The organism is Candidatus Edwardsbacteria bacterium, assembly GCA_031082425.1.
Lineage (GTDB): Bacteria > Edwardsbacteria > AC1 > AC1 > EtOH8 > UBA2226.
Map to the genome: position 1 here is coordinate 22878 of JAVHLB010000011.1, position 54051 is coordinate 76928.

At 55.8% G+C, this 54051-nt stretch carries 45 protein-coding genes, 5 tRNA genes and 1 pseudogene; 46 read left to right on the forward strand and 5 right to left on the reverse strand.

Translation table 11 applies throughout. The annotated features are described in order from the left end of the window. Positions 1-45 precede the first annotated feature (45 nt). Positions 46-420, reverse strand: a complete 375-nt coding sequence (locus RDU76_10350) for a helix-turn-helix transcriptional regulator (GenBank protein MDQ7799323.1) — start codon at positions 418-420, stop codon at positions 46-48. A 9-nt stretch (positions 421-429) separates the two neighbouring features. Between RDU76_10350 and RDU76_10355 the strand changes: the two genes are divergently transcribed. The 37 genes and pseudogenes from RDU76_10355 (at position 430) to RDU76_10535 (ending at position 42642) form a co-directional block, all read left to right on the forward strand. Continuing rightward, positions 430-1548, forward strand: coding sequence for a family 10 glycosylhydrolase (locus RDU76_10355; GenBank protein MDQ7799324.1), 1119 nt, complete (start codon positions 430-432; stop codon positions 1546-1548). A 90-nt stretch (positions 1549-1638) separates the two neighbouring features. Next, a complete protein-coding gene (locus RDU76_10360) occupies positions 1639-2295 on the forward strand; it encodes a DUF4159 domain-containing protein (GenBank protein ID MDQ7799325.1) in 657 nt (218 codons plus the stop codon). A gap of 17 nt (positions 2296-2312) precedes the next feature. Then, entirely contained in the window at positions 2313-5582 is a 3270-nt protein-coding gene (locus RDU76_10365) for a DUF4175 family protein (protein MDQ7799326.1), read from the forward strand. Further along, complete coding sequence (locus RDU76_10370) at positions 5579-7114, forward strand: tetratricopeptide repeat protein (protein MDQ7799327.1); 1536 nt, start codon at positions 5579-5581, stop codon at positions 7112-7114. The genes RDU76_10365 and RDU76_10370 overlap by 4 nt, the downstream gene beginning before the upstream one ends. A 36-nt stretch (positions 7115-7150) precedes the next feature. Next, on the forward strand, positions 7151-7750 hold the full coding sequence (clpP, locus tag RDU76_10375; protein MDQ7799328.1) for an ATP-dependent Clp endopeptidase proteolytic subunit ClpP: 600 nt from the start codon (positions 7151-7153) through the stop codon (positions 7748-7750). A gap of 128 nt (positions 7751-7878) precedes the next feature. Further along, positions 7879-7954 (forward strand) — tRNA-Phe (locus RDU76_10380). A 45-nt stretch (positions 7955-7999) separates the two neighbouring features. Further along, positions 8000-8263 carry a GIY-YIG nuclease family protein gene (locus tag RDU76_10385; GenBank protein ID MDQ7799329.1) on the forward strand — a complete coding sequence of 88 codons (264 nt, stop codon included), beginning with the start codon at positions 8000-8002 and terminating at the stop codon, positions 8261-8263. Positions 8264-8742: 479 nt separating this feature from the next. Next, complete coding sequence (locus tag RDU76_10390) at positions 8743-10062, forward strand: hypothetical protein (GenBank protein MDQ7799330.1); 1320 nt, start codon at positions 8743-8745, stop codon at positions 10060-10062. Between the two features lie 42 nt (positions 10063-10104). After that, positions 10105-10833: a ComF family protein gene (locus RDU76_10395; GenBank protein MDQ7799331.1), complete on the forward strand. Its 729-nt coding sequence runs from the start codon at positions 10105-10107 to the stop codon at positions 10831-10833. Positions 10834-11019: 186 nt separating this feature from the next. Beyond that, positions 11020-12675 (forward strand): annotated as a pseudogene (locus RDU76_10400) (diphosphate--fructose-6-phosphate 1-phosphotransferase). Continuing rightward, entirely contained in the window at positions 12649-13104 is a 456-nt protein-coding gene (locus RDU76_10405; GenBank protein ID MDQ7799332.1) for a cyclic nucleotide-binding domain-containing protein, read from the forward strand. The pseudogene RDU76_10400 and the gene RDU76_10405 overlap by 27 nt, the downstream one beginning before the upstream one ends. An 81-nt stretch (positions 13105-13185) precedes the next feature. After that, on the forward strand, positions 13186-14436 hold the full coding sequence (locus tag RDU76_10410; GenBank protein MDQ7799333.1) for an SUMF1/EgtB/PvdO family nonheme iron enzyme: 1251 nt from the start codon (positions 13186-13188) through the stop codon (positions 14434-14436). A gap of 108 nt (positions 14437-14544) precedes the next feature. Further along, a complete protein-coding gene (gene fba, locus RDU76_10415) occupies positions 14545-15465 on the forward strand; it encodes a class II fructose-1,6-bisphosphate aldolase (GenBank protein MDQ7799334.1) in 921 nt (306 codons plus the stop codon). A 241-nt stretch (positions 15466-15706) separates the two neighbouring features. After that, complete coding sequence (locus RDU76_10420) at positions 15707-16861, forward strand: hypothetical protein (protein ID MDQ7799335.1); 1155 nt, start codon at positions 15707-15709, stop codon at positions 16859-16861. 55 nt (positions 16862-16916) lie between these two features. Beyond that, complete coding sequence (locus tag RDU76_10425) at positions 16917-17570, forward strand: cytidylate kinase-like family protein (GenBank protein ID MDQ7799336.1); 654 nt, start codon at positions 16917-16919, stop codon at positions 17568-17570. A gap of 25 nt (positions 17571-17595) precedes the next feature. Continuing rightward, positions 17596-18660 (forward strand): type I glyceraldehyde-3-phosphate dehydrogenase, encoded by a 1065-nt coding sequence (gene gap, locus RDU76_10430; GenBank protein MDQ7799337.1) that lies wholly within the window; start codon positions 17596-17598, stop codon positions 18658-18660. Between the two features lie 57 nt (positions 18661-18717). After that, positions 18718-21090: a hypothetical protein gene (locus RDU76_10435; protein ID MDQ7799338.1), complete on the forward strand. Its 2373-nt coding sequence runs from the start codon at positions 18718-18720 to the stop codon at positions 21088-21090. An 86-nt stretch (positions 21091-21176) separates the two neighbouring features. Continuing rightward, positions 21177-21569 (forward strand): hypothetical protein, encoded by a 393-nt coding sequence (locus RDU76_10440; GenBank protein MDQ7799339.1) that lies wholly within the window; start codon positions 21177-21179, stop codon positions 21567-21569. Positions 21570-21601: 32 nt separating this feature from the next. Next, positions 21602-21934: a hypothetical protein gene (locus RDU76_10445; GenBank protein ID MDQ7799340.1), complete on the forward strand. Its 333-nt coding sequence runs from the start codon at positions 21602-21604 to the stop codon at positions 21932-21934. Between the two features lie 74 nt (positions 21935-22008). Next, positions 22009-23394 (forward strand): tetratricopeptide repeat protein, encoded by a 1386-nt coding sequence (locus RDU76_10450; GenBank protein ID MDQ7799341.1) that lies wholly within the window; start codon positions 22009-22011, stop codon positions 23392-23394. Next, complete coding sequence (gene kdsA / locus RDU76_10455) at positions 23391-24218, forward strand: 3-deoxy-8-phosphooctulonate synthase (GenBank protein MDQ7799342.1); 828 nt, start codon at positions 23391-23393, stop codon at positions 24216-24218. The genes RDU76_10450 and kdsA overlap by 4 nt, the downstream gene beginning before the upstream one ends. Before the next feature lie 125 nt (positions 24219-24343). Continuing rightward, positions 24344-26032 (forward strand): mucoidy inhibitor MuiA family protein, encoded by a 1689-nt coding sequence (locus RDU76_10460; GenBank protein MDQ7799343.1) that lies wholly within the window; start codon positions 24344-24346, stop codon positions 26030-26032. 12 nt (positions 26033-26044) lie between these two features. After that, complete coding sequence (locus RDU76_10465; GenBank protein MDQ7799344.1) at positions 26045-27550, forward strand: kelch repeat-containing protein; 1506 nt, start codon at positions 26045-26047, stop codon at positions 27548-27550. After that, the gene (locus tag RDU76_10470) at positions 27540-29096 is read left to right on the forward strand and encodes a kelch repeat-containing protein (GenBank protein ID MDQ7799345.1); all 1557 of its coding nucleotides are present in this window, start codon (positions 27540-27542) and stop codon (positions 29094-29096) included. The genes RDU76_10465 and RDU76_10470 overlap by 11 nt, the downstream gene beginning before the upstream one ends. Positions 29097-29144: 48 nt before the next feature. Beyond that, positions 29145-30119 carry a KpsF/GutQ family sugar-phosphate isomerase gene (locus RDU76_10475; GenBank protein MDQ7799346.1) on the forward strand — a complete coding sequence of 325 codons (975 nt, stop codon included), beginning with the start codon at positions 29145-29147 and terminating at the stop codon, positions 30117-30119. 76 nt (positions 30120-30195) lie between these two features. Then, positions 30196-30669 carry a DUF4878 domain-containing protein gene (locus RDU76_10480; GenBank protein MDQ7799347.1) on the forward strand — a complete coding sequence of 158 codons (474 nt, stop codon included), beginning with the start codon at positions 30196-30198 and terminating at the stop codon, positions 30667-30669. 242 nt (positions 30670-30911) lie between these two features. After that, complete coding sequence (locus RDU76_10485) at positions 30912-31790, forward strand: lysophospholipid acyltransferase family protein (GenBank protein MDQ7799348.1); 879 nt, start codon at positions 30912-30914, stop codon at positions 31788-31790. A 132-nt stretch (positions 31791-31922) separates the two neighbouring features. Continuing rightward, complete coding sequence (gene lptC / locus RDU76_10490) at positions 31923-32441, forward strand: LPS export ABC transporter periplasmic protein LptC (GenBank protein MDQ7799349.1); 519 nt, start codon at positions 31923-31925, stop codon at positions 32439-32441. Next, positions 32438-33490, forward strand: a complete 1053-nt coding sequence (locus tag RDU76_10495) for an LptA/OstA family protein (protein ID MDQ7799350.1) — start codon at positions 32438-32440, stop codon at positions 33488-33490. The genes lptC and RDU76_10495 overlap by 4 nt, the downstream gene beginning before the upstream one ends. Beyond that, positions 33487-34887 carry an RNA polymerase factor sigma-54 gene (gene rpoN / locus RDU76_10500; protein ID MDQ7799351.1) on the forward strand — a complete coding sequence of 467 codons (1401 nt, stop codon included), beginning with the start codon at positions 33487-33489 and terminating at the stop codon, positions 34885-34887. Before RDU76_10495 ends, rpoN begins: the two co-directional genes overlap by 4 nt. Continuing rightward, entirely contained in the window at positions 34884-35774 is an 891-nt protein-coding gene (gene lipA, locus RDU76_10505) for a lipoyl synthase (protein ID MDQ7799352.1), read from the forward strand. Before rpoN ends, lipA begins: the two co-directional genes overlap by 4 nt. 15 nt (positions 35775-35789) lie before the next feature. Then, positions 35790-36110: a ribosome-associated translation inhibitor RaiA gene (gene raiA, locus RDU76_10510; protein MDQ7799353.1), complete on the forward strand. Its 321-nt coding sequence runs from the start codon at positions 35790-35792 to the stop codon at positions 36108-36110. A 20-nt stretch (positions 36111-36130) separates the two neighbouring features. Further along, positions 36131-37099 (forward strand): HPr(Ser) kinase/phosphatase, encoded by a 969-nt coding sequence (gene hprK / locus RDU76_10515; GenBank protein MDQ7799354.1) that lies wholly within the window; start codon positions 36131-36133, stop codon positions 37097-37099. 269 nt (positions 37100-37368) lie between these two features. Continuing rightward, positions 37369-39441 carry a DUF1926 domain-containing protein gene (locus RDU76_10520; protein ID MDQ7799355.1) on the forward strand — a complete coding sequence of 691 codons (2073 nt, stop codon included), beginning with the start codon at positions 37369-37371 and terminating at the stop codon, positions 39439-39441. Beyond that, positions 39441-39707: an HPr family phosphocarrier protein gene (locus RDU76_10525; protein ID MDQ7799356.1), complete on the forward strand. Its 267-nt coding sequence runs from the start codon at positions 39441-39443 to the stop codon at positions 39705-39707. Before RDU76_10520 ends, RDU76_10525 begins: the two co-directional genes overlap by 1 nt. Before the next feature lie 2 nt (positions 39708-39709). Further along, positions 39710-41467: a phosphoenolpyruvate--protein phosphotransferase gene (ptsP, locus tag RDU76_10530; protein MDQ7799357.1), complete on the forward strand. Its 1758-nt coding sequence runs from the start codon at positions 39710-39712 to the stop codon at positions 41465-41467. Between the two features lie 59 nt (positions 41468-41526). Then, the gene (locus RDU76_10535; GenBank protein ID MDQ7799358.1) at positions 41527-42642 is read left to right on the forward strand and encodes a DegT/DnrJ/EryC1/StrS family aminotransferase; all 1116 of its coding nucleotides are present in this window, start codon (positions 41527-41529) and stop codon (positions 42640-42642) included. 53 nt (positions 42643-42695) lie between these two features. On the opposite strand, the gene rlmN is transcribed toward RDU76_10535, so the two are convergent. Further along, positions 42696-43751 carry a 23S rRNA (adenine(2503)-C(2))-methyltransferase RlmN gene (rlmN, locus tag RDU76_10540; GenBank protein ID MDQ7799359.1) on the reverse strand — a complete coding sequence of 352 codons (1056 nt, stop codon included), beginning with the start codon at positions 43749-43751 and terminating at the stop codon, positions 42696-42698. Between the two features lie 20 nt (positions 43752-43771). Here rlmN and RDU76_10545 point away from each other — a divergent pair, with 20 nt between their 5' ends. The 3 genes from RDU76_10545 to RDU76_10555 all read left to right on the forward strand — a co-directional run bounded on the left by RDU76_10545 (position 43772) and on the right by RDU76_10555 (position 46236). Beyond that, positions 43772-44509 (forward strand): hypothetical protein, encoded by a 738-nt coding sequence (locus RDU76_10545; GenBank protein MDQ7799360.1) that lies wholly within the window; start codon positions 43772-43774, stop codon positions 44507-44509. After that, complete coding sequence (locus RDU76_10550; GenBank protein ID MDQ7799361.1) at positions 44497-45489, forward strand: hypothetical protein; 993 nt, start codon at positions 44497-44499, stop codon at positions 45487-45489. Before RDU76_10545 ends, RDU76_10550 begins: the two co-directional genes overlap by 13 nt. Before the next feature lie 93 nt (positions 45490-45582). Further along, the gene (locus RDU76_10555; GenBank protein ID MDQ7799362.1) at positions 45583-46236 is read left to right on the forward strand and encodes a hypothetical protein; all 654 of its coding nucleotides are present in this window, start codon (positions 45583-45585) and stop codon (positions 46234-46236) included. 74 nt (positions 46237-46310) lie between these two features. Here the strand turns inward: RDU76_10555 and RDU76_10560 are convergent, their stop codons facing one another. From RDU76_10560 to RDU76_10570, 3 genes are all read right to left on the reverse strand, one after another. Next, on the reverse strand, positions 46311-47060 hold the full coding sequence (locus RDU76_10560; GenBank protein ID MDQ7799363.1) for a hypothetical protein: 750 nt from the start codon (positions 47058-47060) through the stop codon (positions 46311-46313). Between the two features lie 227 nt (positions 47061-47287). Next, positions 47288-50791 (reverse strand): DNA polymerase III subunit alpha, encoded by a 3504-nt coding sequence (locus RDU76_10565; protein ID MDQ7799364.1) that lies wholly within the window; start codon positions 50789-50791, stop codon positions 47288-47290. A 158-nt stretch (positions 50792-50949) separates the two neighbouring features. Continuing rightward, entirely contained in the window at positions 50950-51258 is a 309-nt protein-coding gene (locus RDU76_10570; GenBank protein MDQ7799365.1) for a hypothetical protein, read from the reverse strand. A gap of 176 nt (positions 51259-51434) precedes the next feature. Here RDU76_10570 and RDU76_10575 point away from each other — a divergent pair, with 176 nt between their 5' ends. From RDU76_10575 to RDU76_10600, 6 genes are all read left to right on the forward strand, one after another. Further along, positions 51435-52703: an asparagine synthetase B gene (locus tag RDU76_10575; GenBank protein ID MDQ7799366.1), complete on the forward strand. Its 1269-nt coding sequence runs from the start codon at positions 51435-51437 to the stop codon at positions 52701-52703. 123 nt (positions 52704-52826) lie between these two features. Beyond that, a tRNA-Thr gene (locus tag RDU76_10580) sits at positions 52827-52902 on the forward strand. A gap of 111 nt (positions 52903-53013) precedes the next feature. Further along, positions 53014-53098, forward strand: a tRNA-Tyr gene (locus RDU76_10585). An 82-nt stretch (positions 53099-53180) separates the two neighbouring features. Then, positions 53181-53255: transfer RNA gene (locus RDU76_10590), tRNA-Gly, on the forward strand. A 400-nt stretch (positions 53256-53655) separates the two neighbouring features. Further along, a tRNA-Thr gene (locus RDU76_10595) sits at positions 53656-53731 on the forward strand. A 51-nt stretch (positions 53732-53782) separates the two neighbouring features. Next, the coding region (locus tag RDU76_10600) for a GTP-binding protein (GenBank protein MDQ7799367.1) at positions 53783-54051 on the forward strand (269 nt) is incomplete at its 3' end.

Here is a 54051-nt window from a genome sequence, read left to right on the forward strand (position 1 = left end):
TGTGGTGTGGTTATTTAGGCCCGGCTGTTAGCCGGGCTTTTACTTTTAACGGCCTGCCTGTTTTAACTGGCCTACTCTGAGCTTTTCCTTTTCCAGAAAGGTGTCTAATAGCTGGACGATCTGCTTGCGCTCCTTGGCAGGCAGCTTCTCCAACTGGCTTAAACGGCGGTAAAGCCTGTTGTCACGGGTTTTAGGCGTACGTTCAGTCTTTTCCATTCCCAAAAATTGATCGGCAGTAACGCCCAGAGCTTTGGCTAACACCGGCAATAGGTGTGTCGGCGGCCGCTGGCTATTTTTTTCATAGTAGGCGATCACCCGTTGGGAGATGCCGGTCTCGGCCTGCAGGTCCCGCTGGGAATACCCGGCTTCCCGGCGCAGGGTGATTTTCACCTTGCGCCTTTTTGTTTTTTCGGGTATCATTAACCCTGAATGAGTAAAACAATATTCCATAGGTCGCTTATATCCGGCCTTTTCCTGCTGCTACTGTCGGCCCCGGCCCTGGCCCAGGTCAAGGGCATGTGGGTGGTGCGCTATTCGCTGACCTCGCCCCAGAACGTCAAGAAGATAGTGGCCCAGGCCCATCAGGCCGGGGTCAACCACCTGTTCGTGCAGTTCTACGCCCGGGGCGAGGCCTACTACGACTCCAAGCTGGCGCCCACCGCCGACTGCGTGACCAAAAATTTCGACCCGCTGGCCCTGATGGTCAAGGAATGCAAGGCCAGGGGGATCAAGATCCACGCCTGGATCAATGTCTATTTCGTCTGGTCCTCGGACCGCAGGCCCCGGGACGGGCGCCACGCCTACTACAAGGACGACGGTTGGTTTGCCGCCGACCCCCAGGGCCGGAGTTTAAAGGATTATTCACAAAAGGAACTGGGTCAGAGAAATCTCGAAGGCGTCTACCTTTCGCCCTCCAGCCCGGAGGTGAAGACCTACCTGCGGGAGCTGGTAAGGGAGATCCTTTTCAAATACGACGTGGACGGCATTCACCTGGACTATGTCCGATACGGCAGCATCAACTATTCCTACGACCTCTCCAGCCGCACCAGCTTCTACAATCAATATAAGGTGGATCCCTTCGCCCTGCTGGACGGGAACCGGGCACTGGAGCCGTATTGGGCCACCTGGCAGCAGTGGCGGATGTACCAGATATCCGACCTGGTGGCCCAGCTGAAGTTCGACATCCTCAAGTTCAACCCCTGGGTTCAGCTGTCGGCGGCGGTAAAGCCGGACCCCGACGAGGCCCGGCTGTCGTTCGGCCAGGACTGGCCGGCCTGGCTGGAGAACCGCTGGGCCGATTTCGTGGTGCTGATGGATTATTCGGCCAACACCGAGACCGTGGTGCGACTGGCCCGAAAGGCCGCGGCCTACAAGGGGCAGGGGCAGGTCTACGTGGGTCTGGGCGCCTGGCGGGACAGCATGGACGGGCTGATGGAGAAGATCCGGGCGCTGCGTAAGTCCGGGATCAACGATATCGTGCTGTTCTCCTACGACGGGCTGGCCCAGCGCAAGATAAGCTTCGAGATGCTGAAACACCGGGGGTTCTGACCTTTATTTAAGTTGACCGCCTGCCGTCATAAACGGCAGGCTTTTTATTTATGTCTTGCATTTATTCAACCCTGAGAGTAAAATTACATTATGAAAAGAATCTTTGCGATCATAGCTCTGATTGCCGTCTTTGCCGGCATTAACGCCTGTCTGGCCGGGGGGATAGACATTGCCCGGCTCAAATACGGCGGGGGCGGGGATTGGTACAACGATCCCGACGAGGAGACCAATTTGCTGAAGGAATATTCCGCCCGCACCGGGCAGGAGGTGGATCCCGAAAAATACAATATTTCGGCCGACGACGACCAGCTGTTCTCGCACCCCTTTCTGTTCATCACCGGGCACGGCGGGATAAAATTCACCGAGCGGGAGGTCAAACGGCTCCGGCGATACATCGAATCCGGGGGCTTCATCTATGCCGACGACGATTACGGCATGGACACCACCTTTCGCCGGGAGATGAAAAGGGTCCTGCCGGAATGTTCCTTGCAGGAACTGCCCTTCACCCATCCCATCTATAACTGCTATTACGACTTCAGCGGCGGGCTGCCCAATATCCACGAGCACGAAAAGGGCCGGCCGGTGGGCTACGGCGTATATTCCCAGGAGCGGCTGGTGCTGTTCTACAGCTTCAATACCAATATCTCCGACGGCTGGACCAACGCCCATAACGACCCGCCGGAGGTGCGGGAGCAGGCCATCAGGATGGGGATAAACATCCTGTGGTATGCCGTTACCAATCCATAATAAATGGTTGATTAAAAATGGATTTTAATCAGGAAAATAAATCATTCAGATCACTGCTGACGAATTTTCACCGCCGTAAGAAAGCAACAGATATTGCCAACGTCCTGATCAAGGTAATTTATCTTGCTATGGGCTGGCTGTTGCTGCTGCATCTGGCCGACTGGATCCTTGTCCTGCCATCATCGGTCAGACTTATTTTATCATTTGCCACTGTGCTGGCCTTGCCGATTCTGGCGATATATCTCCTGTACTTAGGGCTCCGCCCGGTGGATCACCGGAAGATATCTTACAAAATAGAAAAAGCCATCCCGGCCCTTAAACAGGAGATCTCCACTGCGGTTCAGTTCGGACTGGAGCCGGAGAGTCGGGAAAACTATTCGGCTCAGTTGATAGACGACCTCATTGAAAGGGCAGGGGAGAGGCTGAAAGGGATCCAGGGCGGGGGTATATTCCCCGTCAGGGCTTTGCCTTTCGGCAAGCCTGCGGTATATATTTTAATATCGCTGGCGCTCATCAGTCTGATCAAACCGGCGGAGCTTGGCATCAGCCTGGAGCGATTTATTCATCCCGATGGGGTCATTGGCAATTGGGAGGGGATCGAAATAAACCCCGGAGATGCCCGGGTGGCCAGGGGAAGCGAAATTATGGTCGACGTCGCCAATCCGGGTCGAACATCGGGCAGGGTGGAGTGGCGGGGAGCCTCCAACGGCTCGGCTCCCATGACCATCACCAATGGTAAGCTGGAGGCCGGGATAAAAGCGATCGACTCTTCACTTGCCTACCGCATAGTGCTGGGGCGCCGGCAGAGCCGGTTTTACCGGATAGACTGCTACACTCCGCTGTTGCTGTCGGACATCAGGATCAAGATAACACCCCCCAGATACACCGGCTTTCAGGTCCGGCAGACGGAGAACCAGGGGGATATCACCGCCATCAGGGGTTCCCGGGTGGATATAAGTGCCGTTTCCACCTTGCCGCTGGAGGAGGCCGGGCTGACCTTTGACCGGAGCGGACAGAAGGATGTGGCGATAACCGAGGGCCGGCAGTTGTCGGCAAGCTTTTATGTCGGCAAAGGCGAAAATTACCGCCTGTGGGGCCGCACCGCCCAGGGCGACACCTTTGTCAACCCGGCGGAATATAGAATAACCTGCCTGGAGGATGAGCCGCCGGTGATCGAGATCACCTCCCCGGAGGGCGAGATCCTGCTGGGCGAGAACATGAAGGTGTCATTAACGGGTTTGGCCGGCGATGATCTCGGCCTTTCGGCCGTAAGGCTGGGCTATCTCAGCCGCGATCGGGAACAACACCAGGATATCAGCCGCTGGCAGAAATGCCCGGTGGAGGCCGCGGTGGAATATGTCTGGGATGTCGGGCGGCTGGACGTCCTGCCGGGCGATTCGGTGGCCTACTGGCTGGAGGCCCTGGACAACGATGCGGTATCCGGGGCCAAGATGGGACGCAGCCGGGTCCAGATTATCCGGGTCCCCACCATCGAGGACATCTACCGGTCGCTGGCTCAAACTGATTCTGCCGTAATGGAAGAGATCGGACAGACCGAGAAATCCCGCAGCCAATTGAACCAGGAGATCGACAAACTGGCCCAGAGCCTGAAGGAGGCCAGGAAGATCGACTGGCAGCAGCAGGCGGCGGCCGAACAGGTGCTGGAAAGACAGCAGGAGCTGGCGGATCAGCTGGAGAAGGCCATGGAACAGGCGGCCCAAGATCTGGCCCAGCGGGAGAACAAGTGGAGCTTCGACCAGGAGACCATGGAGAAGCTGGCCCAGCTGAGGGAGCTGTTCGACCAGGTGGCCACCGATAAAATGCGGCAGGACATGGAACGGCTGAGGCAGGCCCTGGACAAGCTGGACAAGCAGGAGGTCAGCCGGGCCTTGGACAACCTCAAACTATCCCAGGAGGACTTCAAGCGCCAGCTCGACCAGACCCTGGAGCTTTTGAAGGAGCTGCAGCAGGAACGGCAGATGGAGAAGCTGGACCGCCAGCTGCAGGATCTGACCCAACGGCAGAAGGACCTGAAGGAGAAAACCGAAGGCCGTCCGAACGACAACCTCAACCAAAGGCTGTCGGCCGAACAGAAAGGACTGGCGGAGGACCTCAAGAAGATCTCCGGCGAGATGCAGGAGCTGGCCAGGGAGCTCAGGGAGCCCAACCGGGAGGCCTCGCAGAAGCTGAGCGAAAGCGCCGATCGCCTGCAGCAGAAGCAGACCGGGCGAAAAATGGAGAAAGCCTCTCAATCGCTGTCCCGGAATGAAAATTCACAGGCGGCCGACCTGCAGAAACAGGTGCTGTCGGAGCTCTCGATGATCTCTGCCGGGATGCAGAGCGCCCGCAGCAGCATGCGGCAGGCCAAAAGTAAGGCGGCGGCCCAGGCCGTCCGGCAAAGGGTCCGGGACCTGCTGGACCTTTCCCGCCAGCAGGAAAGCCTGAACCAGAGCGGAACCGATGCGGCGGCCGACCGGAACGATCTGGCCAACCAGCAGCAGATAATCCGGCGTCAGGCCGAACGAATCAGGCAGGAGCTGGACAACATGGCCCGGAACAACCTGCTGCTTTCGCCCCGCTCCCAGCAGATGATGCAGGAGGCCTCCAGACAGATGGACCAGGCCGCCCAGGCCCATTCGGAGGGACGCGGGGACCAGGCCCAAAAGGGCGGCCAGAAGGCCCTGGCCGCCCTCAACGGGGCCGCCATCAGCCTGATGGAATCATCCAGCGGCCAGGGCGGCGGCTCCGGCGACATGATGCAGGACCTGGCCGGTCTCTCCGGCCAGCAGCAATCGATAAATGACGGCACCAGCTCGATGCTGCCCCTGCCCCAGGAGGGCGGGGGACAGCTTTCCCAGCAGGCCCGCAGCCAGATGTCCCGGATGGCAGCCAGGCAGGAGGCGGTCCGCCAGGGCATGGAGGAGTTCAACCAAAAATACGGCGGCCGGCGGGACAAGACCGGGAGAATGGACGACCTGGTGGAGGAGATGAAACAGGTGATAGAGGACCTCAAGAAACAACAGGTCAGCCGCCAGACCATCGAGAGGCAGGAGAGGATACTGACCCGGATGCTGGACGCCCAGCAGTCCCTTAAGGAGAGGGATTTCTCCAAGCAGCGCCGGTCGGAAAGCGGCCGCCGGCCGGTGGACAGTTATCGCCCGCCCAGGACGGATAAAGGGAAATGGACCCCGCAGGGCCTGCCGGCCTGGAAGAACTGGCGGCAGGAATATTACCCCCTGGAATATAAGGAAATATTGGAGGAGTACTTCAGATCGCTGGGACAATGAAAATACAATTAAATCTGCTGATAGTGCCGGCGCTCTGCCTGGCCATCTTTGCGGCCCAGGGACAGAAGCCCCAACGCTTCGACCGATCAATTTGGCAGCAGGCGGTGGCCTGCCTGAGGGATGGCAAGCGGGAGGCGGCTTTGGAGCAATTCAAATTGTCGCTGGGCGACAAGCCCGACCAGGAAATGGTCCGGCAGGCCGGACGAATATTGCAGCAGGCGGAGGCCGCCAACCAGGCCGAGGCCCTCTATCTGTGGGGCCGGAAGGCTCGGAAAGAAAAGGAGCTTTTTGCTTACGAGCTGGGGGAGATCTACCAACAGCAGTTGAAATACCGGGAGGCAGTTAGGGAATTTGCTTGGACCATGAAACAACAGCCGGGGAGGGCTCTGGGAAAATTCGAGGAGCTCTCCCTGCAGACCGGATACAAGGCCATCGCCCTTCTGGCCGAGAACGAGGTGAATGCCGAAACTGACGACGGGAGATGGCTGCTGGGAGAGCTTTTCCGGAAATCCGGCGATCATCAAAGGGCCTGGCATTATTACAAGAAAATAAAGGAAGAAAAACGCCTGCGAATGGCGGTCGGCCAGCTGACGGCCCGGCCCGGCCAGGATGTTTCCTCGGTCATTTCGGTCATTGCCGAATATTTGGAGGGGCAGAGGTCCGACAGCATCTTTTGGGAGATGAAACTGTCCGGATTATATCTGGCCAAAGGCGATCATCAAAGGGCCGAAAATATGTTGACCTCATTATCCGGCAAAAAGGTACCCCAGGCCCAGCTGGAACTGGCCAGTCTCTGGCTGAGACACAGGAACGACCCCCGCCGGGCCCTGGCTCTGATAGACGATCAGAAAAAATACTGGCCCGATTCGCTGAAGATCGAGGGCGAATTCACCTTAGGCCTGTGCCTGATGGCTCAGGGCGATTGGGAGCAGGCCGGGTATAAATACGCCGGACTGGCTGAGGGGAAATACCCGCCCGGGGTAAAACAGCGGGCCTATTATATGCTGGGTGAGATAAAACTGGCCCAAAATCAAGCCGATGAGGCCCTGAAATATTACGGGCAGGCGGCCCGGGCCGAACCCGAAGGATCTTACGCCAATGATGCCCTGGCCAGGATACTATTGATTTCCCAGGCCAAAACTGATAAAATCCCTGATGTCGAGCTGCTGGGCCGGGCGATGGCCTTCAAATATCGGGACGATCAGGACCGGGCCGAAATGATTTTCGCCCAACTGGCCGATTCGGCTCCCGGCACCATGGCCGGAGACCTGGCCCTGACCGAGCTGGTGGAGATGGCCCTCTTCCGGGGCCGTTTCGAAAGGGCTCTTGAATCCTTGAAGAAACTGGCCGAAAGCACCTCCGACACGGTCACCGCGGCCAGCGCCTATCACCGGATGGGCCGGATATACTACCACCAGGTCAAGCAGAAAAAGGCGGCCCTGGAGTGCTGGCGGGCCGGGATCATGAAATATCCCAACACCTCGTGGGCCGAGATGATGCGCCAGGAGCTGGAATCCGGGCAGGTTCAATAGAAAAACAGATCAATCATAAAATATCAGGAGGCAACCATGAGTTTAGTACCGATAGTGATCGAGCAGAGCGGCAGGGGGGAGCGGGCCTACGACATATATTCCCGGCTGTTGAAGGAGCGGATAATCTTCATCGGGACCCCGCTGGACGATGTCGTTTCCAACCTGATCATAGCCCAGTTGCTGTTCCTGGAGGCCGACGACCCCGAGAAGGACATCTTTCTCTATATCAACTCTCCCGGCGGCGGGGTCTCCTCGGGGCTGGCCATCTACGACACCATCCAGTACATCAAGCCGGACGTGGTGACCATCTGCATGGGCATGGCCGCCTCCATGGGGGCCCTGCTGCTGTCCAGCGGTGCCAAGGGAAAGCGCTTCGCCCTGCCCAACGCCAGGGTGATGATCCACCAGCCGCTGGGCGGTGTTTCGGGCCAGGCGGCCGACATCGAGATCCACGCCAAGGAGATCCTGCTGATCCGGGAGCAGCTGAACCGGATCCTGGCCGATCATACCGGCCAGCCGGTGGACAAGATATCCAAGGACACCGACCGGAACTTCTGGATGTCCTCCGACGAGGCCCGGGAATACGGGATCATAGACGATATCATGAAGACCAGGAACCAGCTGCCCAAAAAGTAAAATTATTTGACTTTTCAATTATATATCTGATATAATTACTTTCTTTGAGGGATTCCAAGCCACGGTAGCTTCTGACGTGGAGCACCCCGATGAAATCGGGGGTGGCGGCAGTTTAAAACAATAGTTAAGCCACGGTAGCTCAGGTGGTAGAGCAGGGGACTGAAAATCCCCGTGTCGGCAGTTCAACTCTGTCCCGTGGCACCATAATAAAGCCGGGCGTTAAGCCCGGCTCCTTTTACAGGTGTTGTTGTGGAGAAATGGTTTGTCTATATCTTGCTAAGCATAAAAGACAGCAAATTTTATATCGGAAACACGTCCGATATTGAGAAACGCCTGGCCAAGCATAACGCCGGCGGGGTCGATGCCACAAAGCACAGAAGGCCTTTGGTGTTGGTTTATAAAGAAGAATTGCCGGATAAAATCACTGCCAGGATACGGGAAAGAAAATTAAAATCGCTTAAAAGCCACAAAGCTGTTCAAGCTCTTATAGAAAATGGTAGAGCACCCCGATGAAGTCGGGGGTGTCGGCAGTTCAACTCTGTCCCGTGGCACCATCTTAAGCCGGGAGTAACCTCCCGGCTTTCTTTTATGAGTCAGATTTTTATAGGTTGTGTTTTTGGCAGTTCCCAGCCGGCAGTAATGATATACTACAAAGCGACGGCTGATCCGCCGCCGGATGGCAGGACAGTGATGCGGCTGGCGGAAACTCTGTCCCGAGCCTGTCCGCCGTACCCCGCTGTTGGCGGGGGCAGGAGGATCAGCATCTTAAGCCGGGAGTAACCTCCCGGCTCTATTATTTTGGGTAATAAACGGCCTGTGTTGGCCTATAAAAAAACGCCAACAGGACAATATTTTACGCCACATCGCGACCCGTAAAATGTATAATTTTTTACCCTTTTAGATTGACAGAGCAGGCCCATAATAGTATAATTTTAAAGGTTAGGCAGACACTCTGTAATCTATAAAACAGCAATAATTTAAGGAGAAACAAAATGGCTAAAAGGATCTCGGCTCTCTTGGCGGTTTTAATGATTATTTCGGCATCTTTTGCCCTGGCCCAGACCGAGGAACCGGCCGACCAGACGGCTGCCACCGGCGGTTTTGCCGCCCAGATGATGGGCGGGCTGGGAGTGGTGATGATAGACGGCGACCTGTACTATCGGGTCCAGCTGGTTCCGGAGCTCTCGTTCTCCAAGATCGGCCTGGGACTGGATGTGGACCTGCTGTTCAACAACGACGGCATCCGCAAGGAGGACTGGACCCCCAAGAGCCGCTGGGTGCGTATCATCCGTTATGCCCGCTGGGGGCAGAAGCATGACGTATTTTATATCCGGCTGGGGGCGCTGGACGCCGCCACTTTGGGGCACGGCTCCATCATGTACCGTTACGGCAACCAGGTCAACGATGCCGACCGCAAGATAGGCATGGAACTGGACCTGGACTTCGGCAGGGCCGGGTTCGAAACGGTGGTGTCCAACTTCGGGCGGGCCGAGATCTACGGCGGCCGGGGCTACGTGCGGCCGCTTAAATCCACCGGGATACCGATCATCAAGAATTTCGAGGTAGGCGCGACGGTAGCCAGCGACCTGGACCCCGACCAGAGATCGGGGACTGACGACGGGGTAACGGTGTTCGGATTCGATCTGGGCCTGCCGATCATCAACACCAGCCTGCTTTATACCCAGCTGTATTACGACTTTGCCAAGATCAAGAGTTTCGGCTCCGGCAATGTGGTGGGCATCTCGGCCGATCTTAAATTTCCCGGTGATATCCTGGTATTGTCCTCCAAGCTGGAGCAGAGATTTTTGGGCCCCCGCTACCTGCCCCAGTATTTCGATCGTTTCTATGAGGTGGAGCGCTATCAGTTGTTCGACACCATTCCGGTCTGGAAAAGCTATGTGCTTAATTCCATGACAGAATCCCGCAACGGGACCTACGGCGAGCTGGCAGCCACCCTGGTGGGCAAGCTGACCATTCTGGGAAGCTACCAGGCCATTCACAAGGTGCCCTACAGCGGGATGCTGCATTTCGGCACCGACCTGTCGAAATTGATCCCCAACAACAAGATGGAGATCCGGGCGGCCTACGATCAGACCCATATAAATTCTGGCAAGGATCTGTTCACCAACAACGAGAACACCCTGGTGACGGTGGAGGGCGGCTACCAGGTGTATTCCCATGTGATGCTGTACCTGACCTACCTGAAGACCTACGAAAAGATCACCCAGGATGATGCCGGCAACACCATTCCGGCCTACTTTAAGTCGGTGGAGAAGTTCTCGCCCCGGCTGGCGGTCAAGTTCAGCTTTTAAATTCCGACCCAGCGGTCATCGTCTTCCATAAAGATGAATGCCATGTACCGGCATATAAGTTCTTTTTTCGGCAGCCTGGCGGATTTCGTCTTTCCTCCCTTTTGCAGTCACTGTCACCGGAGGACCTCGGAAGGGCTGGTGGGCGGGATCTGCCGGGGCTGCTGGTCCTTGGTCAAAAAATGGCAGGACGGGCAGTGCCAGCGCTGCGGCCAGCCGGTGGCTGAAGCCGGATCCCTATGCCGGCATTGTCTGATCCCCGAATGGTCCTGCAGCGATATCAAGACCATCGGGCCTTTCGAGGCCCCGCTGTCCGAGGCCGTTCATAGGCTCAAATATTCGGATGCCAAGAGCGTATCCCGCCGGCTGGGGGCCATGATGGCCGATATTGCTGCCAGCGAGGAAAAATATAAAAAGGCCGACATGGTTTTGGCGGTTCCCTTGCATAATGCCAGAAAAAGGGAGCGGGGCTACAACCAGGCACAATTGCTGGCCGACCAACTGGGCAAGGTTCTTAAGATTCCGGCTCATCACGACATAATTTTCAGGGCCCGGCACACCAGATCCCAGACCACCCTGAACAAGGAGGAAAGACTCCGCAATGTCGAGGGAATATTCAAAGTGAAATCTCCGGAGAAGATAAGAGACAAGACCATCATTCTGATTGATGATGTATTGACCACCGGGGCCACCATCGGCTCCTGTGGTCAATCTCTTATGAAGGCCGGCGCCAAGCGGATACTGGCCATGACCGCGGCCGCCGCCCCGCTGTGACGACCTCACCCTACCCTCTCCTAATGCATTAGGAGAGGGGCAGGGGAGAGGTCAGATAACGCAAAGGGTTCATTATGTAATTCCCGTGCCGACGGGAATCCAGGCGGATAATAAACGCCCGATTTCGGTTGACATGCCCGTAAGGTAGTGCTAAACTAAAATTTGACAGTTGATAAGGGGTCAGCAATGAAAGAAATATCCATCCTGCAGAAACACCGCTCAAATTACCAGCCCAAACTGCCTCCGGTTTTCATCCAGAAAGAGACATCGGTCAAAGTGCGGGAGGGGGAGCAGGCGGAGCCGCAGTCCGACCAGAAAGCCGTCAACGAAAGATTTCCCAGGACCTACGGGCTTCCCTTACTGACCTTTGAGACCACCGGGAAGGCCGAACTTCCGGCCGTCAATGTGGGGGTGGTGCTTTCCGGCGGGCAGGCCCCCGGCGGGCACAATGTCATCGCCGGGCTGTTCGATGCCCTGAAGCAATTCAACCAGCAGAGCCAGCTCTACGGCTTTCTGGAGGGCCCCGGCGGGCTGATAGATAATAAGCAGCTGCTGCTGACCGAAGAGATCATAGACCAGTACCGCAACACCGGGGGGTTCGATATCATCGGCTCGGGACGCACCAAACTGGAGAAGCAGGCGCAGTTCGACCAGGCGGCCGCCACCTGCCGCTCGGCCGGGATCGGGGCCATAGTGATCATCGGCGGCGACGACTCCAACACCAACGCCGCCATGCTGGCGGAGTATTTTCTGCAGAAGGACATCGATATAAAGGTGGTCGGCTGCCCCAAGACCATCGACGGCGACCTGAAGAATAAGCAGGTCGAGATCTCCTTCGGATTCGACACCGCCACCAAGGTCTACTGCGAACTGCTGGGCAACATCCAGCGGGACGACCAGTCGGCCAAGAAATACTGGCACTTCATCCGGGTGATGGGCCGGGCGGCCTCGCATATCGCCCTGGAATGCGCCCTGCAATGCCATCCCAACATCACCATCATCTCCGAGGAGGTGGCCGAGCAGGGCCAGCGGCTTAAGGAGATTGTGGAATACATCGCCGGGGTGGTCCGGGACCGCTCCCGGAACGGCATGGATTACGGGGTGGTGGTGATCCCCGAGGGGCTGATAGAATTCATCCCGGAGATCAAAAAGCTGATCGCCGAGCTCAACGACCTGATGGCCGAGCACAAGGATTATTTCAACGTCCTGACCACCCCGGAGGACAAGCACCAGTTCATCAACAAGAACCTGACCGCCCAGTCGGCCCAGGCTTTCGCTTCGATCCCCCAGGAGATCCAGTGGCAATTATTGGAGGATCGCGACCCCCACGGCAACGTCCAGGTGTCCCGGATCGAGACCGAGAAACTGCTGATCGACATGGTGGGAGACCTGCTGCGGGAATGGAGGGCCGAGGGAAAATTCTCCGGCAAATTCAGCCCCCAGAACCATTTCTTCGGCTACGAGGGGCGGTGCGCCGCGCCCTCCAATTTCGACGCCGACTACAGCTACAGCCTGGGCTATGCCGCGGCGGCCCTGGCGACCTGCGGCAAGACCGGCTATATGGCCCAGATCGCCAATCTGGCCGAGCCTCCGGGCAACTGGGTGGCGGGCGGCATTCCCCTGACCATGATGATGAACCTGGAGCGGCGGCAGGGCAGGGATGTTCCGGTGATCAGGAAGGCCCTGGTGAACCTGAACGGCGGACCGTTCAGGGAATTCGCCCGGCAGCGGGATGGCTGGGCCAAGGGCAACGACTACATCTATCCCGGGCCGATCCAGTATTTCGGGCCGGCCGAGGTCTGCGACCGCAGTACCATGACCCTGGCGCTGGAGCAGGGCGAGGACATTCTGAATATCCTGCAGGGCCTGGATGTCCTGCGGGACTCCGATGTCTTTTCAGGGCTGGGGCCGGAGGCCATCATCCGTCTGTTAAGCCTGGTGCAAAGGCTGTACATCAAGCCCGGGCAGATGGTCATCCGGCGGGGCGAACTGGGGCAGTGCTTCTACATCGTGATGGACGGCGAGCTGGAGGTGATGGGCAAGGACGACAAGACCCCGGTGGCCACCCTCAGGAAGGGCGATCCCTTCGGGGAGATCGCCCTGCTGACCGACGTGCCCCGGACCGCCAACGTGGTGGCCAAAACCGACGGCAGCGTGCTGTTTTTGGACTCCTACAGCTTCAAGGATTTTCTGGCCGAATTCGGCAATCTGGGGGACAAACTGGAGAAGCTGGGGGCGGAGAGACTGAAGGAGTTAAAAGAGAAAGAGTAAAAGCCACAAAAGTTTTAAAGTTGAAAAGGATAAAGAGGTTCAAACTGTTTAAAGGGTTGAAAAAGTTTAAGGGATAATAGTATGAAGAAAATGGCTTTAGTGTTGTTAATTACTTTGCTAACATGTGTTGCAGCCAAAGCCCAAAAGCTGACCGTCTCGGTGATGGACTTGAATGTTACCGAAGGGCTTTCCGGTAAGGAAGTGATGATGCTTACCGATAAGCTGTTGAACGAGTTTGTGACGGCTGGTATTTTCAAGGTCGTGGAAAGAAGCAAACGCGATGAAATATTGAAAGAGCAGGGCTTTCAGCAAAGTGGGGCCTGCGACCAAGGGGCCTGTTTGGTTGAAGCCGGACAATTGTTAGGTGTGCAAAAGATGGTGGGTGGCACCATTGGCAAGCTGGGAAACGTCTTTGCAGTGGAATTGCGGGTTATGGATGTTAAGACAGGGGTGATTGATCAGGCGTTTTCGCGAAAATATACTGGGAACGTATCTAATCTGCTAGATGCTATGAAAGAGGCCGCTTTTGAATTTTCAGGAATAAGGGCACAAACGTCTTCTATGGCAAACACAGGACAAAACAACAGCCCAAAGATGACTTTAATGCAAAAAAATGAACAGGGATGCAATGAATACCGCAATGAAAAAGACGGATCGATCCTTGTAGAAATTCCAGCCGGTGAGTTTTTAATGGGAAGCAAATACGCGAGGCCTGAACACAAAGTATATTTGGATACATTTTACATCGGTAAATACGAAGTGACGGTGGGCCAATATAAAATATTTTGCAATGCTACAGGGCAGACTATGCCTGAACAAGAAGGATGGGATGATAGAGACGATTATCCGGTATCCGGCATAAGCTGGCATGACGCCAAAGCCTACTGTAAATGGGCGGGTTTGCGGTTGCCAACAGAAGCGGAATGGGAGAAAGCGGCCCGGGGAACTGATGGCAGGATGTATCCTTGGGGCAATACTTGGGACGCCAGCAAATGTAACAGTTCCGAAAATGCGGATAATTATCCCAATACTTCCCCAGTTGGTAGTTTCTCCAGCGGCGTATCGCCCTACGGTTGTTTTGATATGGCGGGCAATCTCTGGGAATGGTGTGCTGATTGGTATGGTGGCAAATACGATAAAAAAATGACAAGTAGGAACCCGACAGGTCCATCGTCAGGGATATACCGTGTGCTTCGAGGCGGCAGCTATTTTGACAGCGGAAGTAATAGGGAGGAAACATACTGCGTTGCGTATCATTTGGGGTGCAAGTCTGGTGATAATCACAATAGCAATGGATTCCGGGTCTCTAGAAAAAACAAATCTGATAGTTGATGATATTATAAAACGCACCCGTGACTACATTGTCAAAAGAAAAGTTATGTGGGTTGTTTTGAAGTAAAACAAGTTTTTATAATCTTTAACATATAGCAGGAGGATATCATGCCGTTAGTCGGAACCCGCGAGATGTTCAAAAAGGCCTATGACGGCGGCTATGCCATCGGGGCCTTCAACGTCAACAACATGGAGCTGCTGCAGGCCATCGTGGATGCCGGCACCGAGGAGCGTTCCCCGCTGATCCTGCAGGTATCGGCCGGAGCCCGCAAATACGCCCGTCAGGAATACCTGATCCACCTGGTCCAGGCGGCCATGGAGACCACCGACATCCCGGTGGCCCTGCACCTGGACCACGGCGACAGCTTCGAACTCTGTAAAGCCTGCGTGGACGGCGGCTTCTCATCCGTCATGATCGACGCCTCGCATTTCCCCTTCGAGGATAACGTGGCCCTCACCAAAAAAGTGGTGGACTACGCCCACGCCAAGGGGGTGCCGGTGGAGGCCGAGCTGGGCAAGCTGACCTCCACCTCCGACGAGCCGGGGGCCCGGGAGGCGGTGTACACCGACCCGGACGAGGTGGTCGAATTCGTCAAACAGACCGGATGCGATTCGCTGGCCATCTCCATCGGGACCTCCCACGGGGCATACAAATTCAAGGGCGAGGCCACCCTGGACTTCCCGCGCCTAGAAAAGATCCAAAACCTGCTGCCGGGATATCCCATAGTGCTGCACGGGGCCTCTTCGGTTCCGGCCGAGCTGGTGGATATCTGCAACAAATACGGCGGCAAACTGCCGGGCACCCGCGGGGTGCCGGAGGAATTCCTGGCCCGGGCCGCCAAGATGGCGGTCTGCAAGATCAACGTGGACACCGACCTGAGGATCGCCATGACCGGGGCCATCCGTAAGGCTTTTGCCGAGAACCCCTCGGAGTTCGATCCCCGCAAGTACCTGGGTCCGGCCCGGGAGGCGGTCAAGCAGGTGGTCAAGGGCAAGGTCAAGCTGTTCGGCTGCGCCGGGAAGGCATAGAATACTGGAAATATCGGTGGTTGTCGAGTGCCCCGCCGGTCCTCGATACGGCCGGACTGCAAATTATTACCCCGCATAGAATTGCCGGCCACTCGGCCAACGGCGGGGCCTATCGAGATAACCGGCCGATACATACATTGAATAAAACAATATATTTTAAGGAGGAATGATATTGGGCGACAATTAACGTCCTTTTAGACTATCTGAATCAACCAGTAAACTAAAAAGGAGCGTGAACATCATGAGCACCGATATCAAAAAATCACTTCGCGAGCTTACCAAGATGCAGCCCGGCGAGGGCTACGTGCTGAGCGTCTATGTCAACGCCGCCCCGGACGGCAAGGGGCGCAGGAATTACAACGTTTTTCTCAAGAAGAAATTCAATGAGATCGAGAAGAGCTTAAACCCCCACAGCCCCGAAGCGGAAAGCTTTCCCAAGGACGTCAAGGAGATAAACCGTTACCTGGAGGAGGACCTGAAGCCGGAGAGCAAGGGGGCCGCTCTATTCATTTCCCAGAGCAAGAAAATATTCAAGAGCTTCCAGACGGTGCTGCCGATGGCCAACCGGGTGATAGTGTCCCGGGTCCCGTTCATCTATCCCCTGGCCAGGATGGCCGACAATTATTACCCTTACGGCGTGATCATCAGCGACGAGAAGCAGGCCAGAATGCTGAAGATATACCTGGGCAACCTGGAGGAGGAGGCCGACATAGTCACCGCCGCCGACGACATCTCGGCCAAGGGCTACGAGACCAGGAAGGGCCGGCTGGGCCTGTCCGACGAGAAACACCAGCGGCACCTGAAGGACCTCCGGGCCAAACACGTAAAAAGCGTCATCCGGGAGGCCCAGAGATTCTTCCAGGGCGATACCGCCCATCTGCTGGTGGCGGCGGAGAACGGGACTTTGGCCGAGATCAACCGGCAGCTGCCGGCCGCCCTCAAGGACAAGGTGATCACCACCGCCAAATTCGACATCAAATCCCCCAACAAAAAGGTGCTGGATGAATCGCTGAAGCTGTTCCATGACCTGGAGAACCAGGAGTCCCAGAGGATAGCCCGGGAGGCCGTGGTGCTGGCTAAAAGCAAGGGGGGCCGGGCCATGCTGGGCACCAAGGCCATCCTGGCGGCCCTGCAGGACGGCCGGGCCGAGACCCTGGTGATCTCGGAAAAATACTCCGGGCAGGGCTGGCAGTGCGCCGACTGCCTGATGCTGGGAGCCCTGGGCAAACCCAAGGTATGCGTTTATTGCGGCGGCAAGGCCATCGACAAAGATCCGGATATGAAGGAGGAGATGGTGGGCCTGGCCCTGAGGCACGGGGTCAAGGTGGAATTCGTGGAGGGATCGGCCGAACTGGACCAGAACGGCGGGATCGGGGTCCTGATGAAGAACAGATGAATCTAAAATCATATATACCCCTAAAAGCCCATAAATCAATTTTGAGGAGAGCCATATGCCGGTGATCACCATATCCAAAGAGCACGGGGCCGGCGGCAAGCAGATTTCCCAGGACATCGCCCGGGCGCTGGGCTATGAACTGGTGGACAAGGCCATGATCGTCAAGGTGGCCCAGAACGCCAAAGTGACGGCCGAGAAGGTGGAGAAGTTCGACCAGGAGGGCTACGATTCCATGAGCAAGCACCTGAACAGCCTGCTGCTGGCCAATCCCTCCCTGTACTCCGGACTGGGGTTCGAGATGCCGATGGCCGGGCCGGGGATGCTGCCGGCGGGATATGATTTCTTCGATGCCGAGCAATATCTCAAATTCACCCAGAGCATGATGGATAATCTCTGCAGCAAGGGGAAGGTGGTGCTGGTGGGCCGGGGGAGTCAGGTGTTCCTGTCCGACAAACCGGACTGTCTGCACCTGCGGCTGGCGGCGCCCCTGGATTACCGGATCAAGCGGGTGATGGAGAAGCAGGCGGTGGGGGAGAAGGAAGCCAGGGATCTGATCCACAAAAAGGACCGGGCCCGTTCGTCCTACATCAAGGATTTCTACCAGCGGGACTGGAACGATCCCGCATTATATCACCTGATAATCAACACCGCCAGGATAAACAGCCAGGGGATCATCGCCATCATTAATGAAGCCATCAAACAAATATAAAAATTTAAACACAGGAGAGTTTACTATGGGTGTGAAAATCGGCATCAACGGTTTCGGCCGGATCGGCCGTCTGGTGATCAGCGCCATGGCGGAACAGAAAACACTGGGCCAGCCGCTGGATATAGTGGCGGTGGTGGACGTCTCCACCGATGCCAAGTATTTCGCCTACCAGCTGAAATACGATTCGGTCCACGGAAAATTCCCCGGCCAGGTGTCCACCGCCAAGAGCGATCCCTCCCTGGCCGAGGATGACGTCATCATCGTCAACGGCCACAAGATCAAATGCATCATGGCCACCAAGGATCCCGCCCAGCTGCCCTGGAAGGACCTGGGAGTGGAGCTGGTGATCGAGGCCACCGGCCTGTTCACCCATTCCGACAAGGCCCAGGGACACCTGGCGGCCGGGGCCAAGAAGGTGCTGATCACCGCCCCCGGAAAGGGCGAGGTCAAGACCATCGTGCTGGGGGTCAACGAAAAGGAGTACGACCCGGCCAAGCATAATATCGTCTCCAATGCCTCCTGCACCACCAACTGCCTGGCCCCGGTGGTTCACGTATTGATGAAAGAAGGGATCGGGATCGAGACCGGCCTGATGACCACCATTCATTCCTACACCGCCACCCAAAAGACGGTGGACGGGCCATCCAAGAAGGACTGGCGGGGGGGCAGAGCGGCCGCCATCAACATCATCCCCAGCTCCACCGGCGCCGCCAAGGCGGTGGGCGAGGCCATCCCGGCGGTCAAGGGGAAGATGACCGGGATGTCGTTCCGGGTGCCGACGGCCGATGTTTCGGTGGTGGACCTGACCTTCCGTTCCGAGAAGGAGACCTCCATCGAGGCCATAGACGCCCTGCTGAAGAAGGCCTCCGAGAGCTACCTCAAGGGCTATCTGGGTTATGCCGATGAGGAGATGGTCTCCACCGATTTCATCCACGACCAGCGCTCGTCCATCTACGATTCCCTGGCCACCCTGCAGAACAATCTGAAGGGTGAAAAGCGGTTCTTCAAGATCGTCAGCTGGTATGACAACGAATGGGGATACTCCCACCGGATAGCCGAGCTGGCCAAATTGATGGCCGATAAAATGTAACCGGAGGCTTTAAGGGCGCCGCATGGTTTTGGATTGTGCGGCGCCGTATTTGTATCCATGAAAAAGATATTCTTAATAACGATCCTGGTGATCATATCCTCCGGGCGGTATGTTTTTTCCGATGCCACAACCCGGGAATTGCAGATATTCCAGACCAATTCCACCAACGGGAACCTATTCCCCTGCCGCTGTCCCAGCGAGCCCAAGGGGGGACTGGCCAAACAGGCATCCCTGATAAAGAAGCTGGCCGTCGGCGGACCGTACTGGCTGCTGGAGTCCGGGGACATCTTCGGGATCAACACCGACCGGCCCTCGGATTCGCTGGTTTTGGCGGCCTACCAGGCCATGAAGTACCAGGCGGTGGCCGTCGGCGACCAGGAGCTGGCCAAGGGGGGCGACTATTTCCTGCAATTGAAAGACCGGTTTGACATTCCCTTTGTTTCCGCCAATCTGCTTTACAATGGCAGACCGATGGCCGAAGCCTACCTTATCTGCTCTTTAGGCAAACCAGCGGTAAAAGCTGCGGTGATCGGGCTGATATCGCCCCAGACCATGCTATATTACCCCCAGGAAAAACTGGCGGGCATACAGATCCTTCCGCCCCAACCGGTGCTCCGTGGCCTGATCGACAGTTTAAAGGGCAAGGTTGACCTGTTCCTCCTGGTCTCCCACCTGGGATTCGATGAAGAAACGGAGATCGCCCAAAAATTTCCGGAGCTGTCGCTGATCATCGGCGGGCACAGCCAGACCGAATTGAATGAAGCGGACCGTACCGGAAACGTGCCGATAGTAGAATCGGGCTCCAGCGGCAAACGGCTGACCAGAGCGGTTTTGACCAGAAAGAACGGCAAGTGGCTGTTATCGGAATCAAAGCTTTATGGAATAACCTCCGACCTGCCCGACGATCCCGCAGTTTCTAAAATTATAGGACCAATGCCGGGTTATTCCCATCATAATAGCGACACAGTAAGCAGCGCCAAGATCGAAAGATCGGCCATTCATATCTTTGTGGCCCCGGACTGCCCCGACTGCCAAAGGCTGGAGGATGGGCTTTTCAAAAAAATAGCCCGCCAATATTCCAGCCAAATGAAAATCCAGTATCACGGGGTTGATGATTCCCGGGAATACAAGTTACTGCTGGATTATGAAAGATTATTTAACGATAAAAACAATGAGATACCGGCGGTAGTCATAAACGGCCGGATCCTGGGCGGGGTGGAGGAGATCGAAAAAGAATTGGAGGGCCTGCTGGGCCTGCAGTTGAACCGAAAGAATATAGAAAAAACCGAAAATCGGAAACCGGAAACCGAAAACCAATCCAAAAATAATACAATATCAGAAACAGCAACCGACAGCATTTATCTGGCCTTTGTTTCCAATGTACGCTGCCAGAAATGCGGCCGGGCCGAGTATATGCTGAGGGCCCTGCGGGAACAACATCCCAAACTGGCGGTCAGAAAATTCAACCTGCAGGCCAAGGGCGACCGGGTGATCATCGAGGCCATGGGGATACTCTACGATCTCCCTGGAGATAAGAGGATGCTAGCACCCATCGCTTACATCGGGGACGATCACCTTATCAGCGCCCAGATAGACGATGCCTCGCTGGCCGCCCTGATCACCAAATATTCAAAAGGCACCCAGCGGATCCCCTGGGAGGAGGCCAAAAAATATATCCCCCAGGCCGGCCAGAGCATCTTCCAGCGCTTCAAATCCTTCGGCCTGCTGGGGGTGATGGGGGCGGGCCTGCTGGACGGGATCAACCCCTGCTCGCTGGCGGTGCTGGTGTTCTTCATCTCCTACCTGGCCTTTGTGGGCCGCAAAAGATGGGAGATCCTGGCGGTGGGCATCTCCTACACCCTGGCCGACTTCCTGGTGTACTTCCTGATCGGCATCGGGAGCCTGTCTTTCCTGATGACCCTCAAGTCACTTCCCCTGCTAAGCAAAATACTTTACTGGCTGGCGGTGGTCGCCGGGTTCATCCTGGCCTTCTATAATTTCAGGGATTATTTGAAAGCCCGCCGGGGAGATCTCTCCGGAATGGACCTTCAGTTGTCCAGCAAGACCAAACAGCGAATACACAAGGTCATCCGCGACCGAATGGGGGCCGGGGGGCTTATCGGAGGTGCCTTTGTGGCGGGGCTGATCACCTCGGTCCTGGAGTTCGCCTGCACCGGGCAGGTCTATTTGCCCACCATCGCCTTTGTCAGCCAGATATCCTCGGCCAGATACCAGGCCTACGGCTATCTGCTGTTGTACAACCTGATGTTCGAGGTGCCGATGATAGTCACCTTCGTCATCGCCTTCTGGGGGGTGTCCTCCAAGACCATCGCCGGATGGGCCCAGCGCTCGGTGGCCGGAGTGAAACTGGCCACCGCCATACTGTTCACGGTGATGAGCCTGGCGCTGATTCTGATTCTGCTAGGTTAATAATTTTGACTCTAAATGAGATTGATATACAGCTTATAGCATGTAATATTTGTAAATGGCAGTGTTGCAAGAGAAGAAACACCGTTTTGAGGCTTGGCTTCTTTTACCGCTTTCTCTTTGAAGAGAAAGCTACAAAGAGAACTGTCGCTGCACCGCTGCCTGGAAGTTTTAATATCCGTCTGCCTAAATGTCTTGACCACGAAACAGGGCACTCGCAGGCAAAACATTCTTTACGGCAGCTTTTGCCAAACAGCAGCGCTGATGCGACCCGGGACCCCGCCTTTAAGTGGAGCGGTGTAAGCATCAGCCCGATAAAGCAGTCATTGTGTCATTTGCATCAGGCTTGTTCTGGTTCAATGGATGCCGGGGCGCAGGTCTTACTGTCCGCGCAACTGGGCGGACAGGACTTCTTTGGTTACTTTCTTGGTCACAAGAAAGTAATAGGTACGACATTGCAGGAATGCTTTTGTACAAACTAAATACCGAAAAAATATAATTATAAAAGAGAGTTATGCCGAGTAATTATTTCCAACAAAACAAAGACTATCTTATGGCCACCGCCGTGGGATTATTGGCCGGGTGGCTGGACCTGCTCCGGGTCAGCTGGATATTGACCGCCTTATTGGTGTTGCTGGCTGGGGCAGCTCTGGGACATTTCTTCGAACGGCACCCCCGCAGCCTGGCTTTTTCGCTGGGGTTCGGGCCATTTCTGCTGCAGCTGGCGGTCCTGATGTTCGACCGGATGCCGGCTTTCAAGCAGAACCTGTTCTTCTCCCTGCTGGCCCTGATCCCGGCTTTCCTGGGGGTCTATGCCGGACATCTGTTCAAAAAACTTAAAAAATAACAATAGGACTTTGGCCGGATATGAACAGCGGCTCCCCCGACAGTTCTCAGAAAACCCCCAGGTACAAAAGACCGATGCTTTGGCTGGAATCGGTATCCGGCTATTTTTATCCTTTTGAAATAATGGAGCGCAAGATAGACACGCTGGAGATCATCGGGGAATGGGAAACGGCTGAGGCCATCCTTATCGGTTCGCTGTTAGAACTGGATAGGTTCGATGACAAGATCATGCTGGCCGAAGCCTGCAGCCGGCTGGGCAGCCTCAGGGTCAACCGCGGGCAGTATGCAGAGGCCGGCAAGGTATTCGATCGGTCCCTTACCATCTTTCAGGATGCGGACGATAAAAGAGGACAGGGCCGGGTGCTGTGCAACATCGCCAGTATCCATCACAACCGGGGGGACTACGACAGCGCCTTGGGATGCCTGAAAGAGGCTCTGGGGTACGCCGAAGAGTTGGGTAACAAACAGGGCATCAGCCGGGCCATCGGCAATATCGGTATCATCTATTATGAGAAGGGCGATTTCCAGAAGGCGGTCGAGTATTACCAGCGGGCCATGGATATCTCCCGGGAGCTGGGCGACCAGGAGACCGAGACCATCTCGGTGGGCAATATCGGGATGATCTACCAGGAGATAGGCGACTATCCCAAGGCTTTGGAGTATTGCACCCGCTATCTGAAGATGGCCCAGAGCCAGGGGAACAAACAGGTGATCAGCTATGCCTTGGGAAATGTGGGATCCATCTATTTCGAACTGGACGAACTGAAAAAGGCCAGGGAATACTTTAAGAAATACCTGGATATATCCCTTGAATTGGGCGACAAACCGGGCCAGATAGTGGCCTGCGACGACATGGGGATCACCGAGATGTTTCTGGGCAACTTCCCGGCCAGCCAGGAATATTACGACAAGGCTTTGGAACTGACCTCCGAACTGAGCAATGCCGAGAATCTGGCGGTCCTTTTGGCCAACATCGGCAAACTGCAGGCCCGGCTGGGAAACATGGTCCAGGCTGAGGGATATTTTGTCAAGGGCATCGAAAGCGCCAAGAAAACAGAAAATAATTTTCAACTGGCGCAGAATTATTTTTTTCTGGCCGGTTTCTATCACAAGGAAGGGCGGCTGCAGCCGGCCAGGGAGTACAATCAAAGGGCATTGGAACTGGCCCGGGAGACCAACTGCCGGGAGGTGATCATAAACGCGGGGATATTGGAGAACCTTCTGCTGGCAGGGGATGACAGGCCCCGGGCCGTCTCCGGCCTGGAAACCATGCTGTCGGACATTCAAACCGAGAAACACCGGGCGGAGATAAATTATCACCTTTTCAAGCTGGCCGGCCGGGAAGTCAACCGGGAAATTGCCGCCGGGCTTTATAGGGAACTTTGGCAGAGATCGGGCAATATAGATTACCGTGACCGGCTGAAAGAAATTCAAACACCCATTAATAAAAGGGAACCATGAAAGAGCTGATACTTAAAAACGTGAAGATAGGCCGTGGGAATCCGCTGGCCCTGATAGCCGGGCCCTGCGTGCTGGAGGACGAGGCGGTGGTGATGAGGACCGCCGAGGAGATAAAGAAGATCTCCGAAAAGCTGAAGATCGGCCTGGTGTTCAAGTCCTCATATAAAAAAGACAACCGTTCTTCGGCCAAGAGCTACCAGGGGCCGGGACTCGAGAACGGTTTGAAATTGTTGGAAAAAGTTAAGAAACAGTTTGACCTGCCTGTTCTCTCGGATGTTCACTATCCCGAGGAAGTGGCGGCCTGCGCCCAGGTGCTGGACATCATCCAGATCCCGGCCTACCTGTGCATGCAGACCGAGCTGACATTAAAGGTCGCCCAGACCGGCAAGGTGGTCAACGTAAAAAAGGGGCAGTTTTTGGCGCCGGAGGATGTGGGCCATATCGTCAAGAAGATCGAGGAGACCGGCAATACCAATATCCTGCTGACCGAGCGGGGCTCCTGCTTTGGCTACCACAACCTGGTGGTGGATTTCAAGTCTTTGCCCATCATGCGCACGCTGGGCTACCCGGTGGTTTTCGACGTCACCCATACCATCCGCAAGTACGGCAAGCCGTCCAGCGATCCGGCCGGGGGCAGCCCGGAATTCATCGAGCCGCTGGCCCGGGCCGGGGTGGCGGCGGGCTGCGACGCCATCTTCATCGAGACCCATCCCAGGCCCTGCGAGGCCAAGTGCGACGCGGCCAGCATGCTGGAACTGTCCAAGCTGGAGCGGCTGCTGGAAAGCCTGATAGAACTGGACCAGGTGGCCAGGAAGCATAATTAACCACCAAGGCACAAAGAAAATACTCGGACCTAAAGTGTCATTCCCGCAACAGCGGGAATCCAGGCCTGGATGCCAGTTTTCACGGGCATGACAAATAGGATGAAATAAAGCCAAAGGAGTAAGTGATGAAAAAGATTATTCTGATCTCAGCCCTAATGCTGATCGCCGCCGGCGCCCATGCCCTGCAGACCATAGAGCAGAAGACCCCCATTTCGCAGGTGGTGATCTACAATGACCGGGTGGAGATAACCCGGATGCACAAGACCGGCTACCAGCCCGGGGAATACCAGCTCAAGATGACCGACCTGCCGTCATCGCTGGACGAGAACTCGGTGCGGACCTCGGGGAGCGGCACGGCCGAGGTCAAGATCAACGGGGTGAAGATCGAGACGGTCTACCTGGACACCACCACCAACCAGAGATACAAGGCCCTGGAGGACTCGGTGGAGCAGCTCAAGGAACAGCAGAAAATCTACGACGACCGCTACGGTCTGCTGCAGAAGGAGGCCGATTACCTGGAGAAGATAAAAAATGCCAGCACTGCTTTGCCTTCAGGCAGAGAATCCGAAAAGCCCAGATCCACCACGGTCAGCGAATGGACCGGGCTGTATAATTTCTACGATGCCAAATTCGAAGCCATAAACAAGGAACAGCGGAGTATCGAGAAAAACAAGAAGGCCCTGCAGGCCAGGCTGAACGCCCTGCAGAGCCGCCTGCACAAGATTTCGGCCGGGGCCAACCTGACCAAGAAGAACGTCAGCGTCAGCTTCACCGTCAAAAAGGAGGGCAGTTTGGCCCTAGCCTTAAGCTATATGATGATGGGGGCCTCCTGGCATCCCCAGTACGATATCCGAGTGTCCCCGGAGAACAAGGAGGTGGAGTTCACCTATTACGGGGTGATCTACCAGAACACCGGCGAGGACTGGAAGAACGTCAAAATAACGCTGTCCACCGCCCAGCCGTCCATCTCCGGCTCCATGCCGGCCCTCAAGCCCTGGTATGTTGACGTCTACCAGCAGTATTACCAGAAGGGGCAGGCCTCGCAAAGGGCCAAGCAGAATATCGCCTACAGCAAGGAGCAGCAGGCCCCGGCTCCGGCGGAGATGGCCTATTTCGTGGACGGGACATCCGTTACCGATCAATTGGCTGGAGCCAGGGGAGCCAGCATCAATGTTTCCGATGTGGAATTCACAGGCACCTCCTACGTCTACCAGACCCCGGGCGAGAACAACATCCCCTCGGACGGCGAGCCGCACAAGATCCCCATAGCCTTCGAGACTTTAAAGGCCGAATTCGAATATTCTTCGGCCCCCCGCCTGAAACAGTATGCCTACCTGCAGGGCAAGGTCAAGAACACCACCGAGTATCCCTTCATCGCCGGAGATATCAATGTCTTCTTCGGGAACAATTTCGTGGGCACCTCGGCCATCAACACCGTCATTCCGTCCGAGAAGTTCGATGTATCGCTGGGCATAGACGAGGGCATTAAGATCACAAGGCAGAAGGTCAAGGACCTGGTCGAGAATGGCAAGAGGATCAAGCGGACCTACGGATATAAGATCACGGTGAAGAACCTGAAGAAGACCAAGGAGATCCTGACCGTCAACGAACAGTACCCGGTAACTCGCAACGATAAGATCAAGGTGAAATTAGTGTCGCCCAAGTTCGACGACGAGAAGCTGGAATACGGGATCAAGGAAAAGGCCAACGGCATCATCGAATGGAAGATGGAGCTGGACCCGCAGGAGAAGAAGGAGATGGAATTGGAGTACATCCTGGAGTATCCCGGCGGGGTCAGCGTGACGGGGCTATAAGGTGTGAAAACCATGAAATATATATTTCCATTTTCCATATTGATCCTGATTATTTTTGGATTATCGTCATGTAGCAAGGAAAATCCTGTATCGGCAGACCAAACTATACTGCCACCGACGCTTTTAACACCCGCAAACGGGGATACGGGAATAGGGAGTACACCAACACTAACTTGGGCCTCAGTTGCAAATGCCAATGGGTATTGGCTACAAGTATCGGGGGACAGTACTTTTAATGTGAATATTGAATTCAACTATGAAGGGCTTGTTTTAAACAGCAAAGTACTACAGGAACTTTCCCCAGCAAATAAATATTTTTGGCGTGTAAAATCATTGGATGAGAAAGCATATTCGGAATGGTCTAAGGCATGGAAATTTACCACAAGTGCCAAACCCAATTTCCCGCCAATAGAACCGGTCAATCCCCTGCCAATAAATGGAGAAGTAAATATTTTAACTCCGATCGTTCTTTCATGGGATGGTGGTGATCCTGATAGCGGTGATCTTGTAATATATACTGTGTTGTTGAGCACAGTAAACCCACCGTCGTCATATTTGGACGTACATGAAAGCAACTTGAATGTATGTAGATCAAATGTAAATAATTTACTGGGGAGAAAAACATATTATTGGCAGATAATTTCAAAAGACAACCATGCCAATATTAGGAACGGACCTGTCTGGAGTTTTACCACTTTAGACCCTTGGGTGGTTTTACAAGAAATGCCCACAGCACGATCATATATGACAGCCGATACATTTTCTGGTAAAATATTTGTAATTGGCGGTAAAAATTCAAGCAATCAGCCCCTATCCCTGGTCGAATTATATGATCCTATCAGCAATAGTTGGTCCGTTAAAGCAGATATGCCCACCGCCAGATACAGGCAGTCAATGGCAAATTTAAATGGAACAATATATGTTTTTGGCGGTTATAATGACAGTGTTCTTCATGTTGTTGAATCTTATGACCCGTTATTGAATACCTGGACCCCAAAAAGACCAATGCCCTATGCTGCATTCGGGCAATCCGCAACGTCGTATAATGGGAAGATATATCTTTTTGGTGGTGTTGATGGTGAAGGCAATCCATTACCGAGTATGAGATATGATTCCGTGAAAGATACCTTCGAAGTATTTCCCCAAAACGGCATTTATATTAATACAACCCGTGCGGCTCTAACCCATGTGGAAAGCAGGAGAATATTTATTCTTAGTGATGATTTTTATGAATATTTCCCCGATTATGATATCACATACGAACATAGTCAACCGTATATACAATATGGTTCTGCCGCCCTTAATGGCGATCGAATATTTATGGTCAGAGATTCTTATTACACTTATGTATATGATATATTAAGCAGAAACACCTTTGAAACTACACCTCCCAGCTATTGGGGGGAAGGACTGTCTGTAATACAGGTGGGGGGTAAAATCTACACTATTGGCGGTGGATCAAAGATAGTTCAAGTATATGATCCCACTATTGACCCAGGGAGGCAAAATGATAAATAAAATAAATATTGTTCTTATAATTGCAATTTTGGCAATTATAAATATTTCCGGGTGTAGCAAAGATAATCCAGTATCGGTGGTGCAGGACCTTGTGACCCCAATATTACAATTGCCGGCAGATCAAGCGACTAATAGTGACCTGTCTCCATTATTGCAGTGGCAAGAAGTCAGTGATGCGGTATCATACTCTGTTCAACTATGTGTTGATTCAACATATTCAAAACTGCTTATATATAAACAATCCATTTTAGATATTAACTACCAAACACCGCAGGCGTTGTTGACCGGATCAACAAGATATTATTGGCGTGTCAGAGCGATAAATGGCAATAGAGTGTCTTCGTGGTCGAAGACATGGTCCTTTTTAACTAATAATATACCGATCGCTCCCAAGAATCCCTTTCCGGCAGACGGCATATTAGATTTAGATAACTCGGTATCATTATCATGGGTTTGTTCGGATATCGATCCAAATGATACAATTAAATATGATGTGTATTTAAATGATTTTTATCCGCCAACCGTGAAAATCGGGAATGATCTAAGTGCCGCCTATCAGTCAGTGAGTAACCTTACAAGGGGTAAAACTTATTATTGGCGTGTTGTCGCCAAAGATAATCACGGGAACCAAGTTAGTGGTCCTATATGGTCTTTTAGCACACGTAGCCCATGGATGCAAATGGCATCTATGCGGGTAAGTGTCAGGTCACCTGGCTGTATACTATTAAATGGTAGTCTTTATGCTTTTGGTGGCTGGACCGATGATTTTACCACCAACACAGTACAATTATATGGGATTTATAACAATACATGGGTTGTTGGACCGAGCATGGTACAGTACAGGAGTAGGTTCAGTGCAGCAACTGTTATTAATAAAATCTATATTCTGGGTGGTTTTGGGTTCCCAAATTTAAATGAAGAATACGATCCAGCAACAGGGTTGTGGTCAACAAAAGCGGATATGCCTACTAAACGTGTCAATTTTGCTGTTGCAACAGCCAATGGCATCATTTACGTTATGGGAGGTGATACATCGTGTAGTTGGGAGTCCACGATTTCATCAAATATAGTTGAAGCCTATGATCCAATCGCTGATTCATGGACAACAAAAGCACCAATGTTGCTGTCCCGTAAAAATCATACAGCTGCTGCCGTAAACGGTAAAATATATGTATTTGGCGGTAATGAAACATGGAATGATCCACTTACTAATGTCGATGAATATGATCCAGCTACCAACACTTGGACAAGTAAAAGCCCGATTCCTACCCCAAGATATTATTTGTCATCAGCAACATCAAACGGGATTATTTATGCGATGGGTGGACTGTACTATGATTTATCAAATCATCAAAATTATTATTATACAAATGTAGAAGCATATGACCCTGTGGCAAATAGCTGGACCCAAAAAACACCTATGCCGACAGGTAAGTTTTGGTTTGGGGCGGCCTCCGATAATAATTTTATCTATACCATAGGCGGGGATAACGGTTATAATTGTCTGAATGAAGTGTATAAATATGATCCATTACTCGACCAATAAAGTTTATGACAATTTATTTTTCTACTTAATAACGGGAAGTAAAGCGAAATGAAGAACAGCAATAAGAGCATAGTCAACCTGGGCAGGAAGGTCATCAAGACCGAGGCCCTGGCCCTGAACGACCTGGCCGACCGTCTCAACGGCAATTTCGACCAGGCGGTGGAAGTCCTGCTGAAGGTCAAGCGCAAGGTGATCGTCACCGGGGTGGGGAAATCCGGCCTGATCGGCCAGAAGATAGCCGCTACTTTGACCTCCACCGGAACCCCGGCCTTCTTCCTGCATCCCACCGACGCCCTGCACGGCGACCTGGGGCTGGTGCGCAAAGGCGACGCGGCCATCATCATCTCCAAGAGCGGGGAGACCGACGAGCTGTACGAACTGCTGTCTGTCCTGAAGAGGGTGGGGGTCAAGATCATTGCCCTGCTGGGCAAGCTGGATTCCCCGCTGGCCGGGCTGTCCGACGTGGTGCTGGACGTCTCGGTCAAAGAAGAGGCCTGCCCCCACGACCTGGTGCCCACCTCCAGCACCACCGCCGCCCTGGCCATGGGCGACGCCCTGGCCGTGGCCCTGTTGGACCAGCGCAATTTCAGCCCGGAGGACTTCGCCTGTTTTCACCCCGGCGGCGGCTTGGGCAAAAGGCTTCTGCTGAAGGTGTCCGACCTGATGCTGACCGGCAAGGATGTTCCCATCGTCGCCAGCGGCTCGGGCATGAAGGAGGCCCTGATAGAGATGACCGCCAAGCGCGGGGTGACCTCGGTGGTGGATGATAAGGGCCGGCTGCTGGGCATCATCACCGACGGCGACCTCAAAAGACTATTGGCCAAGACCAACGACATCTTTTCCTTAAAGGTGGACGAAGTGATCGGCAGGAACCCCAAGACGGTGGACCAGGAACGCCTGGCGGTGAAGGCCGCCAAGATGATGGAGGACCACCGGGTGACCTCCCTGCTGGTGGTGGACAAGGAGAAGAAGCCGGTGGGGATAATCCATCTGCATGACATCATGCAGGCGGGGGTTTTGTAGATCTTAGTTGTTAGATGTTAGATGATAGGGATTTTGGACACCTCTCTAACCATCCCCGATGCGGAGAGGGAATTGATTGAAAATAATTTATTATAAGGGCAGATGGGCAATGTTAAAAGATTTAAACGTTTTGAAAAAGTATTATATTTTAATTTGTTTGCTTTTATTTTCTTGTGCAATAAATGAGTATAATAAGCCCGATGTTATTGCTTATAATTGGATGAAAGCATCAATCTTGGGTGATAAAGATTCTTTATCAAAATATACAGATTGGATTGAAAGTATAGCGCCAGAAAAACGTAAATCCCAAGAATTGTTTCAATCTGAAAAGGAGTCAATATTGGAAGGCCACTCTTTCAATTCTGACATACTAAGGGAAAATGAATGGTTTCTCCAAATAATACCTTCTTTAAAAGTTATTAAAACAAAAATAATAGATAACACAGCAGAAGTGACGTTGTCTTTTAATAAGGATAGCTCTCAAGTAATAACAGTCAGTTTAAGCCTTAAGAAAAAGCAGAATGAATGGAAAGTATATAAAACCAAGTAAGACTTATTAAATCTTACAAGGAATCAAACTTCTAAAATAATTTATTGATTCGTAAAATGGGAAAGTTGGCATAGCAATTCTGGTATAAATTTTGCTGTGCTATTGACATGAAAATTCAAACTTCTCTAATTTATTGACCTATAAATCGTTATAAAAGACTTCGGATCTTATCAAGCGGCCTTTTTATTTAAAAAGGCCGCTTTTTAGCTTGAAAAGGGCAGGTGGCTGTGGTAAATTTAACTGTGCGAAAAAAAATACGACGCCATATACAATACATCCTGATCCGGGCAGTTCTCTTTGTCATCCAAATGCTTCCCAGACGGGCGGCCGTCTCCGCCGCCGCGGGGCTTTCGGGCCTGGCCTGGCGTCTCCTGAAAAAGGAAAGAAGGAAGACCCTCTTCAACCTGGCCCTGATCTTTCCGGAGCGCAGGGACCACGAAGCCGTGGGACGGGAGGTCTTTCGGAATGTGGCGGTGTCGGTGGCCGATGCCTTCACCCTTTTCAGGATAACCGACGATCAGCTGAACGACCTGGTAACGGTCGAGGGCCTGGAGCATTTCGATGCCGCCTACAATCAGGGCAAGGGACTGGTGGCCGTCACCGGGCACATCGGCTGCTGGGAGTTCATCCCGGCCTGGTTCTCACGCAAAGGCTACAAGATCAGCGTCATCGGCAAGCGGGTCTACGATCCCCGGCTGGACAGGATACTGGCCCGGATGCGCTCCAGCCAGGGGGTGAACATCATCGACCGGGACAGCGGGGCCAAGGACGCCCTGCGCGACCTGCGCAGCGGCCATGCGGTGGGGATACTGATAGACCAGGACACCCGGGTGGCCAGCATCGACGTGGAGTTTTTCGGGCATCAGGCCAGCACCCCGGTGGGGGCGGCCGCCCTGGCCGACAAGACCGGGTCCCCGGTGGTGCCGCTGGCCATCCTCCGCCAACCCAACGGAAAGTACCTGCTGTCCGTCAAACCGGCCATAGCCTTCGACCGGTCCCTGCCCAAGGAGGAACGGATCCGGGCCATGGTCCAGGAACAGACCCGCCAGCTGGAGGAGTTCATCCGGCGCGACATCACCCAGTGGGTGTGGATGCACCTGCGGTGGAAGGAAAAGCCTTGAGTTAACGATTGATATAAGATGGTCGGACAGCGTCATACAATAGGGAAACGATAGTCACTATCAAAAAGACATATAAAATCTTAGACATTTAATTGACATTCTTTTGCAATGAGAAACAGATCGATATACATATTGTCATTAATATTACTGGCGGGGTGCGGGACCAAGGACCAACCGGCCCGGATCCGGCCGGTTCAAGGCAGAACCCCCTCCCAGACCATCGTGGATTTCAACCTGATCGAGACCATCCTGGGCCGCCGCTCCTGGGTGCTCAGGGCCGACCAGGCCGATACCTACGACCAGAGCCAGGAGGTGGACCTGCACAAGCTGGATATTGATTTCTACAAGACCGGCACCGACTCGGTCAACGCCACCCTGACGGCGGATTTCGGCAAGGTCAACACCGCCACCCGAGACATGGAGGCCAGCCGGAATGTCCGGATGGTGACCAGCGACAGCCTGGTGCTGACCACCGACCACCTCACCTGGAACAACGATACCAAAAAACTGTTCACCGAATCGGCCATCCGCCTGGAGAAGGGCACCGACTGGCTGACCGGCGACGGGCTGGAGGCCAGCTCGGATCTCAAGGAGATCCAGATCAAAAGGAACGTCAGGGGCCAAAAAGATCTGTTGAACATAGAACGATGAGCTGCCTTGCCGGAATATTGATGGCCGCCCTGATGGCGGCCGCGGCGCCCGACACCAGCCAGCCCTACCTGGTGTCGGCCAATTCCATGAAGGTCCAATTGGTGGGACAGGACAAGGTGACCTGGCTGCGGGGAGGGGTGGAGATCATCCACGGTCCGACCGTCATCCGGGGCGACAGCGCCCGGGTGTCCACCCTGCAGGAGCAGGCCCTGATCTGGGGCCATGTCCGGATAACCGACCGGACGGCCGAGCTGGCCGGGCAGAGCGCGGTCTACTTTAAAAGATACGGCCGGAGCGTCCTGCAGGGCCGGTCAAACCTTAAGGACGGCGGCTGGACCCTGACGGCCGATTCCCTGGTCCATCTCCGGGACCAGGCCAAGAGTTACGCCTTCGGCCAGGTGGAAATGCGGGACTCGTCAGGCAAGAGCAATATCCAAAGCGATTACGGCGAGTATTGGCACCAGGAGAGCTATGGCCTGCTGACCGGAAGCCCCAAGTACTCCATCACCGGCGGCACAGGCAAGCTCAGCACCATCACCGCCGACCGGATGGAGGCCTATCAGCAGGGCCAGGTGGCCATCGCCACCGGGAACGTCAATTACTCCGAGGACAGCGTCTGGGCCTCGGCCGGGAGGATGTCCTACTTCAGGAACCAGGGCCGGTTGTTCCTGGAGGAGCAGCCCCGGGTGTGGCGCAGCGATGCCGACCTGTCGGGCCGGACCATTGAGCTTTCCTTCCACCGGGACAGCCTGAAGAACTCGGTGGTGCGCGATTCGGTGGTCCTGCGGCAGTTTTTGGCCGAGCCGGGAGACACCGACCTGATCAAATGCGACAGCCTGTGGATAGAATTCTCCCAGGGAAAACTCTCCCAGGCCCGGGCCACCGGCAGCGCCTGGAGCCGATATCATCAGATCGACAAAGGGAAAGTCTCGGGCTGGAACGTCACGGCCGGCGACCAGATGGAATTTTATTTTACCCAAGGCAAGATAGACAAACTGAAGGTGGATCAAAAATCCCGGGGTGCCTATTTCGAATTGGAGAAGCCATGAGTCCCGGCAAAATGGGATTAAGACAGGAACTGAGACAGGTGCTGGCTCCGGAGATGCTGCAGCTGCTGAAACTGCTGCAGCTGCCGACCCTGGAACTGCAGCAGCTGGTGCGACAGGAGCTGGAGATCAATCCCCTGCTGGAGGAGATCCTGGAGGAGCCCTCCATCGAGCAGCAGCAGGAGACGGAGGAACGGAAGGAGCACAACGAACCGTCCCCGGAGCTGGACCGCATCGACTGGCGGGATTACATGCAGGAGGGGGTGGACGACCGCTACCTGAAGAACCTGGAGCCCACCGAGGAGCCCGAGGGCCCCATCATCGCCCAGAAGGACACCTTTCAGGATTATCTGCTGTTCCAGTTGAGGACCTCGGCGGCCGATCCCCAGGCCACGGCCATCGGAGAATACCTGATCGGCAATCTAAGCGACGACGGATACCTGACCACCACCCTGGAGGAGGTGGCCCAGGCCCTGGACCAGGATATAGGCGCGGTGGAGCGAGCCCTGGCCGAGGTCCAGAAGCTGGACCCGCCGGGGGTGTGCTGCCGGGATCTGCGGGAATGCCTGCTGATCCAGCTGGGGATACTGGGACAGGAGGAGAGCCTGGCGGCCAGGATCGTGTCCGGCCACCTGGACGATCTGGTTCACCAGCGGTACCCGGTCATCGCCCGGGCTTTGGGGGTCCTGGAATCCCAGGTGCTGCAGGCCAGGGAGCTGATCTCTTCGCTGTCGCCCAAGCCGGGGGCCAGTTTCACCAGCGACCAGTCGCAGTATGTCTATCCCGACCTGGTGATAGAGAAAAGGGACGGGGAATACCTGGTCAGGACCAACGACCAGGCGGTACCGCGGGTCAGGCTGACCACCGGCTACCGCCAGATATTGACCCAATCCAGAAAATCCAGCCCCCAGGACCGGGAGTATGTGGTCAAGAGGCTGGAGGCGGCCCGGTTCATCGTCCGGATGATAGAGCAGCGCCGCCGGACCATGAGCCGGATAATGCAGGCCATCATCCAAAGGCAGACGGAGTTCCTGGACAAGGGCATCAGGTATCTCAAGCCACTTACCATGAAACTGATCGCCCAGGACATCGAGATGCACGAATCCACCGTCAGCCGGGCGGTGCACAACAAATACGTGATCACCCCCAACGGGATGCTGCCGGTGAAGTATTTCTTCGGGGTGGGGCTGAAGTCCGATTCCGGGGAGGATTCCGCCAAATCGATCAAGGACACCATCGCCGAAATGATCAGGCAGGAGATCTCCCACAAACCATTAAGCGACCAGGAGATCGCCGATAAGCTGAGCCGCCAGGGGATCACCATCGCCAGGCGGACGGTGGCCAAGTACCGCGAGGAGCTGAAGATACTTCCCACCAAATACCGCCGGGGAAAAAGATGAGATTTACGGAAAGCAAAATAATAAAGTCCGGTCCGGGGCGGCTGCCCGGCCATTTCAAACAGCGGATCGTCAGATCCCCCAAGGTGGAGGAGGTGGCCGACACTTTGAGCCGCTTGGGCCTGCATTCGGTCTGCGAGGAGGCCCGGTGCCCCAACCGCAACCATTGCTATTCCGAGGGCACGGCCACTTTTCTGATAATGGGGGGCAGCTGCACCAGGTCCTGCGGGTTCTGCGCCGTCAGCAAGAGCGCTCCCCAAGGGCTGGATCCCGAGGAGCCGCGGGCGGTGGCCCGGGCGGCCGCCGAACTCAAACTTAAATATGCGGTGGTGACCTCGGTCACCCGCGATGATCTGGAGGACGGCGGGGCCGGCCATTTTGTGGCGGTCATCGAAAATATCCGGCTGCTGAACCCCCCGGTCCTGATCGAGGTGCTGACCCCGGATTTTAGGGGCCGTCCGGGATCGATCGATGCGGTGATCGCCGCCGGGCCGGATATCTTCAACCATAACCTGGAGACCATCGCCCGGCTGTATCCCCTAGTGCGCCCCCAGGCCGATTATAAAAGATCGCTGGGACTGATAACCAGGGTCAAGCAGAACGGCCTGACCGCCAAGTCCGGGCTGATGGCCGGGCTGGGGGAGTCGTTGGCCGAGATGAAAAGTGCCATGTCCCACCTGGCCGATGCCGGATGCGACATCATTACCATCGGGCAGTACCTGGCGCCATCGGCCCTGCATTATCCGGTGGCCCGGTATTGGGAGCCGGAGGAATTCGAGGAATGCCGGGCCTACGGCCAGGATCTGCTGGGCCTCAAAGCGGTGGTGGCCGGACCCCTGGTAAGAAGCTCTTATTACGCCCATCAAACATACCAGACCATAAACCATTAACCGAGGAGGGACATAATGGATCTGAACATCACCACCAGGCATTTCGACGGGCTGAGCGATTCGCTGCGGTCGGATATCGAAACCAGGATGGTCAAGCTGGAAAAATTCTTCGACCGCATCGTGGAGGCCAAGGTGATCTTAAGCGAGGAGAAGAACCGGCAGATCGCCGAGGTCTCGATCCATCTACCGGGCGGGGTCAGGCTGCTGGCCAAGGAGGAGGCCGGGGACATGTGGGCCGCGGCAGAGCTGGCCATCAAGAAGATAGAGATCCAGGTCAAGAAGGTCAAGGACCGGAAAAAGGACCGCCAGCGGACCACCCTCAGGAAATCGTCATAAACCAACCAACCGGAGGCGCCATGAAAGCGGTATTGGTAAAGGAGCTGCTGGCCGACCGCCAGGAGGCCCTGCACTTGGAGGTCCTGACCGGGGATAGCGGCCTGGACCGGAAGATAATCATCGCCGACACCAACCGGCCCGGCCTGGCCTTCACCGGCTATATGGGCTATTTCCTGTGGGAGAGGGTGCAGATAATCGGCATCACCGAGACCGGCTACCTGGAGACCCTGCCGTCGGATAAACGGATCGAGGCCATCAAGCGGGTCACCTCTTTCGAGCTGCCCTGCATCGTGGTCACCAAGAAACTGGGGGTGCACCCCGAGCTGCTGTCCGAGGCCCGGGCCAGGAATATTCCGGTGCTGAGGACCGATATCGACACCACAGAGTTCATTCACCGGCTGTCGTCCTACATCGACAACATGCTGGCGCCCACCACCACCATGCACGGCACCCTGGTGGATGTATACGGGGTGGGCCTTTTGTACACCGGCGACTCCGGCATCGGCAAGAGCGAATGCGCCCTGGACCTGATCGAGCGGGGACACCGGCTGGTGGCCGACGATGTGGTCACCATCAAGAAGCGGGGAGAGAGGGTGCTGATGGGCTACGGCAACCAGATGCTGCAGCATCATATGGAGATCCGGGGTATCGGGATAGTCGACCTGACCACCCTGTTCGGCATCCGTTCGGTTCGGATGCGCAAAAGGATAGAGGTGGAGGTCCGGCTCAAGCGCTGGTCGGACGACGAGGATTACGAAAGGCTGGGGCTGGAGGAGAAGCCCACCACCATCCTGGGGGTGGAGATCCCGTTGATCACCGTGCCGGTGGTGTCGGGCAAGAACATCAGCGTGATCTCCGAAGTGCTGGCCATGAACCATCTGCTGAAACTGTGCGGATACAGCAGTGCCGAGGAGTTCAACAACCGGCTGCTGGATTCCATGCAAAAGAAGTTCGAGTCGGCCCGGTTCGTGGAGGACGATCTGGAGTGATGGTATCTTTTTCACCACAAAGACCGTGAACGGCCTGCTGATGTGCGTGGCTATGGGTACACGCCTTAACCCAGACCTTAAGGTCTGGGTTAAGGCAGAACTTGCTGTGATTAAAGGCTTTTATGGCCTTATGAATGACGGACCGAACGTTGCTACTGGCAGTTAAATCAACCCAATCAGCTATATTTTCCTTTCTCTTTGCTTAGACCGGCCCAGCTCCGGGCCAAGAATGATCGTCGAGGACGAGTTCAAATAACAATCAATCAGTTATGCCCAAACTAAAATTCATATTCGGGGTCCACAACCACCAGCCGGTGGGCAATTTTGATTTCGTCTTCCAGGAGGCGTATCAAAAGGCCTATCTGCCGTTCCTGGAGATGGCCGCCCGATACCCCTGGTTCCGCTTCACCATCCACAACAGCGGATGCCTGTGGGAATGGCTGGAGGCCAATCAGCCCAAATATTTGGACAAGGTCAAGGCCCTGGTCAAATCCGGGCAGGTGGAGCTGATGGGCGGGGGCTTTTATGAACCGGTGCTGCCGGCCATTCCGGAGGACGACCGCCGCGGCCAGCTGGCGATGATGTCCGGATATCTGAAGGATAGGTTCGGTGAAACTCCGGCCGGGGCCTGGGTGGCCGAACGGGTGTGGGAGCCCTGCCTGGCATCGACCCTGGCCGGGGCCGGCGTCAAATACACGGTGCTGGACGACTACCACTTCAAGTGCGCCGGAAAACAGGAGAAGGACCTGGGCGGTTATTACCTGACCGACGACCAGGGCCAAACCCTGTCGGTTTTTCCCATCAGCCAGAAACTCAGGTACCTGATACCATTCCATGACGTGGACGAGGTCATGGCTTATCTCCGGGAGCTGTATGATGCCAATAATAAGGCCCTGGCCATCCTGGCCGACGACGGGGAAAAATTCGGCATCTGGCCCGGAACCTATGACCATGTCTATACCAAGGGCTGGCTGGAACGCTTCCTGGAAAAACTGTCCCAGAACCTGGACTGGATCGAGCTAAGCACCTTCTCGGAAGCGCTCAAGGAAACATCCCCCTTGGGACGGATATACCTGCCCACCGGGTCCTACGCCGAGATGGGGGAGTGGGTGCTGGAGCCGGAATCCGAAGGGATCTATCGGGAGTTGGCGGACCGTCTGAAGAATGATGGCAGCTACCAGCGCTACAGCCCGTTCGTCCGCGGGGGGATCTGGCGCAACTATCTGGTGAAATATCCCGAATCCAACAATATCTACCGCAAGATGCTTCACATCAGCGGCAAAGCCGCAGGCTCCGGGGATGATATCAAGCGGGAGCTGTACCGGGGACAGTGCAACTGCGCTTACTGGCACGGGATCTTCGGCGGGCTTTACCTGCCCCACCTGCGGGAAGCCCTGTACCGGCACCTGATCCGGGCGGAGAATTTGGCGAACAAGGAACGGCCGCCGGAATATCCCACGGTTGAAAGGAAAGATTTCGACGGGGACGGGCATCAGGAGATCCTTTTGTCCAACGACAAAATGAACCTCTACCTCTCCCCGGAACAGGGGGGGACGATATTCGAATGGGACCTTAAAGAAAAGGAAATAAACCTTTTTGACACCCTGGCCCGCCGGCCGGAGAATTATCACCGCCAGATAGCCGACATCGGCCACGGGGAACAGGGGCAGGGCAAAAGCATTCATGAGATGCTGACCGCCAAGGAGCAGGGCCTGGAGAAACTTCTCCATTACGACAGATTCCGCCGGGTGGGATCGGTGGACCATCTGCTCGTCGCAGGAACCACCCTGGAGGAATTCATTGCCTGCGCCCATAAAGAGGCCGACCAGACGCTGGGCTCCAAATGGGAGGCCGGGACATCCCAGGAGGGAGGGCTGATAAAAGTAGAGCTGACAAAAATATCGGGCGATCTTCAAATATCGAAAACCATTTCTCTAGGTGCGGACGGCTCGTTTGGGGTTCACTATCGGTGGACCAACAACGGAAAGGCGGGCCTTGATATCTGGCCGGGGGTGGAGTTCAATTTCGGCCTGCTGTCATCCGGGCCCGGGAGGCATTGCAGCTCGCCGGACCCTCTGTCCACCGAAAGGCTGGATCAGCCGGCATCCGACGATGCGATCAGCCGGCTGACGGTCCACGACCAGCATCGTAAAATGGAGATCGTTCTCTCCCTGAGCCGGCCGGCCGACCTGTGGCGGTTCCCGGTGGAGACGGTATCCCAGTCGGAATCCGGCCTGGAAAGGAACTACCAGTGCTCCTGTTTTTTATGGCATGCCAAATTAAGATTGGAACCCGGGGAAGGATACAACCTGAACTTTGAAGTAGGATACAAAGGGGTTTGATGCAGGAGATAAAAGCGCTAATCGTCAACCGCCTGGGCATGCATGCCAGGCCGGCCGCCCTGTTCGTCAAGACATCCAGCAAGTTCCAGTCCAAGATCTGGGTCCGCAAGGATGATCTGGAGGTCAACGGAAAGAGCATCATGGGGGTGATGATGCTGGCCGCCGAACCCGGCAGCAGCCTGATCATTAAAGCCGACGGTCCGGACGAGCAGGAGGCCCTGGAGGCCCTGGCCAAGCTGGTAGCCGATAAATTCTATGAGGATTGATCATGGCCAATGAGACCAGATTATACGGCATCCCCGTCTCCCCGGGTTTCGGCATCGGCCAGGCTTTCATCTATCGCAAAAACCTGCCGGTGCTCAAGCGGCAGACGGTGGATAATGCCAACCAGGAGATCGCCAGATTTCACAATGCCCTTAGCAATGCCCGGCTGGAGATCGCCGAACTTCGGGATATGATAGCCGGCCGGCTGGGGAGGGACGAGGCCGAGCTGTGGACCGCCCAGCTGATGATGCTGGAGGACGTGACGGTGATCCAAGCCACCGCCGACCGGATCAGGGAGAAGAAACAGGATGCCGCCTCGGCCTTCCAGGAGACGATCGGCCAGGTGGCCGAGACCATCGAGTCGTCCTCCAATCAGTATCTCAAAGAGCGGGTGGCCGATATCCGGGATATCTCCTGGCGGGTGATAAAACACATCCAGTCAGGGAATCCCTCGGTTCTGCATAAGCTTTCCCGGAATTCGGTGGTGGTGTCCCACGACCTGTCGGCGGCCGATACTGCTTTGATGTCGGCCCGGAACATAGCCGGCTTCATCACCGAGGTGGGAGGCAAGACCTCGCACACCGCGATTGTGGCCCGCTCCCTGGAGATCCCGGCGGTGGTGGGCATCAAGGACGCTCTGCAGCAGCCCCTGCCCGGCTCCATGGTCATCGTGGACGGCACCAGGGGGGTGGTGATACTGGACCCGCTGCCCCAGACCCTGGAATCTTACCAGCAGGAGCAGAAGGAATACCAGAAGCATATCTCCGACCTGAGGAGGCTGCGGAAAAGCAAGCCGGTGACCCTGGACGGGCGCCGGATAGAATTGTCTGCCAATATAGAACTGCCGGAAGAGATCCCCTCGGTAAAATCGCACGGGGCCAAGGGCATCGGGCTTTTCAGGACGGAATACCTTTTCCTGACATCCTCCCAACTGCCCGATGAGGAGCAGCAGTTCGCCATCTACAGACAGGTGGCCGAGAAAATCGCCCCGGATCCGGTGATAATACGCACTTTTGATCTGGGCGGGGACAAGATCAACGGCCACGGTTTCTCGCCCGAGGCCAATCCTTTCCTGGGGTGGCGGGCCATCAGGTTCTGCCTGGACCGTCCGGAGATCTTCCGGGCCCAACTCAGGGCCATCCTGAGGGCCTCGGCCTTCGGCTCGGTCAGGATCATGCTTCCCATGATCTGCTGCCTGGAGGAGGTAACCCAGACCAAGGCCATTCTGGATTCCATCCGGCTGGAGCTGGACGACAAGAAGATCGCCTATGACCGCAACTGCCAGCTGGGAGTGATGATAGAGACCCCGGCCGCAGCCCTGACCAGCGACATCCTGGCCCCAGAGGTGGATTTCTTCAGCATCGGCTCCAACGATCTTACCCAATACACCCTGGCGGTGGACCGGGTCAACGAGAAGGTGGCTAAATTGTACGATCCTTTCAATCCGGCGGTGCTTAAACTGATCAAGCAGGTGATAGAATCAGGGCACCGCTCAGGCATCTGGGTGGGCCTGTGCGGGGAGATGTGCGCCGATCCCCTGGCGGTGCCGCTGCTGTTGGGATTGGGTCTGGATGAGTTCAGCATGAATGCGGTCTCGGTCCCCGAGGTCAAACGGATGATCCTCAAACTCAGGTTGGAGGATTGCCAAAAGGTGGCCGGGAGGGCCATGGAGGCAAAAAGCGCGCTGCAGGCCAGGACCGTGCTTTCGGAGTTTGTGCTGGACATCTTTCCCGACCTGGCCCTGAGTTGTGCCCTGGAATGATCATGATATCAAAGGGAACGATCAACCTCAAACCTAAAAATATAATCAAAGAAGGAAAAATGGACGAGAAGAAGAAACTGCAATTGCTGGATCTGGCCGCCCAATACCAGACCATCAAGCCGGAGATTGATGAGGCCATCGCCAAGGTGGTCTCCACCGGAGGATTCATCCTGGGCAAGACCGTGGAGGAGTTTGAAAAATCGGTGGCCGGGTTCGTGGGAGTGAAATACGGCATCGGGGTGAATTCCGGGACCGACGCCCTGTATCTGGCCCTGAAGGCCGCCGGGGTCAGGGAGGGGGACGAGGTGATCACCACCCCGTTCACCTTCATCGCCACCGCCGAGGTGATCTGCTGGATACCGGCCAAGCCGGTGTTCGTGGACATCTGCCCCGACACCCTTAACATCGATCCGGCCAAGCTGGAGAAGGCCATCAGCCCCAGGACCAAGGCCATCATCCCGGTCCACCTCTACGGGCAGGCGGCCGACATGACCGCGATCATGGAGATTGCCAAAAAGCATAAGCTGGCGGTGATCGAGGACTGCGCCCAGAGCCTGGGGGCCAAATACCAGGGCCAGCAGACCGGCAGCATCGGCCACATTGCGGGCTTGAGCTTTTTCCCGAGCAAGAACCTGGGGGCCTACGGCGACGGCGGCATGGTGCTGACCAATGATGAGGAGATGATGAAGATGGTCAAGATGCTGCGCCAGCACGGGCAGGACAAGAAATACCACCACCTCAAGCTGGGGGTCAACTCCCGGCTGGACGCCCTGCAGGCCGCGGTGCTGTCGGTCAAGTTGAAGCATCTGGAAAGATGGAATCGGGCCCGACAGGAGAAGGCCGGATATTACAATCAGCGCTTTGCCGGGATCGGCGACATCAAAATTCCCCAGGTGCGCCCAAACAATGAAGCCATCTATCACCAGTACACCCTGAGGACCGCCAAGCGGGACGCCATGGTGGAGTTCCTGGGACAGAACGGGGTGCCGACCGCGGTACATTATCCCATCCCGCTGCATATGCAGCCGGCCTTTGACTTTTTGGGCCACCAGAAGGGGAGCTTCCCGGTGGCCGAAGAGGCCGCCAGTCAGGTGTTCTCCCTGCCGATATACCCCGAGATCACCCGGGAACAGCAGGACCAGGTGGTGGATGCCATCGCCAAATTCTACAAATAAAATATTAAAGACCCAGCCCGCAAGGGCTGGGTCTTGGTGGTGGCAGCGTCTCTTCAGGTTTGTTTTGATATTGCCGCGGCCCTCAACTGCCCGCAGGCGGCGCTGATATCCTGGCCCTTGCTGATCCTGACGGTCACCGCCACCCCCAGCTGGTGCAGCCTTTCAAAGAATGCCTGCTGGACCTGGGGCGGCGAGGGTTTGAAAACACCTTCCCTCCCGCCCGGATTATAGGGTATCAGATTGACCTTGGCCGGAATGTTCTTCAACAGCCTCGCCAGCCGGTCGGCATCATCCAAGCTGTCGTTAATCCCGGCCAGCAGGATATATTCAAAGAATACCAGCTTGCCTTTTTTATTGCTGAAATTTCTGGCGGCGGTCAATAGCTCTTTCAAAGGATATTTTTTATTTACCGGCATGATCTTGTCTCGAACGGCATCACTGGTAGCACTAAGGGATATGGCCAGCTTGAACTGCTCCGGCTCCTCCATCAGCCGGATGATCCCGGGCACTATGCCCGAGGTGGAGATGGTGATATGCCGGGCGCCGATGTTGAACCCCTGGTGCGAATTGATCAGCCGGGCGGCCGAGAGGGTGGCGTCGTAATTGAGCATCGGCTCGCCCATGCCCATGAATACGATGTTGGTGATGCGATTCTGCCACCCCATCATGCCCTGCAGGTGGAACAGCTGGTCGGCAATCTCCCCGGCGGTCAGGTTGCGGACCAAGCCCAGGGACCCGGTGGCGCAGAAGCCGCAGTTCAGCCTGCAGCCCAGCTGGGTGGAAAGGCAGGCGGTGAGGCGCTCCTTGCTGGGGATCAGCACGCTCTCGATCAGCTGGCTGTCGGCGGTCTCCAGCAGGATCTTCCGGCTGCCGTCCCGGGACCGGCGCTCGGTCCTTGACCGCAGTTCATCGGGCCGGAAAGTCTTCTCCAGACCGGTGCGCAGCTCCTTGGAGAGGTCGGTCATCCGGGAAAACTCCGAGACGCCTCGCTGATAGAACCAGGCCATGATCTGCCGGGCATGGAAAGCCCTGGCCCCCAGCGGGGCCAGAGTTCTCTGCATCTCTTCGAGGTTTAATCCCTTCAGGGAGGGGGTTGAAATATTTTTCATTGTTCAATGATAATGGAGCTATGGACAAAAGTCAAGGACATAACGACCGGTGCCAGTGCCCGCAATGCGGGGCCGACATCAGCCTCTCGCCAAAACGCCGCCTGGGCAACTGCCCTTTTTGCGGTTCGCGGCTGTATCTGGAACCCCGGGAAGTTGAGACCCGCTGGATGCTTCGCCCGGTCCTGATGCGCTCCGAATGCCACCGGATACTGTCAGCCTGGCTGTGGGAGAACTATCAGGGAACGGCATCAGGTCTGGAGATCGGCCCAAGCCGGTGGGTCCCCTGGCTGAGGAAGGAGCGGAGAAAGGATGGCCAGATTGCCGGACACAGCTATGAACTGGCGGAAAACCCCGCTGATCCGCATATCGCCAGGGTAAAAATCCCGCCGGGCGAATATGTCCGGTTCGATGATGAAAAAACCGCCGGTTTCGTTCTGCCAGAGCTTCCGGATGAAAAGCCGGGGCCGGGAGGAGTCATTATATACGTTCCCTTTCATGTTGCCAGCTTCAGCTACGGCGGGGAGCGGAGAAGCGCGGCAATAGAAGCTTCTACCGGAAGCATGGCCGGGTATCTTCCCGACCGAAGGGTGAAAATTTCCCTCCATTGGGGCAGCCTGGCCCTGGCCGGCATCATATTTCTGCTAGAAGGCATGCTGATAAGGCCGGTGATAGCCAAGACCATAGTGCTGGGCCTGAGCTTCGCCATATTGGAGATCGGCATCAGCCTGCTGTGGGAGGGATGGGGATGGCGAAAGTAACCGCCTTGCTTTGCCCGGTGTGCGGCTCCGGGCTGGTGGCGGAATCCGGCAGCGTCCTGGCCCAATGCCGCTCCTGCCAGGCTTCGGTGGCCCTGGGCTCGCAGATGGGCTTCTACCGCTACTATGTGGAGCCCGGGATCAAGCGCAATGGGGCCATATCCCTGGCCGGGCAGGCCGCCGGGCTTTCCTTTGAGCCCATTGCCGCCCAGCTGATGTTCATTCCCGTCTGGCATATTGATGCCGAGGCTTTTGGTTTTATCGGCGGACAGCGTCCGATAGTAGAGAGAATCCTGAAGATCCCCATCTCCGATGCCGAGGGCAACACCCTTTATGAAAAGGAGATCAAGCAGAAGAGCGGCGGCGAGGTGGTGAAAAAGAGCCTGTGGATCAAGAAGGATTACCGGATGCTGGGCATCAGATGGAACGAGCTGGGGGGCAGCGATATCAAGGACATTGCCCCCGAAATGGACCTGATGCCGGAGGACGATGCAGAATTGTCCAAGCTGGGCCTGGTGCTGGAACCGGACACGGCAGCCGAGCCGGAGATGATGGCGGAAGCCACAAAATATTTCAAAGGCCAGCTGTTGTATCCCTACGGGAACTACCAGGGGTTGACCAGCCGCATCTCCCTGCTAAAGCAGAACCGGAGGCTGATCTATTACCCGGTGTGGCGGGTGCTGGGGTTTACCAAGAAGGGCCGGTTCAAATGCCTGGTTGACGGCGTCACCGGAACGCAGATATCTGTCAAGCAATACCGCCAGGCTAAAACCGCCCCCCCCACCAAACCCCTGATCGCCACCCTGGCGATAGCCTTGGCCCTGGGAATGATATTATCCCCGCACCAGGTCTTCATGCAGGGCTGGCTGTCCTTGGTGGCGCCATTCTTCCTGCTGGGGTTTCTGGCCGGCGGCACAGCGCTGAATCGTCTGATATTGGACCGGCTGGCCGAGAAAGCCGCCCGTTTCATCTGGAAGGTGTGATCCAACTCACCCTCCTGACCACCTTCTCTTGGAAAAGGAGAAGGGGGGCGGGGGATGGGTTCATAGGATTAAAACAAGGCATTTGACAAAATCATGAAACTCACTCCATTAAAATGCCCCCATTGCGGGGCCAAGCTGAAAATAGCCGGGAACACCGTGCTGGCGGCCTGCCAATACTGCGGCCATGCCGCCGAATTCACCGGGGAATCGGCCATCAAGCTGGATCAGGTTATAATTCAGTCCCAAGGTCCACCGGATATTCTCCTGCCGTTTTGGCGAATATCCTACCAGGCCAAAATATCCGGCCTGGCGGCCCATGCGCCCCAAAGCCCCTTTCAGCAGGAGGGTACGGAGGCGTTCTGCCGGAGAAAGGATGTCCGGCCGGAGGACCTGGATATCCCTTCCCGGATGCTGGTGGCGGCCTTCAAGGTCAACAATTTCATCAATTACACCGCCGACCTGAGCCAGGCGCTGAGCCTGAAGCTGGACCGTGATCTGCCGGAGAAGGAGGTGGAGAAGTCCATGGATTACGGCCTGTGCTATTATGGCCACCTGGACGCCCAGGGCATGGTGGAGGTCCTGCTGAGGGTGCTGGCCAACAAAAAAAGCCGCGATATCCTGGATCTGGACTTCGATATCAAATGGGGGGAAAGAAATATCCTTTGGTGGCCGTTCAAGCAGGACGGGGACTGCTGGAGGGATATGCTCTACGAACAGCGGCTATTGCAAAGCGCTCTGGAGAAATGATCCTCAAAGTAAAAATAAAAGCCCCGCCTTGTGCGGGGCTTTTCATTATCCCTCTCCGCTGAGGAGAGGGCAGCTCAAAAGGCGTCGTAATAGGAGATCTTCACCGTCCGGCCCACCCGGGCCGATTCCTGGCCCTCCGGGCCGTTGCGCAGGATGTTCCTGAGATCGAATTCCATCATCAACTTCTGGTTGAACAGCCAGCGCAGGCCCAGGTTCAGATAACCGTAGCCCTCGCCGTACTGCTGGTCCTCCAGGTTGTCGTTCAGGGCCATATCATACTCGGCGGCCAGCCACAGCTCCGGGTTCAGTGACTTCTCCAGCCCGCCGAAGAAGTTCAGAGTATTGTCGGGATTGGTGCGGTCCTCGATGCTGTAGTTGGCCCCGCCGTGAAAGGCCAGGGTCCCCATAAAACGGTAGTTCTTGCTGGCCACGGCGTAAAATCCGGGGGATTTTGTCAGGTACCGGTTGTTGGCGTAGGGTCCGTTGCCCTGATTGTTGAAGCCCAGGGCGATGCCCGGCCCGTAATAGCTCTCGTCGAAGATCCGGTACTTGGCCATGAACCCGGGCTGGGGGTTCCACTCGGGATTGCCGTAGCCGATGATATTGTCGCCGCCGTAGGCGAAGCCGAAGTTCAGACGGTCGAACAGCCCGAAATTGAAACCCAGCAGCAGACCGCCCACCGGCTGCATCTTCAGGTTGATGGAATAGGTGGCCCGGGCCAGGGTCCCGGCGGTGGGGTAATCAACCATCTCACCGAACTGCACGGCAGAGGCCGCGCCGCCCGACAGGGCCAGAGTCAAAGTTATGATGAAAATCTTCTTCATAATATCTCCCAAATAGCATTTCGGTAATTATATATATTTAAGGAAACTTTTGCAAGACAAATAAATGCCTTAAAAATATTAACAGTAAAGACCCAACCTCCCCAGTTCTCGGTCAGGCCAAGGCACCCCTCTGTTTCTCCCCTTATTTAGGGGAGAGGTGGGTCATAGAGAAAGATCAAAAGAAAAATCTGTGCGCTCTGTGCCTCGGTGGCAAAAAGGTCCATAGCCTATTGGTACCTTCCACCCGGGCCGTTCTTCCGGTAGTTGCTCTGCTTGCGGGGCGGGGCCGGCTGCCATTTGCCGCAGAATCGGTAAAGGGGCCCGCCCAGGAACTGGTTCAGTTCGGCCAGCAGTTCCTGCTCCGGCATCACCTTCAGTTTCTGGGAGCGTATCCTCACCGGCTGGGATTGGCCGTTTTTGATCACAAAGGTCACCGAACAGACCCCGGGATAGCGCTGCAGTATCCCGGTCAGCTGGCGGGTGAATTCGTCGTTCATCTTGGTCTGCTCCAGAAGGATCTCCAGCTGTTCCACCAGGCCCTTGCGGCATTCCGGCAGGGCGTAAAAGTCCGAGGCTACGATCTTGGGAGCCTCGTCCTCCTTGGTGGAAACGGTTCCGGCCACCAGCACCACTCCGTCGCTGTTTATCAGGCTGCGCTTGGCATCGTACAGGTCGGAGAAAACCACCACCTCGGTGAACCCGGTAAGATCCTCCAGCGAGACGAAGGCCATCGGTTTGCCGTTCTTCTGGGTGATGGATTTGACCGAGGAGATCAGGCCGGCCACGATCACCGCCTGATAATCATCCAGGCCGGTCAATTGGTCCAAATTATGGCTGGCGAAGCATTTGATGTCGGCGGCGTATTTCTCCAGGGGGTGCCCGGACAGATAGAACCCCAAAGCCTCCTTTTCGAAGGCCAGAAACTGCTTGCGGCTCACCTGGGCCGGGGCTTTTTTCGCCTGATCCCGGGCGGGGCCGGGCGCCGGTTCGGCGGAGTCGAAGAAGGAGGTCTGGCCCATCTCCCGCTCGTGGCGGATCTGGGCGGCCGATTCCATGGTGAGGTCCAGATCGTTCAGCAGGCCCTCGCGGTCCGGCTGGATGGCATCAAAGCAGCCGGATTTTATCAGACTTTCCAGCACCTTGCGGTTGACCACCCGGGCGTCGATGTTCTCCAGCATCTGCTTCAGTGAATCGAAGCTTTTTAGCTCCCGGCGGGCCCCGATGATGGAATCGATGGTGTTACGGCCCACGTTCTTCACCGCCCCCAGGCCGAAGCGGATGGCCGGGCCCTCCGGCTGGTAGTGGTGCTGGCTGGCATTGATATCCGGGGGAAGCATGACGATGCCGGTCTCCCGGCAATTGGCCAGAAAGGAGATGGTCTTGTTGGTGTCGCCCATCACGCTGGTCAGCACGGCCGACATGTATTCCAAGGGGTAATGAGCCTTGAGATAAGCCGTCTGGTAGGCCAGCACCGCATAACCGGCGGCATGCGATTTGTTGAAGCCGTATCCGGCGAACTTGGCCAGCAGGTCGAATATCTTTTCGGCCCGATCCTTGGGGATCTTATTGATTTCGTAGCATCCCTTGATGAAGGCCGGGCGCTGTTTCTCCAGATCCTCCAGCCGTTTTTTGCCGATGGATTTCAGCATCAGATATCCGGCGCCCAGCGAATAACCGGCCAGGGCCTGCACCGCCTGCATCACCTGTTCCTGGTAGATCAGGATGCCGTAGGTGTTCTTGCAGATGGGCTCCAGCAGGGGGTGCTCGTACTCGATCCGCTCCTGGCCGTTTTTGCGGGCCAGGAATTGGGGGATCAGATCCATCGGCCCGGGCCGGTACAGGGAGATCACCGCGATAATGTCGTCCAGGGAGGAGGTTTGCAGCTTGACCGTCAGATCGCGCATGCCGGCCGATTCCAGCTGGAATATCCCGGTGGTGTTGCCCTTCTTCAGCAGGGCAAAAGTCTGCTCATCGTTGTAGGGGATGGCCTCCATGTCCACGTTGACGCCCCGTTCCCGGAGCATCCGGACGGTGTCGTCGATCACCGTCAGGTTGCGCAGGCCCAGAAAATCCATCTTCAGCAGGCCGCACTTCTCCAGCCAGCCCATCTCGTACTGGGTGGAGACGTCCCCCTTGCTGCTCTTGAACAGGGGCAGATAATCGGTCAGCCGCCCCGGGGTGATCACCACCCCGGCGGCGTGGGTGCCGACGTTTCGGATCCGGCCCTCCACCGCCTGGGCGATCTCGATCACCTCCTGGAAGCGGGGGTCGGATCTCACCAGCTTGTCCAGTTCGGGCACGTGCTTTAGGGCCTCGGCGATGGTGTTGCCGAAGGGGATCAGCTTGGCGATCTTGTCGGCCTCGCTGTAGCTTAAGCTGTACACCCGGCCCACGTCCCGCACCGCGGCCTTGGCCTGCATGGTGCCGAAGGTGATGATCTGGGCCACGCTGTCCGAACCGTATTTCTGGTTGACGTATTCGATCACCTTGCCGCGCTGGGTGTCGCCGAAATCGATGTCGATGTCCGGCATGGTGACCCGCTCCGGATTCAAAAACCGCTCGAACAGCAGGTTGAACCTCAGCGGTTCCACATCGGTGATGCCCAGGCAATACAGCACCAGGCTGCCCACCGCCGAGCCCCGGCCCGGTCCCACCGGAACCTGGTTGGCCCGGGCGAAATCGATGAAATCCTTGACCACCAGGAAATAGCCGGGGAAGTTCATCTTCTCGATGATCTCAAGTTCCTTGTTCAGCCGCTCCCTGATCCCGGAGGTGACCGTCTGGTATCTTTTGCTGAGGCCGGTCTCGGCCAGGTATCTCAGGTAGGCATGCTGGCTGTCGAATTCCTGGGGGATGGCATAGGAGGGGATGTTCAGTTTGCCGGAACCCAGATCGGACAGCAGCAGGTTGCAGCGCTCGGCCACCGCCATGGTGTTGTCGATGGATTGGGGGAATTCCTCGAAAAGCCGGGCCATCTCGGCCGGTGATTTGAAGTAGAAGTTGTCGTTGGAGAATTTCATCCGGTCGGGATCGCTGATGATCCTGCCGGTCTGGATGCACAGCAGAGCGTCATGGGCCTTGGCATCCTTGGCTTCCAGATAGTGGACGTCGTTGGTGGCCACCAGCGGGATGTCCAGCTCCTTGGACAGGGCGGCGATCTCGGGGATGACCTGAAGCTCCTCGGGCAGGCCGTGGTTCTGGATCTCCAGAAAGAAATCCGGCCCGAACAATTCACGGTAGAAGGAGGCGGCCTCCCGGGCTTTTGGGGGATTGCCTTTCAGAATGGCCTGGGCGATTTCGCCCTGAATGCAGGAGGAGAGGGCCAGCAGGCCCTCGGAGTGCTGGGCCAGAAACTCCTTGTCGATCCGGGGCTTGTAATAGAACCCATCCAGGAACCCGGCCGAGGAAAGCTTCATCAAGTTGCGGTAGCCGGTCTCGTTGCGGGCCAGCAGTATCAAATGAAAGGCGGTCTCCCCGCCGGCGTCGGCCGAACGGTCCAGCCGGCTGCCGGGGGCCAGGTACATCTCGCTGCCGATGATGGGTTTGATCCCGGCCGAGCGGGCGGTGGTGTAAAAATCCAGGGCCCCGAACATATTGCCGTGATCGGTGATGGCCAGCGAGGTCATCTTATGCTCGGCCGCCTTCTCCACCAGTTTTTTAACCGGGATCAGGCCGTCCAGGACGCTGTATTCGGTATGAAGGTGAAGATGGGTGAATCGGGAGTGAGGCATGACAGTTTTGCCTTTAGATTACGGATGGTGGATGGTTAAAGTGAAATGGCTGCCAAAACACTGCCGGAAATTTGGGCTGTGTGTCAGGTTGCGATTGGCCGGCTGCGGGCAATACCCAGGATGAGGACCTTTGGGGGCAATCATCAAAATCGGACGATCTATTCCTGCAGGTCGGAGAGTTTTTTGGGTACGCTGTTGCCGTTGAGGGGAAGGTCCAGGGGGTTGGCACAGTATTTTTCCTTGCAGCGGCTGCATAATATGAAGCTGAATTCGCGGTGCACCTCCTCCTCCAGCAGGGATTCCGGCACCCCGGCGGTCTGCTCGTTTATCCGGGCTATGAGGTCCTTGATGCTGGTGCCATCGGTCTGATCAAGCACCCCGTCGAACCCCTGCAGCAGGGAGATGTTCAGGCGGTAATATATGCTGCCCTGGGGCAGGGCCCTTCGGCATTTTTCACAGCGTCGCATGATATTTTCTCCTCCACCGTTAGGATATCACTTAACGGACAGAATTTCAATAGCAAAGTGTCCCATAATTCAATTGACAAATCAAACAAATGCAATTAAACTTAACAAGGCCCCAGGGAAGTTGAGACTCCAGCAGATTTGCCCCGGCACCCGGGCACAATAAATATTTACAACCGATGCTTAAAAAACATTTCATTTCGTCACTATTCTTCCTGGCGGTGGCAATATCCTCCGCCAGGCAATCCTCTGCCGCCAATATCTTCATTCCCATGGACCTGACCCAGGCCGATCACCTGCGGGCCTACGGGGTGGTGTACCGCTGCCTGCAGAACGGCATCAAGGTGGAATGGCTGCTAAATTACCGGGGCGGATCTTTCATGGCTTCGGAGAATCAAACCACGACGGATCTGTGCAAGCTTTCCGGGGTCAGTTACGGCATTATCTCCGATGATCAAACTTCGGAGATATGCCGCCAGATCGAATCCGGGAACATGGAGCGGATAGAACTGGAGAAGGCTCCCAAGCTGGCGGTCTATGTTCCGCTGACCCACGATCCCTGGGACGATGCGGTCCGTCTGGCCTTGGACTACGCCCAGGTGCCCTATACCACCCTATGGGACGAGGAGGTGCTCTCCGGTACCCTGGCGCAGTATGACTGGCTGCACCTGCACCACGAGGATTTCACCGGGCAATATGGCAAGTTCTATTCCAGCTACCGCAACACCGACTGGTACCAGAACGATGTCCGGGCCAACACCCGGCTGGCCGGAAAGCTGGGCTACCCAAAGGTCTCCCGGATGAAGCTGGAGGTGGCCCGGAAACTGCGGCAGTACCTATACGACGGGGGCTTCCTGTTCGCCATGTGTTCGGCCCCGGCCACCTTGGATATCGCCCTGTCCGCCTCCGGAACCGATATCGTGCCTAAAGAGTTCGACGGCGACCCGGCCGAGCCGGACTGGCAGGCCAGGCTGGACTTTTCCCAGACCCTGGCCTTCAGCGACTTCAACGTCATCACCAATCCCCTGGTGTACGAACATTCCGACATAGATGTTGGCACCGACGCCCTGTCCCGGGGGAAGGACACCTATTTCACCATGTTCGATTTTTCGGCCAAGTACGATCCGGTATCATGCATGCTGGTGCAGAACCACGTGGCGCTGGTCAGCGAATTTTTGGGACAGGATACCGGCTTCCGCCGGGACAGGATAAAAAAAGGGATAGTCCTGCTGGCCGAGGTAGCCGGCAGCGACGAAGTGAAATACCTGCACGGGATATACGGCAAGGGGAGCTTTGCCTATTTTGGCGGACACGACCCCGAGGATTTCCAGCATTTCGTGGGCGATCCCAAGACCGATCTGCGGCTGTACCGCAACTCGCCGGGGTATCGTCTTATATTGAACAATATATTGTTCCCGGCGGCCAAGAAGAAACAGTTGAAGACGTAAACATCTATTATCAAGCGATAATATTTGAAGGCCATACTGGCTCAAAGATTCGACGGTTTAATTTTATATTGACTTAGTAAATATTTTTGGTTATAATTACAAACACTTTTAGGAACCCGAAGGGCCACCGTAGCTCAGCTGGTAGAGCAGCGGTTTTGTAAACCGCTGGTCGGGGGTTCAAGTCCCTTCGGTGGCTCCATAAAGATGAGTTTCAGCAACGGGGCTCGAGTTGGCCGACATCTCGATATGCTTTTATGCGAATCGACGACCGGCCAGTACCGAGAGGACCGGAAGTAAATATTATAAACGTGGTGAGGTTCCCGAGTGGCCAAAGGGAACAGACTGTAAATCTGTCGGCTAAGCCTTCGGAGGTTCGAATCCTCCCCTCACCACCACTACTTGACCCCTCCCGACCCTCCCCCAGATCAAGGGGAGGAATCAAGGTGGGGTCAAAATATCGGCGGATAAGTTTTCCGAGCGGGTGTAGCACAACGGTTAGTGCTCCTGCCTTCCAAGCAGGATACGACGGTTCGATTCCGTTCACCCGCTCCATTTTATTGCCCGAACCGTCGCATCCGGAGCTAGGATGACGGTTCCCCGCCTGATGCTCAACTTCGTAGCAGGGCGGCGGATCCGCCGCAGATTATGCCTGTTCTGAAGACATAGGCGGAGATTCCGTTCACCTGCTGTATTTTTCAGCTTTTTGTCTGTAAGTCTATGCTGGGGAGGTCGTTTGCATTATAACAAGCTGCCTCATGAAAATATGAGCCTTTGGCAAAAAACCGATCCGGGGCCCAGTGGATAAAATATATCTCAGTTTTGACAAAATATAGTTGACAAATCCTGAAAATTTGATATAATTACAATTCTTCCGAAAAAACAGACTCTGCCGCCCAAAGTAGTGGTGACTTGGGGGGATAGGGGTTTATTGTTTTTTCCTCTTGAAACCAACGCCCACCTAGCTCAGTCGGTAGAGCGCGTCCTTGGTAAGGACGAGGTCACCAGTTCAATTCTGGTGGTGGGCTCCATTTGAAAATATGAATTCTTAAAGAATAAATCCTTTTATAAGGAGAAGCGCCATGGCCAAAGCAAAATTCGAGCGAACCAAGCCGCACGTAAATATCGGGACGATCGGTCACGTTGACCACGGCAAGACGACGTTGACCAGCGCCATCACCAAATACCTGGCGGAGCAGGGGCTGGCCAAAGCCAAGAGCTACGAGGAGATCGACAACGCTCCGGAGGAAAAGGCCCGCGGGGTGACGATCAACGTACATCATGCGGAGTACGAGACCCTGAAGCGTCATTATGCCCATATGGACTGCCCCGGGCACGCCGACTACATCAA

Excerpts from the sequence above, each read along its gene's own strand:
- RDU76_10350 (MDQ7799323.1), bottom strand. The coding sequence starts at position 420 with ATGATACCCGAAAAAACAAAAAGGCGCAAGGTGAAAATCACCCTGCGC.
- RDU76_10355 (MDQ7799324.1), top strand. The coding sequence starts at position 430 with ATGAGTAAAACAATATTCCATAGGTCGCTTATATCCGGCCTTTTCCTG.
- RDU76_10360 (MDQ7799325.1), top strand. The coding sequence starts at position 1,639 with ATGAAAAGAATCTTTGCGATCATAGCTCTGATTGCCGTCTTTGCCGGC.
- RDU76_10365 (MDQ7799326.1), top strand. The coding sequence starts at position 2,313 with ATGGATTTTAATCAGGAAAATAAATCATTCAGATCACTGCTGACGAAT.
- RDU76_10370 (MDQ7799327.1), top strand. The coding sequence starts at position 5,579 with ATGAAAATACAATTAAATCTGCTGATAGTGCCGGCGCTCTGCCTGGCC.
- clpP (MDQ7799328.1), top strand. The coding sequence starts at position 7,151 with ATGAGTTTAGTACCGATAGTGATCGAGCAGAGCGGCAGGGGGGAGCGG.
- RDU76_10390 (MDQ7799330.1), top strand. The coding sequence starts at position 8,743 with ATGGCTAAAAGGATCTCGGCTCTCTTGGCGGTTTTAATGATTATTTCG.
- RDU76_10395 (MDQ7799331.1), top strand. The coding sequence starts at position 10,105 with ATGTACCGGCATATAAGTTCTTTTTTCGGCAGCCTGGCGGATTTCGTC.
- RDU76_10405 (MDQ7799332.1), top strand. The coding sequence starts at position 12,649 with ATGACCCTGGCGCTGGAGCAGGGCGAGGACATTCTGAATATCCTGCAG.
- RDU76_10410 (MDQ7799333.1), top strand. The coding sequence starts at position 13,186 with ATGAAGAAAATGGCTTTAGTGTTGTTAATTACTTTGCTAACATGTGTT.
- fba (MDQ7799334.1), top strand. The coding sequence starts at position 14,545 with ATGCCGTTAGTCGGAACCCGCGAGATGTTCAAAAAGGCCTATGACGGC.
- RDU76_10420 (MDQ7799335.1), top strand. The coding sequence starts at position 15,707 with ATGAGCACCGATATCAAAAAATCACTTCGCGAGCTTACCAAGATGCAG.
- RDU76_10425 (MDQ7799336.1), top strand. The coding sequence starts at position 16,917 with ATGCCGGTGATCACCATATCCAAAGAGCACGGGGCCGGCGGCAAGCAG.
- gap (MDQ7799337.1), top strand. The coding sequence starts at position 17,596 with ATGGGTGTGAAAATCGGCATCAACGGTTTCGGCCGGATCGGCCGTCTG.
- RDU76_10435 (MDQ7799338.1), top strand. The coding sequence starts at position 18,718 with ATGAAAAAGATATTCTTAATAACGATCCTGGTGATCATATCCTCCGGG.
- RDU76_10445 (MDQ7799340.1), top strand. The coding sequence starts at position 21,602 with ATGCCGAGTAATTATTTCCAACAAAACAAAGACTATCTTATGGCCACC.
- RDU76_10450 (MDQ7799341.1), top strand. The coding sequence starts at position 22,009 with ATGCTTTGGCTGGAATCGGTATCCGGCTATTTTTATCCTTTTGAAATA.
- kdsA (MDQ7799342.1), top strand. The coding sequence starts at position 23,391 with ATGAAAGAGCTGATACTTAAAAACGTGAAGATAGGCCGTGGGAATCCG.
- RDU76_10460 (MDQ7799343.1), top strand. The coding sequence starts at position 24,344 with ATGAAAAAGATTATTCTGATCTCAGCCCTAATGCTGATCGCCGCCGGC.
- RDU76_10465 (MDQ7799344.1), top strand. The coding sequence starts at position 26,045 with ATGAAATATATATTTCCATTTTCCATATTGATCCTGATTATTTTTGGA.
- RDU76_10470 (MDQ7799345.1), top strand. The coding sequence starts at position 27,540 with ATGATAAATAAAATAAATATTGTTCTTATAATTGCAATTTTGGCAATT.
- RDU76_10475 (MDQ7799346.1), top strand. The coding sequence starts at position 29,145 with ATGAAGAACAGCAATAAGAGCATAGTCAACCTGGGCAGGAAGGTCATC.
- RDU76_10495 (MDQ7799350.1), top strand. The coding sequence starts at position 32,438 with ATGAGCTGCCTTGCCGGAATATTGATGGCCGCCCTGATGGCGGCCGCG.
- rpoN (MDQ7799351.1), top strand. The coding sequence starts at position 33,487 with ATGAGTCCCGGCAAAATGGGATTAAGACAGGAACTGAGACAGGTGCTG.
- lipA (MDQ7799352.1), top strand. The coding sequence starts at position 34,884 with ATGAGATTTACGGAAAGCAAAATAATAAAGTCCGGTCCGGGGCGGCTG.
- raiA (MDQ7799353.1), top strand. The coding sequence starts at position 35,790 with ATGGATCTGAACATCACCACCAGGCATTTCGACGGGCTGAGCGATTCG.
- hprK (MDQ7799354.1), top strand. The coding sequence starts at position 36,131 with ATGAAAGCGGTATTGGTAAAGGAGCTGCTGGCCGACCGCCAGGAGGCC.
- RDU76_10520 (MDQ7799355.1), top strand. The coding sequence starts at position 37,369 with ATGCCCAAACTAAAATTCATATTCGGGGTCCACAACCACCAGCCGGTG.
- RDU76_10525 (MDQ7799356.1), top strand. The coding sequence starts at position 39,441 with ATGCAGGAGATAAAAGCGCTAATCGTCAACCGCCTGGGCATGCATGCC.
- ptsP (MDQ7799357.1), top strand. The coding sequence starts at position 39,710 with ATGGCCAATGAGACCAGATTATACGGCATCCCCGTCTCCCCGGGTTTC.
- RDU76_10535 (MDQ7799358.1), top strand. The coding sequence starts at position 41,527 with ATGGACGAGAAGAAGAAACTGCAATTGCTGGATCTGGCCGCCCAATAC.
- rlmN (MDQ7799359.1), bottom strand. The coding sequence starts at position 43,751 with ATGAAAAATATTTCAACCCCCTCCCTGAAGGGATTAAACCTCGAAGAG.
- RDU76_10545 (MDQ7799360.1), top strand. The coding sequence starts at position 43,772 with ATGGACAAAAGTCAAGGACATAACGACCGGTGCCAGTGCCCGCAATGC.
- RDU76_10550 (MDQ7799361.1), top strand. The coding sequence starts at position 44,497 with ATGGCGAAAGTAACCGCCTTGCTTTGCCCGGTGTGCGGCTCCGGGCTG.
- RDU76_10555 (MDQ7799362.1), top strand. The coding sequence starts at position 45,583 with ATGAAACTCACTCCATTAAAATGCCCCCATTGCGGGGCCAAGCTGAAA.
- RDU76_10560 (MDQ7799363.1), bottom strand. The coding sequence starts at position 47,060 with ATGAAGAAGATTTTCATCATAACTTTGACTCTGGCCCTGTCGGGCGGC.
- RDU76_10565 (MDQ7799364.1), bottom strand. The coding sequence starts at position 50,791 with ATGCCTCACTCCCGATTCACCCATCTTCACCTTCATACCGAATACAGC.
- RDU76_10570 (MDQ7799365.1), bottom strand. The coding sequence starts at position 51,258 with ATGCGACGCTGTGAAAAATGCCGAAGGGCCCTGCCCCAGGGCAGCATA.
- RDU76_10575 (MDQ7799366.1), top strand. The coding sequence starts at position 51,435 with ATGCTTAAAAAACATTTCATTTCGTCACTATTCTTCCTGGCGGTGGCA.